Annotated in this window: 50 protein-coding genes (2 of these 50 cut by a window edge); 30 read left to right on the top strand and 20 right to left on the bottom strand. The window is 66.9% G+C overall.

The window, feature by feature from the left end; translation table 11 throughout:
- Positions 1-2066: the 5' portion of a heavy metal translocating P-type ATPase gene (locus tag BLQ28_RS11705; protein WP_093239211.1), read on the bottom strand. It extends 274 nt beyond the left edge of the window; only the first 2066 of its 2340 coding nucleotides appear in the window; its start codon is at positions 2064-2066; the stop codon falls past the left edge of the window.
- Positions 2067-2136: 70 nt separating this feature from the next.
- Here BLQ28_RS11705 and cadR point away from each other — a divergent pair, with 70 nt between their 5' ends.
- On the top strand, positions 2137-2610 hold the full coding sequence (gene cadR, locus BLQ28_RS11700) for a Cd(II)/Pb(II)-responsive transcriptional regulator (protein WP_093239209.1): 474 nt from the start codon (positions 2137-2139) through the stop codon (positions 2608-2610).
- Between the two features lie 30 nt (positions 2611-2640).
- On the opposite strand, the gene cysE is transcribed toward cadR, so the two are convergent.
- Entirely contained in the window at positions 2641-3432 is a 792-nt protein-coding gene (cysE, locus tag BLQ28_RS11695) for a serine O-acetyltransferase (protein ID WP_256327268.1), read from the bottom strand.
- Between the two features lie 57 nt (positions 3433-3489).
- A complete protein-coding gene (locus BLQ28_RS11690) occupies positions 3490-4230 on the bottom strand; it encodes an RNA methyltransferase (protein ID WP_093239206.1) in 741 nt (246 codons plus the stop codon).
- A 140-nt stretch (positions 4231-4370) separates the two neighbouring features.
- Between BLQ28_RS11690 and BLQ28_RS11685 the strand changes: the two genes are divergently transcribed.
- The 3 genes from BLQ28_RS11685 to BLQ28_RS11675 are packed head-to-tail and all read left to right on the top strand — an operon-like array spanning position 4371 to position 8790.
- The gene (locus BLQ28_RS11685) at positions 4371-5456 is read left to right on the top strand and encodes an inositol monophosphatase family protein (RefSeq protein ID WP_093239205.1); all 1086 of its coding nucleotides are present in this window, start codon (positions 4371-4373) and stop codon (positions 5454-5456) included.
- Positions 5456-7708: an FUSC family protein gene (locus tag BLQ28_RS11680; RefSeq protein WP_371126621.1), complete on the top strand. Its 2253-nt coding sequence runs from the start codon at positions 5456-5458 to the stop codon at positions 7706-7708. Before BLQ28_RS11685 ends, BLQ28_RS11680 begins: the two co-directional genes overlap by 1 nt.
- Positions 7708-8790 carry a mechanosensitive ion channel family protein gene (locus tag BLQ28_RS11675; protein WP_093239203.1) on the top strand — a complete coding sequence of 361 codons (1083 nt, stop codon included), beginning with the start codon at positions 7708-7710 and terminating at the stop codon, positions 8788-8790. Before BLQ28_RS11680 ends, BLQ28_RS11675 begins: the two co-directional genes overlap by 1 nt.
- Before the next feature lie 312 nt (positions 8791-9102).
- On the opposite strand, the gene BLQ28_RS11670 is transcribed toward BLQ28_RS11675, so the two are convergent.
- Complete coding sequence (locus tag BLQ28_RS11670) at positions 9103-10470, bottom strand: amidohydrolase (RefSeq protein WP_093239202.1); 1368 nt, start codon at positions 10468-10470, stop codon at positions 9103-9105.
- A 215-nt stretch (positions 10471-10685) separates the two neighbouring features.
- Here BLQ28_RS11670 and BLQ28_RS11665 point away from each other — a divergent pair, with 215 nt between their 5' ends.
- Together BLQ28_RS11665 and BLQ28_RS11660 are read left to right on the top strand one after the other, a co-directional pair.
- On the top strand, positions 10686-11453 hold the full coding sequence (locus BLQ28_RS11665) for a helix-turn-helix domain-containing protein (protein ID WP_093239201.1): 768 nt from the start codon (positions 10686-10688) through the stop codon (positions 11451-11453).
- Positions 11454-11503: 50 nt separating this feature from the next.
- Positions 11504-13186, top strand: coding sequence for an amidohydrolase (locus tag BLQ28_RS11660; protein WP_371126620.1), 1683 nt, complete (start codon positions 11504-11506; stop codon positions 13184-13186).
- A 36-nt stretch (positions 13187-13222) separates the two neighbouring features.
- Here the strand turns inward: BLQ28_RS11660 and BLQ28_RS11655 are convergent, their stop codons facing one another.
- The gene (locus BLQ28_RS11655) at positions 13223-13723 is read right to left on the bottom strand and encodes an Lrp/AsnC family transcriptional regulator (protein ID WP_093239199.1); all 501 of its coding nucleotides are present in this window, start codon (positions 13721-13723) and stop codon (positions 13223-13225) included.
- 163 nt (positions 13724-13886) lie between these two features.
- Between BLQ28_RS11655 and BLQ28_RS11650 the strand changes: the two genes are divergently transcribed.
- Both BLQ28_RS11650 and BLQ28_RS11645 read left to right on the top strand, forming a co-directional pair.
- Positions 13887-14507: a LysE/ArgO family amino acid transporter gene (locus tag BLQ28_RS11650; protein WP_093239198.1), complete on the top strand. Its 621-nt coding sequence runs from the start codon at positions 13887-13889 to the stop codon at positions 14505-14507.
- A gap of 50 nt (positions 14508-14557) precedes the next feature.
- On the top strand, positions 14558-15421 hold the full coding sequence (locus BLQ28_RS11645) for a class I SAM-dependent methyltransferase (RefSeq protein WP_093239476.1): 864 nt from the start codon (positions 14558-14560) through the stop codon (positions 15419-15421).
- 12 nt (positions 15422-15433) lie between these two features.
- On the opposite strand, the gene BLQ28_RS11640 is transcribed toward BLQ28_RS11645, so the two are convergent.
- The 4 genes from BLQ28_RS11640 to BLQ28_RS11625 form a co-directional block, all read right to left on the bottom strand.
- Complete coding sequence (locus BLQ28_RS11640; RefSeq protein ID WP_093239475.1) at positions 15434-16672, bottom strand: DUF418 domain-containing protein; 1239 nt, start codon at positions 16670-16672, stop codon at positions 15434-15436.
- Positions 16673-16710: 38 nt separating this feature from the next.
- The gene (locus BLQ28_RS11635; protein ID WP_256327251.1) at positions 16711-17577 is read right to left on the bottom strand and encodes an SDR family oxidoreductase; all 867 of its coding nucleotides are present in this window, start codon (positions 17575-17577) and stop codon (positions 16711-16713) included.
- Positions 17574-18179 (bottom strand): TetR/AcrR family transcriptional regulator, encoded by a 606-nt coding sequence (locus BLQ28_RS11630; protein WP_093239197.1) that lies wholly within the window; start codon positions 18177-18179, stop codon positions 17574-17576. Before BLQ28_RS11630 ends, BLQ28_RS11635 begins: the two co-directional genes overlap by 4 nt.
- Before the next feature lie 157 nt (positions 18180-18336).
- Complete coding sequence (locus BLQ28_RS11625) at positions 18337-18870, bottom strand: MarR family winged helix-turn-helix transcriptional regulator (protein WP_093239195.1); 534 nt, start codon at positions 18868-18870, stop codon at positions 18337-18339.
- Between the two features lie 142 nt (positions 18871-19012).
- Between BLQ28_RS11625 and BLQ28_RS11620 the strand changes: the two genes are divergently transcribed.
- The 5 genes from BLQ28_RS11620 to BLQ28_RS11600 all read left to right on the top strand — a co-directional run bounded on the left by BLQ28_RS11620 (position 19013) and on the right by BLQ28_RS11600 (position 24166).
- Entirely contained in the window at positions 19013-20011 is a 999-nt protein-coding gene (locus BLQ28_RS11620) for a Bug family tripartite tricarboxylate transporter substrate binding protein (RefSeq protein WP_093239194.1), read from the top strand.
- A 37-nt stretch (positions 20012-20048) separates the two neighbouring features.
- Positions 20049-21035 carry a Bug family tripartite tricarboxylate transporter substrate binding protein gene (locus BLQ28_RS11615; RefSeq protein ID WP_093239192.1) on the top strand — a complete coding sequence of 329 codons (987 nt, stop codon included), beginning with the start codon at positions 20049-20051 and terminating at the stop codon, positions 21033-21035.
- Positions 21036-21055: 20 nt separating this feature from the next.
- Positions 21056-22372: a sulfatase family protein gene (locus BLQ28_RS11610; protein WP_093239191.1), complete on the top strand. Its 1317-nt coding sequence runs from the start codon at positions 21056-21058 to the stop codon at positions 22370-22372.
- 124 nt (positions 22373-22496) lie between these two features.
- A complete protein-coding gene (locus BLQ28_RS11605; RefSeq protein ID WP_256327250.1) occupies positions 22497-23525 on the top strand; it encodes an SLAC1 anion channel family protein in 1029 nt (342 codons plus the stop codon).
- Positions 23526-23845: 320 nt separating this feature from the next.
- Positions 23846-24166, top strand: coding sequence for a YdhR family protein (locus tag BLQ28_RS11600; RefSeq protein WP_093239188.1), 321 nt, complete (start codon positions 23846-23848; stop codon positions 24164-24166).
- A gap of 125 nt (positions 24167-24291) precedes the next feature.
- Here BLQ28_RS11600 and BLQ28_RS11595 read toward each other — a convergent pair whose 3' ends face one another.
- Positions 24292-26676, bottom strand: coding sequence for a DNA polymerase II (locus BLQ28_RS11595; RefSeq protein ID WP_093239186.1), 2385 nt, complete (start codon positions 26674-26676; stop codon positions 24292-24294).
- 310 nt (positions 26677-26986) lie between these two features.
- Here BLQ28_RS11595 and BLQ28_RS11590 point away from each other — a divergent pair, with 310 nt between their 5' ends.
- Positions 26987-27829: a dienelactone hydrolase family protein gene (locus BLQ28_RS11590; protein WP_093239185.1), complete on the top strand. Its 843-nt coding sequence runs from the start codon at positions 26987-26989 to the stop codon at positions 27827-27829.
- Between the two features lie 87 nt (positions 27830-27916).
- Here the strand turns inward: BLQ28_RS11590 and BLQ28_RS11585 are convergent, their stop codons facing one another.
- Both BLQ28_RS11585 and BLQ28_RS11580 read right to left on the bottom strand, forming a co-directional pair.
- On the bottom strand, positions 27917-29143 hold the full coding sequence (locus BLQ28_RS11585) for a PQQ-dependent sugar dehydrogenase (protein WP_093239183.1): 1227 nt from the start codon (positions 29141-29143) through the stop codon (positions 27917-27919).
- A gap of 163 nt (positions 29144-29306) precedes the next feature.
- Positions 29307-30197, bottom strand: coding sequence for an NAD(P)-dependent oxidoreductase (locus BLQ28_RS11580; protein WP_093239182.1), 891 nt, complete (start codon positions 30195-30197; stop codon positions 29307-29309).
- 91 nt (positions 30198-30288) lie between these two features.
- Between BLQ28_RS11580 and BLQ28_RS11575 the strand changes: the two genes are divergently transcribed.
- From BLQ28_RS11575 to BLQ28_RS11555, 5 genes are all read left to right on the top strand, one after another.
- Positions 30289-31176: a LysR family transcriptional regulator gene (locus tag BLQ28_RS11575; protein ID WP_093239180.1), complete on the top strand. Its 888-nt coding sequence runs from the start codon at positions 30289-30291 to the stop codon at positions 31174-31176.
- 424 nt (positions 31177-31600) lie between these two features.
- A complete protein-coding gene (locus BLQ28_RS11570) occupies positions 31601-33907 on the top strand; it encodes a phosphoesterase (protein ID WP_093239178.1) in 2307 nt (768 codons plus the stop codon).
- Positions 33904-35352, top strand: a complete 1449-nt coding sequence (locus BLQ28_RS11565) for a cytochrome-c peroxidase (RefSeq protein ID WP_093239176.1) — start codon at positions 33904-33906, stop codon at positions 35350-35352. The genes BLQ28_RS11570 and BLQ28_RS11565 overlap by 4 nt, the downstream gene beginning before the upstream one ends.
- A 19-nt stretch (positions 35353-35371) precedes the next feature.
- On the top strand, positions 35372-35986 hold the full coding sequence (locus tag BLQ28_RS11560) for a hypothetical protein (RefSeq protein WP_093239175.1): 615 nt from the start codon (positions 35372-35374) through the stop codon (positions 35984-35986).
- Between the two features lie 4 nt (positions 35987-35990).
- Positions 35991-36881 (top strand): 2OG-Fe(II) oxygenase, encoded by an 891-nt coding sequence (locus BLQ28_RS11555; protein ID WP_093239173.1) that lies wholly within the window; start codon positions 35991-35993, stop codon positions 36879-36881.
- Positions 36882-36896: 15 nt separating this feature from the next.
- On the opposite strand, the gene BLQ28_RS11550 is transcribed toward BLQ28_RS11555, so the two are convergent.
- Positions 36897-37337 carry a MarR family winged helix-turn-helix transcriptional regulator gene (locus BLQ28_RS11550; protein ID WP_256327249.1) on the bottom strand — a complete coding sequence of 147 codons (441 nt, stop codon included), beginning with the start codon at positions 37335-37337 and terminating at the stop codon, positions 36897-36899.
- A 73-nt stretch (positions 37338-37410) separates the two neighbouring features.
- On the opposite strand from BLQ28_RS11550, the gene BLQ28_RS11545 reads away from it, so the two are divergent.
- From BLQ28_RS11545 to BLQ28_RS11535, 3 genes are all read left to right on the top strand, one after another.
- Entirely contained in the window at positions 37411-38571 is a 1161-nt protein-coding gene (locus BLQ28_RS11545) for an FAD-dependent oxidoreductase (RefSeq protein ID WP_093239170.1), read from the top strand.
- A gap of 101 nt (positions 38572-38672) precedes the next feature.
- Positions 38673-39257 carry a PadR family transcriptional regulator gene (locus BLQ28_RS11540; RefSeq protein ID WP_093239168.1) on the top strand — a complete coding sequence of 195 codons (585 nt, stop codon included), beginning with the start codon at positions 38673-38675 and terminating at the stop codon, positions 39255-39257.
- Positions 39258-39268: 11 nt separating this feature from the next.
- Positions 39269-40108, top strand: a complete 840-nt coding sequence (locus tag BLQ28_RS11535; RefSeq protein WP_093239167.1) for a siderophore-interacting protein — start codon at positions 39269-39271, stop codon at positions 40106-40108.
- A 135-nt stretch (positions 40109-40243) separates the two neighbouring features.
- Here BLQ28_RS11535 and BLQ28_RS11530 read toward each other — a convergent pair whose 3' ends face one another.
- The 3 genes from BLQ28_RS11530 to BLQ28_RS11520 all read right to left on the bottom strand — a co-directional run bounded on the left by BLQ28_RS11530 (position 40244) and on the right by BLQ28_RS11520 (position 43282).
- Positions 40244-41776 carry a DHA2 family efflux MFS transporter permease subunit gene (locus BLQ28_RS11530; RefSeq protein ID WP_093239165.1) on the bottom strand — a complete coding sequence of 511 codons (1533 nt, stop codon included), beginning with the start codon at positions 41774-41776 and terminating at the stop codon, positions 40244-40246.
- Entirely contained in the window at positions 41773-42240 is a 468-nt protein-coding gene (locus BLQ28_RS11525) for a MarR family winged helix-turn-helix transcriptional regulator (protein WP_093239164.1), read from the bottom strand. The genes BLQ28_RS11530 and BLQ28_RS11525 overlap by 4 nt, the downstream gene beginning before the upstream one ends.
- A gap of 64 nt (positions 42241-42304) precedes the next feature.
- Positions 42305-43282, bottom strand: a complete 978-nt coding sequence (locus BLQ28_RS11520) for a magnesium and cobalt transport protein CorA (protein WP_093239162.1) — start codon at positions 43280-43282, stop codon at positions 42305-42307.
- 199 nt (positions 43283-43481) lie between these two features.
- On the opposite strand from BLQ28_RS11520, the gene mutS reads away from it, so the two are divergent.
- From mutS to BLQ28_RS11505, 3 genes are read left to right on the top strand one after another with little or no spacing between them, the layout of a single operon-like run.
- Entirely contained in the window at positions 43482-46079 is a 2598-nt protein-coding gene (gene mutS, locus BLQ28_RS11515) for a DNA mismatch repair protein MutS (RefSeq protein WP_256327266.1), read from the top strand.
- A gap of 28 nt (positions 46080-46107) precedes the next feature.
- Positions 46108-46947, top strand: coding sequence for a proteasome-type protease (locus tag BLQ28_RS11510; protein WP_093239161.1), 840 nt, complete (start codon positions 46108-46110; stop codon positions 46945-46947).
- 14 nt (positions 46948-46961) lie between these two features.
- Positions 46962-47780 carry an alpha/beta fold hydrolase gene (locus BLQ28_RS11505; RefSeq protein ID WP_176801067.1) on the top strand — a complete coding sequence of 273 codons (819 nt, stop codon included), beginning with the start codon at positions 46962-46964 and terminating at the stop codon, positions 47778-47780.
- Between the two features lie 43 nt (positions 47781-47823).
- Here the strand turns inward: BLQ28_RS11505 and BLQ28_RS11500 are convergent, their stop codons facing one another.
- Complete coding sequence (locus BLQ28_RS11500; protein ID WP_093239159.1) at positions 47824-49296, bottom strand: amidase; 1473 nt, start codon at positions 49294-49296, stop codon at positions 47824-47826.
- A gap of 238 nt (positions 49297-49534) precedes the next feature.
- On the opposite strand from BLQ28_RS11500, the gene BLQ28_RS11495 reads away from it, so the two are divergent.
- The 4 genes from BLQ28_RS11495 to BLQ28_RS11480 all read left to right on the top strand — a co-directional run bounded on the left by BLQ28_RS11495 (position 49535) and on the right by BLQ28_RS11480 (position 53458).
- The gene (locus tag BLQ28_RS11495) at positions 49535-49924 is read left to right on the top strand and encodes a YciI family protein (RefSeq protein ID WP_256327248.1); all 390 of its coding nucleotides are present in this window, start codon (positions 49535-49537) and stop codon (positions 49922-49924) included.
- Between the two features lie 109 nt (positions 49925-50033).
- Entirely contained in the window at positions 50034-50633 is a 600-nt protein-coding gene (locus tag BLQ28_RS11490; RefSeq protein WP_093239158.1) for a GNAT family N-acetyltransferase, read from the top strand.
- Between the two features lie 261 nt (positions 50634-50894).
- Positions 50895-51620 (top strand): response regulator transcription factor, encoded by a 726-nt coding sequence (locus tag BLQ28_RS11485; protein ID WP_093239156.1) that lies wholly within the window; start codon positions 50895-50897, stop codon positions 51618-51620.
- Complete coding sequence (locus BLQ28_RS11480; protein ID WP_093239155.1) at positions 51530-53458, top strand: sensor histidine kinase; 1929 nt, start codon at positions 51530-51532, stop codon at positions 53456-53458. Before BLQ28_RS11485 ends, BLQ28_RS11480 begins: the two co-directional genes overlap by 91 nt.
- A gap of 79 nt (positions 53459-53537) precedes the next feature.
- Here the strand turns inward: BLQ28_RS11480 and BLQ28_RS11475 are convergent, their stop codons facing one another.
- A complete protein-coding gene (locus tag BLQ28_RS11475; protein ID WP_093239153.1) occupies positions 53538-54362 on the bottom strand; it encodes an undecaprenyl-diphosphate phosphatase in 825 nt (274 codons plus the stop codon).
- Positions 54363-54539: 177 nt separating this feature from the next.
- Here BLQ28_RS11475 and BLQ28_RS11470 point away from each other — a divergent pair, with 177 nt between their 5' ends.
- Positions 54540-55430, top strand: coding sequence for a hypothetical protein (locus BLQ28_RS11470; RefSeq protein WP_093239151.1), 891 nt, complete (start codon positions 54540-54542; stop codon positions 55428-55430).
- Here the strand turns inward: BLQ28_RS11470 and BLQ28_RS11465 are convergent.
- The gene (locus BLQ28_RS11465; RefSeq protein WP_093239150.1) at positions 55416-56087 is read right to left on the bottom strand and encodes an aspartate/glutamate racemase family protein; all 672 of its coding nucleotides are present in this window, start codon (positions 56085-56087) and stop codon (positions 55416-55418) included. The genes BLQ28_RS11470 and BLQ28_RS11465 overlap by 15 nt on opposite strands.
- Positions 56088-56099: 12 nt before the next feature.
- Positions 56100-56563 carry the 3' portion of a transporter substrate-binding domain-containing protein gene (locus BLQ28_RS11460; RefSeq protein ID WP_093239148.1) on the bottom strand. Its footprint extends 451 nt past the window's final position, so 464 of the gene's 915 nt are visible here — the last part of the coding sequence; its start codon lies off the right edge, out of view; it ends in the stop codon at positions 56100-56102.

The raw sequence follows: 56563 nt of genomic DNA, 5'->3' as shown, positions 1-56563 counted from the left end.
GCGAAGCCGATGTCGGCCTGCGCGAGCGCGGGGGCGTCGTTGATGCCATCGCCGGTCATCGCGGCGGCGCCGTAGCGCTGCTGCATGGCCCTGATGGCGTCGAGCTTTTCTTCGGGCAAGAGGTTGCCGCGCACATCGTCGATGCCGGCGTGGGCGCCGATGGTCTTGGCGGTCGCGGTGTTGTCGCCGGTGAGCATCACGGGCGCAACGCCCAGCGCGCGCAGCTCGGCGATGGCCGCCTGCGACGATTCCTTGATGGTGTCGGCCACGGCGAACAGCGCAAGCACAGCCTGCCCCGAAGCCAGCAGCGTGACGGTGCGGCCTGCTTCTTCATGGCGCTGGAGTTCGGCTTCGAGCGCCGGCGTGCACAGGCCCCGCTCTTCGATCAGCCGGTGGTTGCCCAGCACATAGGTCTGCCCCGCCAGCGCGGCCTGCACGCCGCGGCCGGGCAATGCGGTGAAGTCGGCCACTTCGTCCTGCTGGCCCTTCAGGCCCTCGACGATGGCCTTCGACACGGGGTGGTCGGAGCGGCCCGCGATGCTGGCGGCAATCGCGTACACGGCAGCCTGGTTGCCCGAGGTGTCGATCAGCACCGACTCGACCAGCTTGGGCTTGCCTTCGGTGATGGTGCCCGTCTTGTCGAGTGCGATGGCCTTGAGCTTGCGCGCCTCTTCGAGGTAAGTGCCGCCCTTGATGAGGATGCCGCGCCGCGCGGCGGCAGCGAGTGCACTCACCACGGTGACGGGCGTGGAGATCACCAGCGCGCACGGGCACGCGATGACCAGCAGCACCAGCGCCTTGTAGATGGACTGCATCCACGTCCAGTCGAGGAACAGCGGCGTGAGCACGGCCACGGCCAATGCCAGCACGAAGACCGTGGGCGTGTAGATGGCGGCGAACTTGTCGACGAAGCGCTGCGTCGGCGCGCGCGAGCCCTGGGCTTCTTCGACGGCGTGGATGATGCGCGCCAGCGTGGTGTTGGAGGCCACCGCCGTCACACGGAATTCGAGCGCTGCGGTCTGGTTGATGGTGCCCGCGAACACCGGGTCGCCGATGGTCTTGTCGACCGGAATGCTTTCGCCGGTGACCGGTGCCTGGTCGATGGCGCTGGTGCCGGCGGTGACGACGCCGTCGAGCGGCACGCGCTCGCCGGGGCGGATGCGCGCGACGGCGCCCAGCTCCACCGCGTTGGCCATCACGGTCTGCCAGCTGCCGTCGGCCTGCTTCACCTCGGCCTGTTCGGGCGCGAGCGCCAGCAGGCTCTGGATGGCGTTGCGTGCGCGGTCCACCGCGCGGGCCTCGATCAGCTCGGCGATCGCATAGAGCGCCATCACCATCGCGGCTTCGGGCCACTGGCCGATGATGAAAGCGCCCGTGACGGCCACGGCCATGAGCGCATTGATGTTCAGGCGTCCGCGCACGAGTGCGGCGAAGCCCTTCTTGTAGGTGTCGAGGCCGGCAAGGCCGATGGCGCCCAGCGCGAGGATCACCTCGGCCGCCTTGAAGCCAAGGCCGTCGAGCGCCAGGAACGAGATCGACTCGGCCGCGACAGCCAGCACCAGCGCGGCGATCAGGCGCACGAGGCCGGTGCTCATGCCCGCGATTTGCGCGGGCGCGGCGGCGGCCTGCGAACCGGAGGCGGGGCCGCCCGCCGCGTTCAGCGGCTCGGGCTTGAAGCCGGCCTTGCGGATAGCGGCGAGCGCCTCGGGCAGCACGCCTTCGTCGGTCGTGATGGCCATCGTGCGTTCGCCGAGGCGAAAGCGCAGCGCCTTGACGCCTGCGATGGGCTCCAGCGCGCGGCGGATTTCGGACTCTTCCACGGCGCAGTCCATGGTGGGAATGCGAAACAGCAAGGCGCCCTTGGGCACATCGGCCGGCTCGGGAGGCGCCAGCGGGATCGCGCCGTGGCTGGCGCCGCCGCAGCAGGCATCCTCGCCATGCGCGTGCGCTTCGGCCTTGGCGGGCGGATGCGCGTGGGCGTGGTCGTGGCTGTGGTCGTCGCCATGCGGATGGGGGTGCGAATGCGTGTGCGGCACGGGCCGGGTCAGAGCGTTCTGGTTCGTCATGGAATCGATTGGAAACCCTGAAGCAGGTGTAGAGTCAAACGCTGATTTCCACTTTCTTATTTGCCGCATCATGAAAATCGGTGAACTGGCCAAAGTCGCGAACACGCCTGTCGAAACCATCCGGTACTACGAGCGCGAGCAACTGCTGCCCGAGCCCGCGCGCACCGACGGCAACTACCGCATCTACGACGACGAGCATGCCCAGCGCCTGGGCTTCATCCGGCGCTGCCGCTCGCTGGACATGACGCTGGACGAAATCCGCAGCCTGCTGAAATTCCGCGATGCGCCGCAGGACGACTGCGGCGAGGTCAACCAGTTGCTGGACGACCATATCGGTCACGTGGCCGCGCGCATTGCCGAATTGAAGACGCTGGAGAAACAGCTCAAGGCGCTGCGCCTGCAGTGCGGCGGGCCCGAGTCGGCGCACAACTGCGGCATTCTTCAGGAGCTGGACACGGCCGCGCTCGCGCCCGAGACCTTCGGCCAGCACGCCGGACATGTGCACGGCTCATTGCACAGCTCGGCCGCGAAGCGTTCCGCCTAGCGCTCTGCCCGGCAGGCGTTGCGCAGCGGGCTACTTGCCCACCAGTTGGGTGAGCTTGTCCGCCTCGAACGACTCGTCGCGTGCCGCATCGCCCGGCACGCAGTCCCTGGTGCCCGGATGCGCCGACAGCTTCTCGATGGCCTGCCAGAGCAGCGCGATCTGGTGTTCCTGGCTCGATGCGTTGTCGATGAGCCCGCGCATGGCCTGGCTCAACGGGTCGTCGTCCTGCGTGATGCCGTAGGCGGAGAACTTCTGCGGCGAGGCCACGTCGGCGCTCTCGCCCGTCTTCGACGGAATGATGCGCGCCGGAATGCCCACCGCGGTCGCCCCAGCCGGCACCGGCTTGATGACCACCGCGTTGCTGCCGATCTTGGCGCCGTCGCCCACCACGAACCCGCCCAGCACCTTGGCGCCCGCGCTCACCACCACGTTCTTTCCCAGCGTCGGGTGCCGCTTTTCGCCCTTGTAGAGCGAGGTGCCGCCCAGCGTCACGCCCTGGTAGATGGTGCAGCCGTCGCCGATCTCGGCGGTCTCGCCGACCACCACGCCCATGGCGTGGTCGAAGAACACCTGCTGGCCGATCTTGGCCGCGGGGTGGATCTCGATGCCGGTCATCCAGCGCGCCCAGTGCGCGATGAAGCGGGCCGGCCACTTGAAACCGTGTGTCCAACAGGCATGCGCCCAGCGATGCAGCACCACGGCATGGAAGCCGGGGTAGACCGTGATCACTTCCCAGGCGCTGCGGGCGGCCGGGTCGCGTTCGAGGATGCACCGGATGTCGGCGCGCAGTCGAGAGAACATCGCTGCCTTTGTTGTCGTTATATCGATAGGGGGCGGGCAGTCTAAAGCCCCGTGTCATCGCGTACGCGCGATGGGGTTTTACGAATCGCCGGGCGCGCGGGGTGTCCGCGTTGCGTCGGTCATGGCCTTGGCAATGCCGCGCAGGATGTGGATTTCTTCCGGCGTAGGCTGGGCACGGTTGAAAAGCTGTTGCAGCCGGGGCATCAGCTTCTTGGGCGCGGCCGGGTCGAGAAAGCCGATGTCCACCAGCGAGCGCTCCCAGTGGTCGAGCATGCCGGCCACCGACTGCGCATCGGCCGCCTGCACCGGCGCCGTGGCGTCGCGCACCTCGTAGCCGCCGAGTGCCAGCCGCCATTCGTAGGCCACCACCTGGATGGCCGCGCCAAGGTTGAGCGAGCCGAATTTCGGGTCGGTCGGGATGCTCAGCGCCACGTTGCAGCGGTAGACGTCTTCATTCCGCATGCCGAAACGCTCGGAGCCGAACAGGAAGGCGACGTGCTGGTCGCCCTGCCTGGCCAGGGGTTCCAGGTGCTCCCGGGGCGTGCAGGTGGGCGGGCCGAAGTCGCGCGGGATCATGGCGGTGGCACAAAGATGGGTCACGCCGTCGAGCGCTTCGTCGAGCGTTTCGACGATGCGGGCGTTGGTCAGCACGTCGAGGGCACCGCTCGCGCGCTGGATGGTTTCCTCGCGCCGCAGCACGTTGGCCCAGCGGGGCGCCACGAGCACGAGGTCGTCGAAACCCATGGTTTTCATGGCGCGGGCGGCCGCGCCCACATTGCCGGCGTGGCTGGTCTGGATCAGGATGAAACGGGTGCGCATGACAGGGTGGGGAGACACAAACGGGCAGAGCCGGTAAAATGCCCGATTCTCGCCGCCCGCATCGCCGGGCCGCAGGGTCGCCAGGATTGCACAGATCGAATTCTCGGAGACCCCTTCCACCGTTCTTCTCACAATCCAGAATGTCGTCCCCCAACCTGCATCCCATGCTCAACGTGGCCGTCAAGGCCGCACGCGCCGCCGGCGCGATCATCAACCGCGCAGCCCTCGACGTCGAGGCCGTGCGCATCTCGCAAAAGCAGGTCAACGACTTCGTGACCGAAGTCGATCACGCCAGCGAAAAGGTCATCATCGAGACCTTGCTTGGCGCATACCCGGGGCACGGCATCCTGGCCGAAGAATCGGGCACCGAATACGGCGCCAAAGACTCCGATTTCGTCTGGATCATCGATCCGCTCGACGGCACCACCAATTTCATCCACGGCTTTCCGGTCTACTGCGTGTCGATCGCGCTATCGGTGCGCGGCAAGATCGAGCAGGCGGTCATCTACGACCCGAGCCGCAACGACCTGTTCACCGCCACCAAGGGCCGCGGCGCCTACCTGAACGAGCGCCGCATCCGCGTGTCCAAGCGCACCAAGCTCAGCGAGTGCCTGATCTCCACGGGCTTTCCGTTCCGCACCGGCGACAACTTCAAGCAGTACCTGGCCATCATGGCGGACATGATGCCCCGCATGGCGGGCCTGCGCCGCCCCGGCGCGGCTGCGCTCGACCTGGCCTACGTGGCCGCCGGCTTCACCGACGGCTTTTTTGAAACCGGCCTGAACCCCTGGGACGTGGCCGCCGGCTCGCTGCTGGTGACCGAGGCCGGTGGCCTGATCGGCAACTTCACGGGCGAGCCCGAGTTCCTCGATCAGCGCGAATGCCTGGCCGCCGCCCCGCGCGTCTACGGCCAACTGGTGCCGCTGCTCGCCAAGTACTCGAAGTTCGCCAACGTCGACGACAAGCTGCGCGCCAGCGACCGCGTGCGCGCCGTGTCGGCCTCGACCAAGTCGAGCACCGAAGACGCCTCGGTCGACCTCTATGCCCGCAGCACCGTGGTCGACTTCGCGGACGAAGCCGCCGAGGGCGACAAGCCCGCCGTGGCAGCCGCCCCCGCCGCACCCCGCAAGCTCACGCGCATCCGCCGCGACGCACCCGCGGCACCCGGCGCAACTGGCGCACCCGGCACTGGCAGCCCCTTCGAGGGCGACGCTTCCGCCAAGTGATGGTGCTGGGGCCCCGCGCCGCCGCCCGGGTTCGCGCGGCTTTGCGCATTGCGCTGAGCCACTACGTCGCGAGCGGGCTCACCGTCGCGCTCGGGCTCCTGTTCATTTCGGGCGGGGTGCACCTCTGGCTGGGCACCCTGGCCGCCTCCGCGGCGGCCACCGGCGTGATCGTGACCGCGCCGCCCGACCTGCCCGGCCCGCGCCGCGGCAAGTTCTTCCAGATGCTGCCGGCGCCGCTGATCGGCCTGCCGCTCTTCTTTGCCGTGCAGATGCTGCACACCGCGCCGATCCGCCTCGGCCTGCTGCTGGTGCCGGCCACCTTCGTGGCCTTCCTGGGCATGGCCTGGGGCAAGCGGGGCATCCCGATCGCGATCGCGGTGATGTTCTCGATGATCTTCTCGATGGCCACCCAGGCGCCGCGCGACATGGCCGATGCCATCGAGCGCACCTGGCACTTCGGCCTGGGCGCGGGCCTGTACGTGATCTGGGCCACGCTCGCCAACCTCGCGCTCAACGGGCGCTTTCGCACCCAGTCGGTGGCCGACGTGCTCTATTCGCTGGCCGCGCTGATGCGCACCGAGGCCAGCCAGTTCCTGCCGCAGGACGAAACCCGCGACGTGCGCGACACGCCCGCACCGGTGCTCGGCCAACTGCTGCGCGAGCAGGCCGCGCTGGCCGACCAGCTGCAGGCCACCCGCGACATCGTGCTCGAATCGCCGCGCACGCCGCGCCGTCAACGGCTGGCCGCGATGCTGGTGATCGTGCTCGAGATGCGCGACCAGTTGCTGGCCAGCGAGCTTGACCTCGACACGCTGCGCGCCCACCCCGCGCATGCCGAGGCGCTGATCGAGATGCGCTGCGTGCTCGAAGAACTCGCCGAAGAAACCATCGCGCTGGCCGATGCGCTGCTGATGCGCCGCACGCCCGCCGTGGTGCCCGACCGGCGCCCGCGGCTGGCGGCCATCCACGTGTCCGCCGACGACAGCGCGAACAGCCCGGGCGGTGGCGGCGGCCACATCGGCCCCACCGCCGCGATGCTCGCGCGCGGCCTGGCCAGCCGCATCGGCCACATCAACGACGAAGTGCTGCGCCTGTCGGCCATGGCGCGCGGCGACGCCGAGCCCAACCTGGCCGTGGTGCGCGCCAACTGGCAGCTTTTCGTGAGCCCGACCGACTGGTCGTGGCGCCCCTTCCTCACGCTGTGGCGCTGGGACGCGCCGCCGCTGCGCCACGCGATTCGCGCCGCGCTGGCCATCGCGGCCGGCTACGCCATCGCGGTGTCGATGCCCTGGGGCTCGCACGACTACTGGATTCTTCTGACCATCGTGGTCGTGCTGCGCGGCAGCCTCTCGCAGACGCTGGAGCGGCGCAACGCCCGCGTCGCCGGTACGCTGCTGGGCTGCGTGCTCGCGGTGGGGCTGCTGTCGGCCCACCCGTCGGCGCTGATGCTGCTGGTGATCGTGACGGTGGCGCAGGCCATCGCGCACAGCTTCGCAGTGCGGCGCTACCTCATCACCGCGGTGGCCGCCACGGTGCTGGGCCTCGTGCAGGCCCACATGCTGAACGTGGGTGTGGCGCCCATCTTCGCGCTGTTCGAACGCATCGCCGACACGCTCATCGGTGCCGCGCTGGCCTGGGGCTTCTGCTACGTGCTGCCCTCGTGGGAGCGCAGCCAGATCCCTGCGCTGGTGGCGCGCACGCTCACCGCGCAGGCACGCCATGCGCGGCTGGCGCTTGGCCTGGGCCAATTGCAGGCCATCGACAGCAGCCCCGAACTCGAATGGCGCCTCGCTCGCCGCGAGGCCTACGACAGCCTGTCGGCGCTGGTGCAGGCCACGCAGCGTTCGCTCTCCGAGCCGCGCGCGGTGCAACCGCCGCTCGAGCCGCTCGAACATCTGCAGGCCCACAGCTACCAGTTGCTCGCGCAACTCAGCGCCGTGAAATCGATGCTCGTGCTGCGGCGCGACCGCCTCACACCCGGCGAGGTCGAGGGCCCGATCAGCCGCACCGCGCAAAGAATCGAAGCCGCCATCGGAACTACACCGACCACCGGCCCCTCTCACCCCGAGAGCGCCGGCTCCACCACCGTCGGCGGCCCGATTCCCCTGCCCGACCCGTTCGACAACGACATCAGCCCCTGGCTGCTGCGCCGACTCGATCTGGCCACGGCCCTCGCCACGCAGCTGCGCGACGACGCAGCGCGCATTCTTCAACCGCTGAACGAGACAACACCGCCCGCGACCACCGCTTGATGATCAAAGAGATACTTGCCCACCCCTGGTTCGGCACATGGGTTGCCGCCCTGATCGCAGTTCCCCTCGCCCTTCTCGCCCACCGCATCGGTGGCCTTGTATTGAGGCGGATCACCCGCCCGGCGCCGGCGATCCATGCGATGGTGGTCAACTGCAACGCGGCGGCGCGGCTGGTGCTCCCGCTGGTCGCGTTGCTGCTGGTGTGGCAGGCCGCGCCCGACGACCTTCGCTTCATCGGCAACGTGCGGCATTTCAATGGCCTGCTGCTGATCGCCGCAACCACCTGGCTCGCAGTGAAGGCCATCAGCGGTTTCGCCGACGGCGTGCTCGCGCAGCACCCCTCGGACATCGCCGACAACCTGCAGGCGCGCCGCGTGCTCACGCAGACCCGCGTGCTGGCGCGCACCGCCATGACGGTGGTGCTGGTGGCCGGCGGCGCGATGATGCTCATGACCTTTCCGGGTGCACGCCAGGTCGGCGCCAGCCTGCTGGCCTCGGCCGGTGTCATCGGCATCGTGGCCGGTCTTGCGGCCAAGCCGGTGTTCAGCAACCTCATCGCCGGACTGCAGATCGCGCTGGCACAGCCGATCCGCATCGACGACGTGCTGGTGGTCGAGGGCGAATGGGGCCGCGTGGAAGAGATCACCGGCACCTTCGTGGTCATCAAGATCTGGGACGAGCGGCGCCTGATCCTGCCGCTGACCTACTTCATCGAAAAGCCGTTCCAGAACTGGACGCGCCATTCGGCCCAACTGCTCGGTGCGGTCTTCATCTACGCCGACTACGGCATGCCGCTCGCGCCGCTGCGCGAAGAGGTCGAGCGCATCGTGAAGGCAGCGCCCGAATGGGACGGCCGCTTCTTCAACCTGCGCGTGACCGATGCGACCGAACGCACGATGCAGGTTCGCGTGCTCTGCACGGCCGCCACCTCGGGCCTGGCCTTCGACCTTCGCTGCACCGTGCGCGAAGGGCTGATCGACTTCATGCAGCGCGAGTACCCGCAGTTCCTGCCGAAGATGCGGATCGAGAGCGAAGGCATGCACGAGAAACGGCAGGAGCCGCAGCAGCAGCCGATGCTGTAGCTGTTTGTTGCCGCTCGATTCAGGGCGCGCTCGCGCCGACGGCGTACTCCCCTCCGCGAATGTCCCCCGGGGCTGCGCCCCTCCTCCTTTATTTCGCTGCGGGGAGCACACCGCCGGCGTGAGCGTTTTCAGAGCAGTCGTTGATCGGCGATGCACCCGCAACGTGCCCTCGTGCGAATGGCACCGGGTGCTCCCCGCAGCGAAATAAAGGAGGAGCGAAGCGGGGGACATTCGCGGAGGGGAGCACCCGGTGTCATTCGCACGCGCCCTGAACGACAGCGCCCCGAACAAGAGCGCAAAAGAACCAGCGGGCTACTTGGCCGAAGCCATCATGTAGTCCACCGTCAGGTTCGCCAGCGCACGCACCCCGTTCACCAGCGCCGGCTCGTCCACATAGAACTCCGGCGAATGGTTCGACGCGGCCTTCGTCACGTCCACCCCCTTGGGTGTCACGCCCAGGTTGAAGAACAGCCCCGGCACGCGCTCCTGGTAGAACGAAAAGTCTTCCGACGCCGTGGCCTTCGGCCCGAGCATCCAGTTGCCCTCGCCCGCCACGCGCTGCAGCGTCGGCGCCATCTGCGCCGTCAACGCCGGCTGGTTGACCGTCGCGTTGTACAGCTCCACCACCTTGAACGTCGCCTCGGCGCCCGCACTCGCGGCAATCGACTCCGTCGTGCGTTTCATGCGCGCATGGATGTCCTTCTTCATGCCTTCGTCGTAAGTACGCACCGTGCCCATCATCTCGACCTTCTCGGGCACGATGTTCATGCGGTTGCCGCCATGGATGGTGCCCACCGTGATGACCGATGGCTCCAGCATCGCGTTGACCTGCCGGCTCTGGATGGTCTGCAGCCCCATCACGATCTGCGAGGCCACCACGATCGGGTCGATGCCGCCCCAGGGCCGCGCGCCGTGCGTCTGGCGGCCCTTCACGTCGATCCAGAACTGGTCGGCCGCCGCCATCGCTGCACCGCTGCGCCAGGCCAGCTTGCCAGACTCGATGCCGCTGCTCACGTGCAGGCCGAAGATCGCGTCGACCTTCGGGTTCTCGAGCACGCCCTCGGCCACCATCTGCTTGGCGCCCCACATGTTGCTGCCGTTGGGCTCGAAGTCGGCCGGGCTCTCTTCGGCCGGCTGGAAGATGAACTTGACCGAGCCCGGCAGCTGGTCCTTCATGCCCGCCAGCACTTCTGCCGTGGCCATCAGGATCGCGACGTGCGTGTCGTGGCCGCAGGCGTGCATCACATCGACCTCCTTGCCCAGGTACTGGCCCTTGGCCTTCGATGCGAAGGGCACGTCGACGCGCTCCTTCACCGGCAGCGCGTCCATGTCGGCGCGCAGTGCCACCACCGGCCCCGGCTTGCCGCCCTTGAGCAGGCCGACCACGCCGGTCTTTGCCACACCCGTCTTGACCTCGAAGCCGAGCTTGCGCAGATGGTCGGCCACCAGCTTTGCCGTGCGGGTTTCGTAGTTGCCGAGTTCGGGGTGCTGATGAATGTCGCGGCGCCATGCGATCAGCTGGGCCTCGACCGCCTTGGCGCGCGTGTCGATCTGCGCCTGCAGCGATGCGGCGCCGCTGGCTTGCTGCGCACCGGCCGAAGCGGCGCAGAGCGCCAGCGCGGCGGCCAGCACGGGGCGCATCAGGGCCGCGCGGTGCAAGGGTCGGGAAGTTTTTTTCATGTCTCTCTGTCTCCTGTTGAATGTTCTTTTGCGAGCCTGTGGCACCGCATGCGATGCACGCGCGGCCAAGGCCCGGGACTCTAGGTTGCGACACCCGCCGTGTATGTCCGCACAGATGAGGACACGGGAACCCGACCGGCGCGCGCCATGGCATTATTTCGCCGGAGCGCTCGCGGCCATGACACCGACAAGACAAGCGCCGGAGACAACCACACATGACCAACGAATTGACGCTGCCCGTGCAGGACGCATGGCTGGGAGACGCCGTCCAGCACCTGGGCAGCTCCAGCTTTCATTCGCGCCTGCTCGAAGGCCTGAACGCCGCGCTGGGCGCCGACCACGTCAGCTACCTCTGCTATGACGGACACGGCCGCGTGCAGGCAGCGTCGGCGGCCAGCGTGCTCGACCAGCACCTGATCGAGTCGACCACCGAGATCTTCGTCAAGCGCTTCTACGAGCGCGACCCCAATTACCCGCTGATGTGCACCGACGCACGCGGTGGCGCCTCCGATGGCAGGCCCGAACTCCAGCTGCTCTGGATGTCGCCCGCCAGCATCGGCGACCCCGAGTACCGCCGGCTCCTGTTCGACCGGCCCGGCTTCTCCAGCAAGGTATCGCTGCTGCGCCGCTGGCGCGACCAGACCTGCTACCTCAACCTGTACTTCTCGCGCACGAAGGTGCAGCGCGACCGCACGGCGCGGCTGATGCGCTCGCACGCCTCGACGCTCATGGCGCTCGCGCATCGCCACGATGAGCTGGTGTCGCTGCACCGGCAACCCGAAGCCAGCCACGCCCACCTGTGGCCCGAGCTGTCGCAACGCGAACGCGAGACCGCGCGGCTGCTGGTCGAAGGCTGCACCGCGAAAGAAATCGCGCGGCAGCTGTCGTTGTCTCCGGCCACCGTCATCACCTACAAGGAGCGCGTCTACGCGAAGCTGGGCGTGCAGAACCTGCGCGAGTTCCTGACGCTGGCCAGGCACTGAGCCGGTCGCTTTCTTCTTTCTTCTTCCATAACTACTACATGAAGACATCCATGAACAGATCCCTTCTCAAGCTGTGCGGCGCCCTGCCCATGGCCGCCGCCCTCGCGTTCGGACAAGCGCAGGCCGAGCCCACCGTCGTCGCGCCCGTCAAGGGCTACACCTTCGAGGGCGACAAGCTCGTCAGCTTCTCCGCTCTCGCCTTCGACAAGGGCCGCGTGCTGGGCGTGGGTGACGCCGCATCGATCGCCAAGCAGTACCCCGACGCACGCAAGCTCGACGGCCAGGGCCGCACGATGCTGCCGGGCCTGATCGATGCGCACGGCCATGTCTTTCGCATCGGCTTTCGCCAGAGCGAAGTAGTGGTGACCGAGACGCGCACGCTGGCCGAGGCCCTGGCCAAGATCAAGGCCTACGGACAGGCCAACCCCGCGCGCCAATGGATCATGGGCTCGGGCTGGAACCAGGTGATCTGGAAGCTCGACCGCTTTCCCACCGCGGCCGAACTCGACACCGCCATTGCCGACCGCCCCGTGACCCTGCGCCGCGTCGATGCCCACGCCATCTGGGCCAACACCAAGGCGCTGCAGATGGCCGGCATCACGCGCGACACGCCCGACCCCGTGGGTGGGCGCATCGAGCGCGACGCCAAGGGCGAGCCCACCGGCATCCTGGTCGACAAGGCACAGCTGTTGCTGACCAAGGTGATGCCGCCCTACACCGACGCCGAGCGCCGCATCGCGCTCGACTCGGCCATGCGCCACTTCGCCTCGCTCGGCCTCACGGGCGTGGGCGATGCCGGCACCAGCGCGGACGAGGCACGCATCTACCGCGAGTTCGCGGACGCGGGCAAGCTCACGTCACGCGTGTACGCCATGATCAACGACGTCGGCGACGACTACAAACAGCTCGCGCCCAAGGGCCCCGTCAAGGGCTATGCCGACGACCGCTTCAACCTGAGCGCCGTCAAGCTCTTTGCCGACGGCGCCCTCGGCAGCCGCGGCGCGGCCCTGCTGGAGCCCTACAGCGACGACCACAACAACAAGGGCCTGCTCTTCATGGACGACGCCGTGCTGCGCGGCAAGGTGCGCACCGCGCTCAAGGCCGGCTACCAGGTCAACGTGCACGCCATCGGCGACGCGGCCAACCGGCAGATCCTCGATGCCTTCGAAGCAGCCTACAAGGAAGACCCGAACGGCATGGCCCGGCGCAACCGCATCGAGCACGCGCAGGTGGTGTCGCTTCAGGACATTCCCCGCTTCAAGACCCTGGGCCTGATCGCATCGATGCAACCCACCCACGCCACCAGCGACATGAACATGGCCGAAGACCGCGTGGGCAAGGAGCGCATCAAGGGCGCCTATGCGTGGCAGACCTTCCTGAAGCAAGGCACGGTGATCGCGGGCGGCTCCGACTTTCCGGTCGAATCGGCCAACCCGTTCTACGGCCTGCACGCGGCCGTGACCCGCACCGACCACCAGGGCAAGCCCATCGCCGGCTGGCACCCCGAGGAAGCGATGACGCTGCCGCAGGCCTTCCGCGCCTTCACGCTCGACGCGGCCTACGCCGAGCACCAGGAGAAATCCATCGGCTCGCTGGAGCCCGGCAAGTGGGCCGACTTCATCGTCGTCGACCAGGACCCGTTCACGATCGCGCCGGGCGAGATCTGGAAGACGCAGGTGCTGGAGACGTGGGTGGCGGGCGAGCAGGTCTATCGGCAGAAGGCTGCGCGCTGAACGGCCGAGTCGGCGCCGACTGAACGGCTGAGCCTTTCAGGTCCGGCGCCCCTTGGCGCCGGCACGCGCCTCGGCATCGGCGGCACCGGCCGCACGATCTGGCGCTTCCACGGCCCGCGCCGGAATCGGCACCGACATCACGATCGAGGTGCGCGTTTCGCCCAAGTGGTTGATGCTGCCCACGAAGTCCTCCAAGTGCTCGATGTCGCGCGCGATCACCCTGAGCACGTACGAGTCCTGCCCCGTCACGTGAAAGCATTCGAGCACCTCGCTCTTGCCCTTGAGCAGCTTGATCAGCCGCGCCTTCTCGGGCTGCAGGGTGTGGATGCCGATCAACGCCGTGACGGTGTAGCCCGCCTTGCGCGGCGGCACTACCGCGCGGTAGCCCTCGATCACGCCCGCCTCTTCCAACCGTTTCACCCGCTCCGAGGTCGAAGGCACCGACAAGCCGACCTGCCGCGACAGCGAGGTCAATGAGGTGCGTGCGTCTTCCTGAAGCACGTCGAGGATCTGCCAATTCTTGGGATCGATTTCCATGGATTTAAGGCACGGGTTGGATATTTGCTTCCGATCTCAGGCAAACAGCGCGATCTGCCTGAGCTTCGCCATTTTCACCAACGAAACGTCTCGAGACAATTCGATGCCAGCCCGATCACCTCGGCCACCTTTGACTGCTTCGATCACCTCTCGAACAACGCACATGGATCTCGCCCTCTTCCTCAAGTCCCTCGTCATCGGGCTGTCGATTGCCGCGCCCGTGGGGCCCATCGGCCTGCTCTGCATCCAGCGCACGCTGGCGCACGGCCGCACCATCGGCTTTCTGAGCGGGCTGGGCGCGGCGCTGGCCGACGCGTGCTACGGCGCCATCGGTGCGCTGGGCGTGTCGGCCGTCATCGCGTCGATGGTGGCGGCGCGCGTGCCGCTGGCGCTGGGCGGCGCGGCCTTCCTAGCGTGGATGGGCATTCAGCTTCTGCGCGCGCCGGTCGCAACGCAAGCGCGGTCGGCACAGGACGCCACCACGCCGCTGAAGGCGATGCTGTCGGTGTTTGCGCTGACGCTGGCCAACCCGATGACGATCCTGTCCTTCATTGCGGTGTTCGCATCGGTCGCGACCGGGCACGTGGGCGGCACCGGCACCGCGACGTCGATGGTGCTCGGCGTGTTCCTGGGCTCGGCGCTGTGGTGGCTCGGGCTGTCGACCGGCGTGTCGATGGTCCGGCACAAGCTGAGCGCGCGAGCCATGCAGTCCATCAACAGGCTGTCGGGTGCACTGCTGCTTTGCTTCGCGGCGTACCAGCTCTCGACACTGCTGACATCCTGAGCGCTCCCGGCGCAGAATCCGGCGAAGACCAACGCACCGGATTGGAAGCCATGACCGACCAGCAAGATGCAGCACCAGACAGCACGGCAGCACGCGTTGCCCTGTGGCGGGCCCTTCATCTGGAGGCCGACCCCGCGCCGCATGTGCTCGAAGACAGGATCGGCCTCGAACTCCTCGCCCCCGGCGCCGACTGGCGCAGCCGCGGCGACATGGACCCGCAGTTCACGCGTCCGTTTCGCGCGTCCATCGTGGCGCGGGCGCGCTTCATCGAAGACCTGGTGGTCGAACAGGCCGGGCACGGGCTGGGCCAGTACGTGATCCTCGGCGCCGGGCTCGACAGCTTCGCGCAGCGCAGACCCGAGCTTGCATCGCAACTCAAGGTGTTCGAAGTCGATCAGCCAGGCCCCCAGGCCTGGAAGCGGCAACGGCTGGTCGCGCTGGGTTTCGGCATTCCCGACTGGCTGCGCTTCGTGCCTGTCGACTTCGAGGCCGGAGACAACTGGAAAGACGGGCTCGTGGCCGCCGGCTTCGACGACAGCAAGCCGGCCATCGTGGTCTCGACGGGCGTCAGCATGTACCTCACCAAAGAGGCGAATGCGGCCGCGTTGCGCCAGGTCGTCGCGGCCCTGGCTCCGGGCTCGACGCTTGCGATGACCTTCCTGCTCCCGCTGGAGATGGCGGACCCGGAGGTACGCCCCGGGCTCGAGATGGCGCAGAAGGGTGCACGCGCGAGCGGGACGCCGTTCATCAGCTTCTTCACGCCGCCGGAAATTTTGGCGCTGGCCCGCGAGGCCGGCTTTGCACAGGCACAGCACATCTCTGCGACCGATCTTGCGCAGCGCTACTTTGCTGGCAGGGCGGATGGCTTGCGTCCGCCCAGCAATGCCGAAGAACTGCTGCTGGCCCACACGTAGGCGCGGCGCGACTCAGGATCGCGAAGGCGACGGGAGCCGCTCCCTGCGCCGCATCGCGGGCAGCTCCAGGTTCGTCAAGGCCCGCAGCAGCCACTCCACCGGCCCATAGGCAAATCGCCCCATCCACCAGCGGCTCAGCACCAGTTGCGCCCCAAAGATCGCGAAGGCGAATGCGAAGGTCGCCAGCGGCCCGACGGTGCCCATCAAGCGAAGGCCGTACGCCAGGAAGATCCAGGCACACACCAGCGACTGCAGCAGGTAGTTCGACAGCGCCATGCGTCCGGCTGGTGCCAGCAGATTGGCCAACGCATGGCCGCGCGGCGTCTGGAACAGCAACAGCATTCCCGCGCCATAGGCAGCCGTAAGGAACGGCGCCGTCAACAGCCCGAGCGACAGGCTGTAGATCTCGCGCACCGAGTCGTTCAGCCGCACCGATGGCCACGCATAGAACACCGCGCCCGGCACACCCACGATCGCGCCCCAGAGCAGCAGCCGCTTGAACAGCGCCCGATGGGCTTCGACGTGCGCAAGCAGCCCACGCCGGCCGGCGATGAAGCCCGCGAAGAACATCGCCAGCGCGGTGGGCGCCTGCACCAGCCCGATCACCACCCAGACCTGCGACAGCTCGCGCAGATGCTGTGCGATGACCGTGGCCGGCGTTCCACGATAGGCCGCAAGGGCCGACACGGCTTCGGCGATCGCACCCCGGGTGTCTTGCGGAGCGCCCGAGAGCACCAGCAGATAGCCCACGCCGGCCCACACCAGCGAGGTCGTCAGCACGAGGCCGATGGCGCAGCGCATCAGGAACACATCGCCCCGCCGCCGCAACACCAGCAGCACTGCGCCCAGCACCGCATAGGTGGTGAGGATGTCGCCGTGGTACAGCACCACCGCGTGCAGGATGCCGATGACCCACAGCCCCACCAGCCGCCGCAGCAGGCGCGGCACGAAGGGTTTGCCATCGCGCTCGGCCGACTGCATCTGCAAGGTGAAGCTGTAGCCGAACAGGAACGAGAACAGCAGGTAGAACTTGGTCTCGAACAACAGGCTGCGAACGTACAGGGCCGCGCGCTCGGCCACGGACTGCGCCATCGGATCGGGCACGCCCACGCCGTAGTAGGACGAGGCAAAGCTCGCGATGTTGACGACAAGAATGCCCAGCAGCGCGAAGCCACGCAGGGCATCGACCAGTTGCTGGCGATGGTTGGCAGGCGCGCGCACGGGCTGCGCGGAGGGGTTCTGGAGCGACATGGTGTCTTCGGTCGTGTGCGTCATGGGTGTCGTGTGGCTCATGCGGCCGTCAGGCCGCCGTCGATGACGAACTCGCTGCCCGTCACATAGCGCGATTCATCGCTGGCGAGGTACAGAATGCCGTTGGCCACGTCGACGGCCGTGCCCGCGTGGCCGAGCGGTGCGCCGGCCCGGCCCGCCATGCCGAGGACCGCGCGGCGCCAGAGCCGCTTCAGGCCGGCCACCATGCCCCCGCCACCCGTCGGCTGCACGCGCGCATTCGTGCACCAGATCGGCGTGTCGATGATGCCGGGGTGCAGCGAGTTGACCCGCACGCCATTGCGCGCGCGGGCGCACTCCAGCGCCACCGATTTCGAGAACAGGCGCACGCCGCCCTTGCTGGCCGAATAACCCGCAAGGCCCGGTGTGCCGATGAGCCCGGCAACGGACGACACATTGACCACCGAGCCACCACCGGAGCGCGACATCAGCGGCACGCCGTGCTTCACGCCCAGAAAAACGCCATCGAGATTGACTGCGAGCTGGCGACGCCATTCTTCGTGGCTCATCGCGAAGGTGTCGCCGGCCAGCGCGATGCCGGCGTTGTTGACCAGCACATGCAGCGCGCCGTGGGCCGCGATGACGGTGTCGATCACGTCGCGCCAATCGGCCTCGCTCGCCACGTCGTGTGCCATGAACATCGCACGCCCGCCGGTGGCACGCGCCAGCCGCGCCGTTTCTTCACCGCCCAGGGCGTCGATGTCGGTGGCAACGACCGTCGCACCTTCGGCGGCCAGCCGCAGCACGGTGGCGCGTCCGATGCCCGAAGCCGCCCCCGTCACCAGCGCCACCTTGCCGAACACGCGGCCGCTGGCGCGGTCCCAGACCGGACGTTCGGGCGATGGTATGCAAACCACGGCGTTCACGCGGTGCTCCCAGGCTTGAGGAAACGGCTCACGATCAGGCGCAGCATCGGCGCCTCGCGCTCGGGCTCGAAGCTCGCGTCGATGGCCAGCCGCGAGAAGACGCCATCGATCAGCGCGGCGATCCAACTCGCGGCCTGCGCCGGATCGAGTTGCGCATCGACCTGCCCGCGTGCCACCGCGCGACGCAACAGCGCGGCAATGGCGGCGCGCGTCTCTGCGTCGCTCGCGGCCGTCATGGCGCCGACGGTCGGGTTGCGCGCGGCTTCGGCGGCGATCTCCAGTGCCAGGCGCGCGTAGGCCTTGTCGGCCGCAAACGCCATGACCACGTCGAGAAAGCCGAGAAGCGCCTCGAAAAGATCGGGGGCATCTTCGAGCGTGGCGAAGTAGTCGGCGGCATCGCGCCGCTCTTCGTCGACGATGGCCTCGATGATCGCGCTCTTGCTGTCGAAGTAATGGAAGAGATTGCCCGGGCTCATGCCGGCCGCGGCACAGATCTCGGCGGTGGTCGTGGCGTGGAAGCCGCGACGTGCGAAGCAGTCGCCGGCCGCTTCCATGATCTGACGGCGCTTGGCCTGCTGGCGCTCGGGGTCAACTTTTCGCACGGGGTTGCTCGGGCTGGTGGGTCATGCCTTTATTATTAGACCAAGTGCTCGATCTATTATTAAGAAAACCTTCAGGCAGGACGGACACGGGGTGGCGGCCGGCCGTTGCGCAGGCACGCGGTGTCGACTCACCCCAGGGCCCGCAACGGGCCTACCGTCAAGGCGACGGGGTCGAACGCGGATTGCCCGCGCCCCTGGCTGCGGCGCGCCGCCCCCTGTCTGCCTTGGGCAGCACCGCCTCTTCGACCAAGCGCTCGGCGCGCGCCTGCAGGCGATGCAGCGAATCGTCGAAGCGCGCGGCGTCGTCGGCGTCCAGTGCGCCCAGCAGCTCCGTGTTGATCTGCGTGACCAGTGGAAAAAGCGCGTCGTACAGCGCCCTGCCCGCTTCGGTCAGGCCCAGCGCCACCTGTCGGCGGTCGCCCGCGCGGGCCACGCGCGAGACCAGTTGCTTGGTCACCAGCGAGCCCACCGCCTTCGACGTGCGCGCCCGGTCGAGCTGGGCGTGCTCGGCCAGTTGCGACGAACTCAACTCGCCCCGGCTGGCCAGCACCGCGATCAACCGCCATTCGCGCCGGGTGATGCCGAAGCGCCCCTCGCACAGCCGGATCACCATGCTGCCCGCGACCGACAGCAGGCGCGACAGCCGGTACAGCAGCAGGTCGTCCAGCGGTCGGCGGGGGGCGTCGGTCATCGGGGGCGAGGCCGGGTTAATCCGGTCAATGGTTGATTTGATCAATTGACTGTAGCGTCTACAGAATCGTCCGCAGCCGCGGCCACCCGCCGCGACGGCGCCGCACGAAAGAAAGCAACCGAGCCCCCCGGAGACATCGCCCATGCCCCTGATTCCCGACCTGAACCGCCGCCATGCACTCGCCGCGCTGGGCGGCCTTGCCCTCGCGCCCGTCGCATCGCTCGCGCGGACCGAGCAGCCCTTCACGCCCGGCCAGCCGATCAAGGTGCTCATCGGCGTGCCCGCGGGCGGCACGCAGGACGTGCTGACGCGCGCCATCGCGCAGCAGGTGCGCGAGTCGCTGGGCCCGCTCATCATCGACAACCGTTCGGGCGCGGCGGGCCGCATCGCGGTCGAGGCCGTCAAGACGGCGCCGCCCGACGGCCACACGCTGCTGCTGGGCACGGCCGGCATGATGACCATGTTTCCGGGCGCCTACCGCAACCTCTCGTACGACCCGATCAAGGACTTCGTGCCGATCATCAATGCGGCCCGCTTCGAGCTGGCACTGGTCGTCAACAAGGACGTGCCCGTCAACACGCTGGCCGAGTTCATCGCCTGGGCCAAGGCGCAGGGCGACAAGGTGAGCTTTGCCTCGTATGGCGCGGGCACGCCTTCGCACTTTCTGGGCGAGATGCTCAACCGCGCGGCTGGCCTGAAGATGGTGCACGTGCCCTACCGCGGCTCCACGCCCGCGCGGCAGGACGTGATGGGCGGCAGCGTGCCCGTGTACTTCGACACCATCGGCGGCGCGCAACAGATGCTGCCCTCGGGCCGCGTCAAGGTGCTGGCCACCAGCGGCGAGAAGCGCTCGCCGCTCATGCCCAACCTGCCGAGCTTTGTCGAGGCCGGCTACGAGGACGTGGTTGCGACCGCGTGGTTCGCGTACTACGCACCGCTCAAGACACCGCCGGCCACCATCGAGAAGCTGCGCGCCGAATTCACCCGCGCCGTGAATGCGCGCGAGGTGCGCCAGCAACTGCTGCAGAACGGCATGTACCCCATTGCCGATGGCAGCGAAGCCCTGCTGAAGACCATGCGCGAAGACACCGCGCGCTGGACGGCCATCATGAAAGCCGTGAATTTCCAGGCCAACGATTGATTGATTGATCGAGATTGAACAAGGAGGAACCCACACCATGCCGACCCCTGCCCCCATCACCCGCCGCCTTGCCACGCTGTTTGCCGCAGCGGGCCTCATGGCGTGCGTTGCCATCAACGCGCACGCGGCACCGCTGCTCGACAGCCCGCTGCACATCGTCGTCGGCTATGCCCCCGGCGGCGCCACCGACCGCGTGGCGCGCGTCGTGGCCGACAAGCTCGGCGTCAAGCTGGGCGTGGCGGTCATCGTCGACAACAAGCCCGGCGCGGGCGGCCGCCTGGCGGCGCAGCAGGTGAAGATCACGCCCGCCAACCAGAACGTGCTGATGCTCGCCAACCCCGCCGTGATGGTGGTCGCGCCGCTCGTCTTCAAGGACAACAACTACGACGCCGAGCGCGACTTCGTGCCCGTGTCGCACGTCAACGACTACGACTTCGCGCTGTCCGTGTCGCCCACGCTGCCCGTGCGCGAGCTGAGCCACCTGCTCGCATGGATGCGCGCCAACCCCACGCAGGCCAACGTGGGCGTGCCGGCCACCGGCAGCCTGCCGCACTTCTTCGGCCTGATGATGGGCGAGAAGGCCAAGGTGCAGACCCAGGTGATCGGCTACCGTGGCTCGGCGCCACTGCTGAACGACCTCATCGGCGGACAGGTGCCCATCGCCGTCGACACGGAAGACGTGGTGCTGCCCCAGCACACGGCCGGCAAGCTGCGCATCCTGGCGCTCTCGGGTGCCAAGCGCTCGCCGTTCGCGCCCGACATTCCGACCTTCAAGGAAGCCGGCCTCGACCTTGCCGCCACCGGCTGGAACACCTTCTTTGCGCCGACCAGCATGCCCAAGGACAAGGTCGAGCGGCTGTCCACCGCCATCCGCGAAGTCATGCAAGACCCGGACACCCAGCGCAAGTTCAAGGACTCGGGCATGACGCCCGTGGTCAGCACGCAGGCGCAAACTGTCGCCATGCTCAAGGCGTATCGCGCCCAGTGGGCCCCCGTCGTGCAGAAGTCCGGCTACCAGCCCTGAAGAACAACCGCACCAGAGATATGACCAGACCCAACATCATCTTCATCGTGGCCGACGACCTCGGCTACGCCGACCTTGGCTGCTACGGCGGCCGCGATGCCGTGTTCGGCCCCGTGTCGCCCGTGCTCGACGGGCTGGCCGCCAACGGCCTGAAGCTCACCCAGGGCTATGCGAATTCGCCCGTGTGCTCGCCCACGCGCTTCGCGCTGATGACCGCACGCTACCAGTACCGCCTGCGCGGCGCGGCCGAAGAGCCCATCCGCAGCAGCAGCCGCGGCAGCACCACGCTGGGCCTGCCGACCGACCACCCCACCCTGCCGTCGCTGCTCAAGGCCGGCGGCTACCAGACCGCGCTCATCGGCAAGTGGCACCTGGGCTACCCGCCCAGCTTCGGGCCGCTGCGCTCGGGGTACGACGAGTTCTTCGGCCCCATGTCGGGCGGCGTCGACTACTTCACCCACTGCGACTCCACCGGCCAGCACGACCTGTGGTTCGGCGAAGAGGACAAGAAGGAAGACGGCTACCTCACCGACATCCTTTCCAAACGCGCCGTCGACTACGTGGAGCGCATGGCGAAGCAGGAGGCGCCCTTCTTCCTGAGCCTGCACTACACCGCCCCGCACTGGCCCTGGGAAACCCGCGACGACGCGGAGAAGGCACCGGCCATCAAGGACAACCTGTTCGACCTGGCCGGCGGCAACATCCACGTGTACCGCCGCATGATCCATCACATGGACGAAGGCATCGGCTGGATCATGGCCGCGCTGCAAAAGCACGGCATGGCCGACAACACCCTCGTGGTGTTCACCAGCGACAACGGCGGCGAGCGCTTCTCGGACAACTGGCCGCTGGTCGGCGGCAAGATGGACCTGACCGAAGGCGGCATCCGCGTGCCATGGATCGCGCACTGGCCCGCCGTGATCGCCAAGGGCGGCGAGAGCGCGCAGCTGTGCATGACCATGGACTGGTCGGCCACCATGCTCGACGCAGCCGGCGTGAAGCCCGATGCGGCCTATCCGCTCGATGGCGTGTCGCTGATGCCCGTGCTGAAAGACGCGACGCACAGCTTTCGCCGGCCGCTGCACTGGCGCATGAATCACCGCGGCCAGCAGGCGCTGCGCGACGGCGACTGGAAGTACCTGCAGGTCGACGGCAACGAGTACCTGTTCAACATTCCGGCGGACGAGCGCGAGCGTGCCAACCTGGGCAAGAAGCAGCCCGAGCGGCTGGCCGCCATGCGTGCCGACTGGCTCGCGTGGAATGCGACGATGCCCGCGATTCCGGACGATGCGACGGTGAGCCTGGGTTACTCGGTCAAGGACATGCCGCAGCGTTGACGCGGCACCGCGCGCCGGGCCCGCTCAAGGGCTGCGGCGCGCATGGCCGACAACGCGGGGATTTGGCAGAAAACGCCGTTGCACAGCCATATCGGCCAGGCAACCGCAAGCGAAACTGGCGCGCATGACGACCCATGCCGCTATGCAGCAGGCCACGCTGCCTGCCACTTCCTTGCCTCTCGGCACAGTGGACGCCCGCCCTGTCGGAGCGTCCATCAAGAACCTTCCCGTCAATCTGTTCGCGGCCGTGATGGGCCTCTCGGGCCTTGCCATGGGCTGGCGTTTTGCGCACACCGCATTCGGCGTCAGCCGAGTGATGGCCGATGTGATCGGGGTCTTCGCCACCTTCGTCTTCCTCGTGCTCGCCATCGGGTATGGCGCCAAGCTGCTGCGGCACCCGACCGCCGTGAAGGCCGAGTTTCATCACCCGATCGCCGGCAACTTCTTCGGCACCATCGCCATTGCACTGCTGCTGCAATCGGCCGTGCTGGGCGTGTACGACAGCACGCTCGGCCGCGTGCTCTGGACCATCGGCACCGTTGTCACGCTGCTGCTGGCCCTGCATGTCGTCTCGCGGCTGCTCGGTGGCAACGGCGACCCGAAGCACGCGGTGCCTGCGTGGATCATTCCGGGCGTCGCCGCGCTCGACATCGTGGTCACGGGCAGCCACGGGCCCATGGCCTGGGCCGGCGAGGTGCTGCTGCTGTCAATTGCGGTGGGCTCGGTGCTCGCGCTCGTGATGTTCACGATGATCTGCACGCGGTTGATCCAGCACGAGCCGCTTGCGCCTGCGATGACGCCTTCGCTGATGATTCTTGTCGCGCCGTTTGAGGTCGGGTTCACGGCATACACCAACCTCACGGGGCAGGTGGATCAATTCGCGGGACTGCTGTTTTACTTCGGTCTGTTTCTGTTCGTGGTGCTTGCGCCGAAGGTGTTTCGCAGGAGCGTGCCGTTTGGGGCGGGATGGTGGGCGATCAGCTTTCCGCTGGCTGCGATGGTGAATGCAGCGTTGAAGTACGCGTCTGTGCATCCGACATTGCCATTGAGGCTGCTGGCGGGGGTGTCGCTGGTGGCTCTAACTGCGGCGCTTCTGGTGTTGGTGGTTCGGACGCTGCATATTCTTTTCAATGGACGGTTGCTGGCGAGTTGACATGGCGAAGCGTGGCTCCATGGTCTCGATCGCGAGGGTACCGGGTTGTGCGTGGCGATGGACTGCGCGGTCACGGTCTTCGAACGGGCGCAGCCGAGTGGATCTGGCAATGTGGTTGTCTTCGACTGACGGCTCGGGATTGATTGCTGTCCTTTAGTCACGACGTTCGACTGTCGCGTCCGGGCCCTAACCGGATGTACGTTTCGACCTTCGACCGAAGCGGGCATGAGGCGCGAAGTCTCATAGCAAATTCGTAGGTTGACCTCAGCGCGCTAGCATCGAAGTGGCTTTCGTTCTTGTGCTTTCGAAGGGAAACCACTGTGATCACCGAGACCATTTACTTCGACCTGCCAGCAGGCATCTCGCGCGACGAGCTCCTCGCCAAATACAGACAGACGGCCTCTGCCTGGTCGACAAACGAGGACCTCGTCTACAAGTTCTACTTCTTCGATGAAACGAGGAATGTGGGCGGCGGCGTGTACGTTTGGAAGACGCTGGAAGCCGCCAAGCACTGGCATGGCGCCGAGTACCAAGCCCGTGTCAAAGAGGTTTATGGGAGCGAGGTGCAGATCACGCACCACGACACGCTGCTTGTGGTCGACAACATCAACAGGGATGTGTCGGAGCCAACGAGAGGCTAGAAAGAAAGTGGTCTTGGCGTGGCCGATCTTTACTTGACCATACCTAGTTGCTGTCTACGCAGGCAAGAGACAGACCCATCGTTCTTCAGCCAGAGACAGGCTGGACAGCAGCCATTCAGTCTCAGCTAAAAGAGCCCCCGCTGCGACGTCGTCAAAGCCATGAAGCTTTCTCCAATCGGCTGAAGAATGGCATCGGCAAGTGGCTGAAGCTGCTTGGTCAGATAGTGTTCGTAGTCAATGCGCGAATGGCGGGTTTCCAGCGGCTCTGGTCCGTTCTGGGTCATGACGTATTGAATCCAGCCGCCTTTCTGATACTGCTTGGGCCGGCCGATCCGTCCGTTGTGTTCGTCGGCGATGCGAGCGGCCCGGACCTGCGGAGGCACGTTGACCAGGTAGGCATCGAGTTGATGGCGCAGGCGCTTCCGGTAGACGAGCAGGTCATCCTTGGCGCCAGCCAGCGTCGATCTCGCGTAGTCGGTCACGAACTCCTTGTAGGGCTCGCCTTGAAAGATGCGTGACAGCAGCCCCTCCTGGAACTGGCGCGCCAAAGGGGTCCAGTCGCTGCGGGCCATCTCGAGGCCGCGGTAGACCATCTCCTCCTTGCCCGTGGCATCCGCACTCAGGCCCGCGTAGCGCTTCTTGCTGCCGACCTCCGAGCCGCGAATGGTGGGCATGAAGAACTTTCTGTAGTGGGTATCGACCTCGATTTCCAGAAAGCTCTGCAGGCCCTGCTCCTCGCGCAGCGTGCGCATCCACCAGTCATTGATATCAACCGCCAGGCTTGCCGCGACGGCATGCGCCTCTTCGTTGGTGTGGGTGCGCCTGAGCCAGATGAAGATGGAATCGGTGTCGCCGTAGATGGCCTCATAACCCCGCTTCTCCACGAATTCACGCGTGAGCCTCATCATTTCGTGCCCACGAAGGGTGACGGCAGACACCAGTTTGGGATTGAAGAACCGGCACTCGGACGCACCCAGCACACCGGCAAAAGAGTTCATGAGCAGCTTCAGCGCCTGGGACAGCGGCTCGTTCTTCGCCCGCTTGGCCTCGTCCCGTGCGCGCCAAAGCGTGGTCACGATCTCCGGCAGGCAGTGCTTGTCGCGCGAGAAGACGGTCCCCTGTGGTCCCTTGACGAGCACGGTCGAGTCGCTGGCGTTCGTGCCCTCGACGAGGCCCACCGGATCGACAAGAAAGGTCCGGATGATCGAGGGGTAGAGGCTCTTGTAGTCCAGCACCACGACGGAGTCATAGAACCCCGGCTTCGAGTCCATCACGTACCCGCCGGGATAGGCCTTGCTCGGAATCTCGCCTACATTGGGCGCCACGTAGCCCAGGCGATGCATTCGCGGCAGGTAGTGGTGGCTGAACGCGGCGATGGAGCCGCCGAAGTGGTCGATCTGCAGGCCTGTGGTCTGGGCCCGCTCCATCGCGAATTGCAGCAGCTTCGCCTTGTCGAAGATGCGCAGGACCAACTCGCAGTCGCGGATGTTGTAGAGCGCAAGCGCAGGCTTGTCTTCCTGGTACCGCCGCTCGATCTCCGCCATCTTGTCGTACTCGTCGCCGATGGCCTTGCCCTCGCCCAGCAGCGCTTGCGAGACGGTCTCGAGGCTGAAGGACGGAAAGCTCCACACCGCGGCCTTGAGTGCGTCGATGCCATCGATGATGACCCGGCCCGGTGTGGGTGCGAACAGGTAGCCCTGCTTGCCCGGATGGGTTCGCCATTCGATGGGGCGACGCTCCCGGCCCAAGAGGAGTTGCACGCCGCAGTCGTTGGCTGTCTTCTGAAGCACGCGCAGGTCGAACTGGATGACGTTCCAGCCGATGAGCACGTCCGGGTCGTTCCGCTCGAACCAGTCGTTGAGCCTCTCGATGATGGCCTTGCGGGTCGGGCAATAAATGAGCGAGAAGGCCATGGGCTCGTTCGACTCGGTTTGCGGCTCCGGTGGCGCTTCGCCCAGCATGAAGACGACGCGCTCCTGCATGCCGTCCAACGCAATGGAATAGAGCGCTTCGTGCTGGCTGGTCTCGATGTCCAGTGACACGACCTTCAACGTCGGCCGGAATTCGGGCGCGGGCTTGAGCCTGCAGTCGACGATGGTGGCGCGCTCTGCCTGCCCTCCTTCCACCAGAACGCCGGCGGTGATGAAGCGTTCCATCAGGTAGCGGTCATGTGGGCGCACGTCGGCTTCGAGCAGAGGAATGCCCTGCGCCTGGAGCGTGCGTGCCAACCGGCCGAGTTGGCGAAAGTGCTTCGCGTAGACACCGAAGACGGCTTCCTGATGGAAGGTCTTGAGCTCGAGCTCACGCAGCTGCACGCCCGGCATGGCCGCGAGATGCGCTTCGACTGCGGCCCTGTGCCGGTTGGCGACGAACGCAACGCTGCTGCGGGAGTTCAGGACCACTTTTCTTGGCCCCGCGTCGGTTGCCAGCCAATACTCGATCTCCGTGCCGGCGGGAGCATCCCGCCAGTGGCGCGTGAGGATGAAGCCCTTGAGTTCAGTGGGTGTCACGGGAGCTTGGAGAGAGAGTCGGATAGAGCGGAGCGGCAGACTTGGGCATGGGCGATTTTCGCCTGCTGATGCTCAGCTGTTATCGGCGGGCATCCTCACTCGGAGCGGCATCGAGCGGTCGTTTGGCCCCATGGGTTGCGCGCAATCGGGCGTCTTCGTGTCCCATTTTTTGCCCGAGTGGTTTGGGGTTCTTTGAATGCCTTTGAGACGCCGAGCATCAGGGGCAAAAACCCATCTGCTTGCTAGCCATCCCGATCCGTGGCACAAGCTGACGCTCGACTTGTTCCTTTCCTTATGAGGTAAACCCACCGTGTGTGATCTGAACGACCAGGAAGAACTCAAGAAGTACACCCGCCGCGACTTCGGTACGTTGGCCGCATCCGCCGGACTGCTGACCGCGTTGCCCAGTGTGGCCAACGCCGTGGCTGTTGCGGAGCGCGAGGTGAGCATCGCCACGGCAGATGGCACTTGCGACGCGTACTTTGTCGCACCCACGTCGGGGCCCGCACCCGGCGTGCTGGTGTGGCCCGACGTGTTCGGCCTTCGCCCGGCCTTCAGGCAAATGGGGCGGCGGCTGGCCGAATCGGGCTACAGCGTGCTGGTGGTGAACCCCTTCTACAGGCAGAAGAAAGCGCCCACTGCAGCACAGGGCGGCCAGACGCCCATCGCCGAGGTGATGCCGCTGATGCAGGCCCTGACACCAGCCATGCACCTGAGCGACGGCAAGGCCTTCGTGACCTGGCTCGATGCCCAACGGGAGGTGGACAAGGCGCGCAAGCTGGGTACCACCGGCTATTGCATGGGCGGCCCCATCGCTGTGCGCACCGCCACCGCGGCCCCTGGCCGCGTGGGCGCGGTCGGAACCTTCCACGGCGCCGCCATGGTGACCGCAGCGCCCGACAGCCCCCATCGCCTGGTGGCCCAGACACAGGCACGCTACCTGATTGCCGTGGCCGAGAACGACGACGCCAAGGACCCCGAAGCCAAGGTCGCGCTGCGCGCCGCGTTCGACAGCGCGAAGCTGTCGGCCGAAGTGGAGGTGTACCCGGCAGCCCACGGCTGGTGCCCGCCCGACACACGGGTCTACGACGCAGCCCAGGCCGAACGCGCCTGGACGCGTCTGCTGGCGACATTCAGCACCGCACTGGCCTGATCGCAGCAATGCAAATCGGCTGGTGAACTTGCCCGGGCGCTGCGGTGCCCCGGGCAGGCCCAGCCCGTAGGCGATACCTTGACGTGACTACTTCGGCGTGAGCCGATACAAGCCGCCCTCGCGGTCGTCCTCGATCAGCCACAGCGCGCCATCCGGTGCCTGCTCGACGGCGCGGACGCGAAAGCCGACCGTCCAGTGCTCCGCCGGCGTCGCGATCGCGCCGTGCACCTCGATCCGGTGCAAGGCACGGCTCACGAGGCCGGTCGCGAACGCCGAGCCCTTCCATTTCGGAAACATCGCGCCGCTGTAGAACATCAGGTTGCCGGGCGCGAGGACAGGCGTCCAATAGATGACGGGCTTGGCGAGGTCGGGGCGCGTGTCGGGGCTGGCAATGGGCACGCCGTCGTAGTTCACCGCATAGGAGACGAGCGGCCAACCGTAGTTCTTGCCCGGCTCGATGAGGTTGAGTTCGTCGCCGCCACGCGGCCCATGCTCGAGCTCCCAAAGGCGACCATCGGGCGCGAACGCAAGGCCGTAGGGCGTGCGATGCCCCGAGGACCATATCTCGGACGGTGTCAGGTTGGGACCATCAAAAACATAGGTGCGCACCACCGGCGCGGTCTTGGCGGCCTCCGTATCCCTTGGTGGATCGATCACCGGAACCGATCGTGCGCCGGTCTTGCCCTCCATGGGGTTGCCGGGTGCGGGCTTGCCGTCGAGGGTCAATCGCAGGATCTTGCCGGCCGGCTGGTTCGGGTCCTGCGCAGGGGTGAAGCGCTGTCGGTCGCCGGCCGTGAGAAAGAGAAGCTTCTGGTCTGGCGAAAAGGCCACGGCGGCGCCGACCTGGCCGCCCTTGCCCTTGATCGGGTCGTGCCAGATGACCTTCAGGTCCTCCAGCGAGGCGGTGCCGGCGCCGATCTTGAGCGTCGCACGCGCGAGCGCCGGGCTCGAGGTGCCCCGCTCTTGGCCGGGCTCCGAATAGGTCAGGTAGATCGCGCCATCGCTCGAATACGACGGGGACAGGTAGACGCCGAGCAGGCCGTTCTGGTTCTCGTACAGCACCGGCGGCACCCCGGTGACTTCGAGCTTCTGCCCGGACTGGGTCGCGAGGAAGAGCTTGCCGATCTTCTCGGTGATCAGCATGCGTCCGTCCGGCAGGAAGGCGATGCGCCATGGCAAGTCGAACTGCGCGACCTTCGTGAGCTTGAACGGCGGCGATGGGGTCGGTGCCAGAGTTCCTGCGTTGATTTGCGCAATCACGGGCGTTGCACCGAGGAGCAACCAGGGGATGAGTCCGGACTTCAGGAGTTGCATGCTTCACTCGTCGGTTGGTAGTGCGAAGAGTATCCGGCGATCGTGAAGGGAGTGCCAGGCGCCGGGCTATCGGAGCGGCGAGCATAGAGCCCCGCTCTCCGAGACGCCCGCCGGTGCAGCACCAACGCGCTCGCAACCGGCGAAGAAGAAAACGAAGGTGGCGTTACGCGTTAGCCGTCATTGGCATGCCGTCGCGCAGCACCTTGATCACACCGATCACGTCCTCATCCGCCTGCCCGCGCCGCATGGCTTCGCCGAACACGACGCGGTTGGTACGCGCAGCCGGCAGCCACAAGCCAAGCGCCTCGGCCTCATCGCACACGAAACCGATGTCCTTGAACGCCTGGCTGATCGCGGCCTGCCGCTCGAAGTCGTCCGTCAACAGCTTGGGCGCCTTCATGCGCAGCACGTCGTTGGCGAGCGGGCCGGCCTGCGCCATTTCGAGGAACTGCCGCAGGTCGAGCCCGATGGCGGCGGCGAAGTGCACGGCCTCGGTGATGGCCTCGAAGCTGGCGATCAACAACAGGTTGTTGGCCAGCTTCATCCGCATGGCGCCGGGCACGGCGCCGCAACGCACGGTGCGCTTGCCGATGGCATCGAAGGCGGGTTGCAGCGCGTCGAGTTGCATCGGGTCGGCCGCCGCGGCCAGCACGACGAGCTGGCCTGTCTGGGCCGGTGTCTTCGAGCCCGAGACGGGCGCCTCCACATAGCGCGCACCCGCCGCCACCACGGCACGTTCGAGCGCGATCGAATACGCGGGCGCCACCGTGGCCATGAGGACGAGGGTCTTGCCTTCGACGGAGATGCCGATGCGCCCGTCCGCATCGCGGCCGAGCACGGCATCGATCTCCTTGTGGCCCGGCAGCATCAGGATGGCCGCGTCGCTGGCCGCGATGGCTTGCGCCGCACTGCCCGCGACGGCAATGCCCGCTTCGCGCAAGGGCTCGCAGCTTTCGGGGCGGCGGCTGAAGACCGTCACGTCGAGCCCGGCCTTCTTCAGGTTGCGCGCGATGGGTTCGCCCATCACGCCGATTCCGATCACACCTATCTTCATGATTTCCTTTCAGGGGAGATCAAATCTAGGCGACTCAGGTGTTCTCATAAAATGAATTATTCAGAACAAATCGTTCGGACAAGGCGAATCGATGGAACTCTCCGACCTGCAGGTTTTCAAGGCGGTGGTGCAAATGGGCGGCATCGTTCGCGCGGCGGAATCGCTGCATCGGGCGCAGTCGAGCGTCACGGCCCGCATTCAGGCGCTGGAAGAAAAGCTGGCGGCGCCACTGTTCATTCGCGAAGGCCGGCGGCTGCAACTGGCGCCAGCCGGCCGCGTGCTGCTGCAGTACGCCGACCGCCTGCTCGACCTGGCGAAAGAAGCAACCGAAGCGGTAAAGCTCGACCAGCCTTCCGGCGTGCTGCGCCTGGGCGCGATGGAAAGCACGGCGGCAGTGCGCCTGCCGCAGCCGCTGGGCGTGTTCCACGACGCGCACCCCGACGTGACGCTGGAGCTGTATATCGGCGACCCGACGGATCACACGCGGCAGGTGCTCAACGGCGAACTCGACGCGGCGCTCATCGCCATTCCGGCATCGGACAAGCGGCTGGCCTCGGTGCCCGTCTATGAAGAAGAGATGGTGCTGATCTCTGAAGCGAAGCATCCGCCGATTGCATCGCCGCGCGACATCGACGCGACAAAAGCGCTGCTGGCCTTTCATCCGGGGTGCCCGCATCGCAAGCGCTTTGAAGACTGGTTCGCGCGCTCGCGGGTCGCGCCACGGCAGATGGTGGAGATGGGCTCGTACCACGCGATCCTGGGTTGCGTGGCGATCGGCATGGGCGTGGCGCTGGTGCCGGCCAGCGTGCTCGGCACGTATGCCGAGCGCGCGCGGCTCGGGGTGCACAAGCTGAGCCCGAAGTTCCGTCATGCGCAGACGCGGCTGATCTGGCGCAGGGATGCGCCGCAGGCGAAGATCGTGGCGCTCAGGAAGGTGTTGGTCGAGCAGGTTGGCAAGAAGGCCGTGCCGGTGCGTTGATCGGTCGGTCGGTCGGGCAACGCAACCAGCCATGCGGTGACCCGCCATCCCTCATTGCCGAACACCTGCGCCCTCCTTCTCGTGAAGGCGCGTGACGCCACATCTTGATCGCACGCCATGTGCGCGATGACGTGACGGCGCGGTGGCCTGCCACCCCGCAAATATCAAACGCAGAAGCGGTTCGAATGCACCTTTCAGTCAGGTGAAAGTCAGCCTCGCTCGCGCGATTTTTCTCGCACCAATCTGAGCGCAATGCTTGCTAATTCAGAGCTAATTCTTTTGCCTTTTGACTGACACAGGGCAAACCTAGATTAGCTCGCGGTCCGCAGTACTGGCGCAACACATTTGTTGCACTGCTGCTTACACGCCCCTCCCCCACCTTTGAAAGAAGACATTGAAAGCCACTCAAAAAATCAGATCCGGCTTGTTGTGCCCCACGTTGACCGTGCTTGCAGCGTCGCTGCTGGCCGCATGCGGGGGCGGTGGCGACAGCTCGGGCTTCATCGCACTCCCTTCCCCCCCAAGCCAGCCTGCAGGCCCCAGCAGCAGCAACGTCACCGTCAGCGGTGTGCTCACCGCCAGCGCCTTCAAGCCCGGCAGCAGCACCGATCCGGTGATCAATGCCGGCTACTACGCCGGTGCCACCGTCTGCGTGGACACCAACAACAACGGTCGCTGCGACAGCGGTGAGACTTCCGTTGTCACGGATGCCAACGGCAAGTTCAGCCTGTCGCTACCGAGCGCCTCGGCACTCATCGCCGACATCGGCACCAACGCAAAGAACACGGCTACCAATACCAACGTGACCACGCGCGAAGTGTTGCGCGTCACGCTCGACCAGGTGAATGAACAAGGCACGGCTGTGGTGATCAGCCCGCTGTCGTCCGAAGTTGCGCGCCTGATTGAAGCCAACAGCACGACCTACGCGGTCGAAAAGCAGAACCTGGCCACGCGTCTTGGCGTGCCGGTCGCCTCGCTGCTCGGCGACGTGAACACTGCCAGCGGCAACGTGCAGACCGCCCTGCTCAACGAGGCCAATGCGCTGAACAACCGCTTCGCCTACGCCACCACCAAGCTGGACCGCGGCGACAAGTTCCCCGACGCACTGGCCAACCCCGGTGGCGATCCGCGCCTGAACGGCATGGCCGGCGTGACGGCAGCCACGGCCACCGTCGTGGACAACCGCAAACCCATCACCTTCCTGCAGTCGCAGCAGGCCGCCTTCAACGTCGAAGGCATTCCGCGCTACGACAACATCTTCATCGTGATGCTGGAAAACAAGGCCACGATGTCGATCCTGAACTCGGCCTACGCGCCCAAGATCAACGGCTACCTGAAGGCCGGCAATCAGCTCGTGAGCTACTACGCCACGGGCAACCCCAGCGAGCCTAACTACACGGCGCTGGGCGGTGCCGACGATTGGGGCATCACCGACGACAGCCAGTGGAACTGCGACGCCACGGGTGCCAATGCAGTGCAAGACCTGCCCACGCCCGACAACACGCAACCGGGCCTTTCCAAGTCGCCATTCGCCGCGACCTGCACGCAGAAGGTCGCCGTCAACCACAACATCGTCGGCAAGCCCAACCTCTTCAACGCGATCACGAACGCCGGCCTGACCTGGCGCACGTACAGCGAGTCGATGAACCCCGGCCAAGACTTCCGCACCGACAGCGTGGCCGATGCCAAGGTCACGGCGCAAGACAACGTCTACGCGCCAGGCACCCTGGGCGGCAACACCACGGCGGTTGGCAATGCCACGCTCACGCTGCCGCTACCTGCCGGCCTGTACAAGACCAAGCATCACCCCGGCATGGCCTACCAGAACGTGCGCAGCGCACCCGAGTGGAAGTACAGCAACCGCACCATGGGTGGCGGCCAGTGGGATGCCAATCTGAAGAACAGCCTCGACTACACGATTCCCGCAAGCTACGACTACGACCAACTCGGCACCGACCTGGCCAGCGGCAATGTCGGCAACCTGAACTTCCTGGTGCCCGACCAGTGCGACGACATGCACGGCATCACCGTGGTGGGCACCGACGGTGTCACCAAGGCGAGCGACTGCAGCAGCGTGGCCAACAACGTGTCGGCCAGCGCCGTCTCGCCGATCATCACGCGCGGCGACAACTACGTCGACTACACGGTCAAGCGCATCCAGGCTTCGCCGCTGTGGCAGAACCCGCAAAAGCGCGTGGCCATCGTGCTGATGTTCGACGAAGGCAATGCCACCAGCGGCTTCAACTCCTGCTGCGGCTGGAACGTGGCGAACAGCACCAAGGCCAACCCGCTCAAGCAGAACGCGGACGGCACGTGGTCGGTCGATGCCACGATCAACAACTACACCAACGGCAACCGCGGCCACGGAGAAAGCATCTTCGGCATCCTGACCAACCAGGCCAACGCACCCAAGGGCGTGTCGGACAGCGACGCGTACAGCCACTTCTCGTTCGTTCGCACGCTGCAGGACATGTTCCAGTTGGCCGACCCGGCCAACGATGCCTCGTACATGAACCGCTCGAAGTACACCGAGGCCTTCATCGCCGCGAACATCCTGAACCTGCCGGAGTACACGGGCAGCGCCGACACGCACTTCGACAGCGTGCGGCCGATCAACCACGCCTTCGTGATTCCCGCGAGCTACGCCCAGAAGCAATCGGGTGACGTGTCGACCACGGCGCAGGTCGGACCGGATGCCAACCAGTTCAACGTCTGGTCGCTGAAGCAATGACGGAACACCGTTCAGGCCCGAAAGGGCCGGCGGTGACGCGTCTGGGCTGGTTTGCACTGGCCGCCCTGGGCGCGGCGGGCATCGCAGGCGCGGTGCTCGTCGCGTGTGGCGGCGGCGGCGGTGGTGGCGGCTCGGTTGGCATGCTGCCGGGTGGCACCACGGCGACCGGCGGCACACCGGCGCCGGCGGCGGCCCCACCGGCATCGCCAGCCAGCACCCTGAGTCTCTCGGCGCAGGTGGGCCAGAAGATGTTCTTCGACAAGAACCTCTCGGGCTCGGGCGCCATGTCTTGCGCCAGCTGCCACGACCCGGCGCATGCCTACGCACCGGCCAACGACCTGTCGGTGCAGCTTGGTGGCGTGCACATGGACCAGGCCGGTCTTCGCGCGGTGCCCTCGCTGCGCTACAAGGACATCACGCCGCCCTACGCCGACCTGCTGGACAACCCCGACGGCATCAGCGTGCCGGGCCCCGGTGGCGGCTTCACCTGGGACGGCCGTGCCGACACGCTGGCCGCACAAGCCCGCATTCCGCTGCTCGATCCGCTCGAAATGGCCAATGCCAGCAGCGCCGACGTGGTGAAGAAGCTCCAGGCCGCCGACTACGCACCGCTCATCGTCCAGGCCTTCGGCGCCAAGGTGTTCGACAACAGCGACGCGGCCTTCGCCAATGCACTGCAGGCCCTCGAGGCCTATCAGCTCGAAGACAAGAGCTTTCATCCGTACAGCAGCAAGTTCGATCTCTACGCGGCCAACAAGATCGGCGGCACGCTCACGCCAGCGGAAACGCGCGGCCTGAAGGTGTTCACCAATCCGGCCACGGGCAACTGCGCGTCGTGCCACTACCAGGGTGCGGGCCTGAACGGCAGCTCGGCGCTGTTCACCGACTTCTCGTACGAAGCGATCAGCGTGCCGCGCAACGCAGGCATTCCCGCGAACAACGACCTGAAGTATTTCGACATGGGCGTGTGCGGCCCCCTGCGCACCGACCACGTGCCCGCCGCGCCCAACGCAGCGAACAGCTTCTGCGGCATGTTCAAGGCACCGACGATGCGCAACGTGGCAACGCGCACGGCCTTCTTCCACAACGGCGTGATGCATTCGCTGGAACAGGTCATCCGCTTCTACAACACGCGCGACACGCAGCCGGAGCTGTGGTACCCGACCGTGGGCGGCACGCCCAAGGCGACGAACGACCCGGGCTTTCCGACCTACGGCCTGATCACCACGCAATACACGGGTGGCAAGGTGCAGAAGTACAACGACCTGCCGGCCGCCTACGCGTCGAACATCGACACGCAGTTGCCGATGGACGGCCGCGCCGCCGGCTCCGCGCCTCCCATGTCCGAGCAGGACATCGCGGACCTGATCTGCTTTTTAAACACCCTGAGCGACGCGGACACGAAACCCGCGACGCCCGCGAAGCCGGGTGCGTGCGTCAATTGATCTCTTCTCTCTTTCCTTCATGAACAAGAAAAAAATCTCCCTCGCACTGGGTGTTGCCACTCTGGCTGTGCTCGCCGGTTGCGGCCCGAAGCAGCCTGAAGCCAACCTGCAGAACCTGACGGTTGCCATGAACGAATACCTGGCGAAGAGAGGCGACCTGTGCCTGGGCAAGACCCAATGGCCCATCGACGTGCCGCAACGCGAAGCCGGCACGCGCGCACGGAACGCGGTGCAGATGCCTGTGCTGGAGCGTGTCGGGCTGGTGAGTGCATCCACCGCGAAGGTCCAGGATGCCAAGGAAGGCGAACAGCCCGCCGAGATCACCGTCACGCGCTATGCGCTGACCGAGGAAGGCAAGAAGTATTTCCACGTGCGCGAGCCTCAAAGCGACTTCTGTGCGGCCCACCTCACGCTCGACACCATCGTCGGCTGGGAAGCCCCCCCGAACGACAAGGACGCGTCCGCGGTGGTGGTCACCTACACCTACAAGATCGACGCTGCGCCGTGGACGAGCGACGCCGACGTGCAGAAGGCCTTTCCGATGGTCGACCGCGTGGTGCGCGGCGCCGGCACGATGCAGCTGAAGCAGAACTTCAAGCGCACCGAAAGCGGCTGGGTTCCGGCGGAGATCTGAGCCGATGGATGCGGTGCTGCGTTTCTCGCCCGCGCTGAGTGACTGGGTGCTGCACAACCTGCGCCAGGGCGGCACGCCCGCGCAGGTGGTCGAGGCAATGCGCGCGCAAGACATGCCCGCGGAAGCAGCCAAAGCCATCGTAGATGCCTTCGTGTTCGCGCTGCGCACCGGAAGCCCCGTGCCGATCGATTCGGTCACCGTGGCACCGGCGTACCAATACGAAGCGTCGCGGCTGCCACCGGGCACGACGATCCGCACGCCGGACCGTCTCGTGCGCGTGGCGGCACGCGCGGCGCAACCCGCCATGGCCGTGCTGAACGACGTGTTCAGCGCGCAGGAATGCGAAGAGCTGATCGCGCTCGCCAGGCCACGGCTCACGCCGTCGACCACGGTCGATCCGCTGACCGGACTGGACCGCGCGGGCGAACATCGCAGCAGCCTGGGCATGTTCTTTCGGCTGCGCGAGAACGCATTCATCGCGCGGCTCGACGAGCGTGTGTCGGCGCTGATGAATCTGCCGGTGGAAAACGGTGAAGGCTTGCAGGTGTTGCACTACCCGGCCGGTGCGCAAAGCATGCCGCACTTCGACTTTCTGGTGCCGTCGAACGCGGCCAACCAGGCCTCGCTGGAGCGCAGCGGGCAGCGTGTGAGCACGCTCGTGAGCTACCTGAACGAGGTGGAAGAAGGCGGCGAAACGGTCTTCCCGGAAACCGGATGGTCGGTGTCGCCGCAACGCGGCAGCGCGGTGTACTTCGAGTACTGCAACAGCCTCGGGCAAGTTGACCACGCGTCGCTGCATGCGGGCGGGGCCGTGCTGCGCGGCGAGAAATGGGTGGCGACCAAGTGGATGCGCCAGCGGCGCTTCGTGGCTGCGGGAGAGGCGCCGGGCCTCTGACGGTGCCGGGCGGCGTCAGGCGCCGCCCATGCGCTCGATGTTCTCGTTGACCCGAAGCAGCATTGCCGCCAGCTGCTCGACCTCGGCCTGAGAGAAACCCGCCAGCGCCTCCTGCGTGTGCGCGTCCATCAGCGCCTTCGCCTTCGGCAGGCGCTTGGCGGCCAGCGGCGTCAGCGATATGAGGCGGCTGCGCTTGTCCGCCGGGTCGTCCACGCGCTCGACGAGGCCGTCGCGCTCCATGCGGGTCAGCAGCTGGGCCATGCTGGGTTGCTCGACCTGCGCGATGCGCGCGAGCTCTGCCTGCGACAGCGCCTTGCGTATCTTGAGCGACACCAACACCGGCAACTGGCCCACCGCAAAGCCGAGCTCGCGCAGGCGGCCGTCGACGATCCGCGCGAACCCGCGGTTGGCCTGGCCGATGAGCTTCAAGGGATTGGGGGCTTGGGGTTCTGTCATGCGCCGCATTCTATCTTCATAGGTTCCTATGCTAATATAAATAGGAACCTATCCTTTTACTGGAGCATCCAGAATGCACACACATCCACGCATCGCCATCATCGGCGCGGGCCCCGGCGGGCTCACGCTGGCGCGCATCCTTCATCTCGCCGGCATTCCCGCCACCGTGTTCGAGCGCGATCAAGGCCCGCTCGCTCGACCGCAGGGCGGCACGCTCGATCTTCACGAAGACTCCGGGCTGCTGGCGCTGCAACGCGCCGGGCTCGACGACGCGTTCCAGCGCATCGCGCGCTACGACGACCAGGGCTCGCGCCTGCTGGACATGTCCGGCCACCTGCTGTTCGAAGAGGCCGACACCAGCGCCGGCAACCGCCCCGAGGTCGACCGCACCGCGTTGCGCGACATGCTGCTTGCCTCGCTGCCGGCACAGCGCGTGCAGTGGGGCCGCGCACTGCGCGCGCTCAAGCGCCGGGACGATGGCTGCTGGCACCTCGACTTCGCCGAGGGCGAGGCCGGCCCCTTCGACCTGGTCGTCGGTGCCGACGGCGCCTGGTCGTGCGTGCGCCCTCTTCTGTCGCCCTACAAGCCGCAGTACAGCGGCCTGACTTTCATCGAGTTCGGCATCGACGATGTGGATGCGCGCCACCCGGCGCTCTCGCGGCTGGTCGGACGGGGCAAGCTGGGGGTGGAAGGCGGTGGCAAGGAAATCATCGCGCAACGCAACGGCAACGCGCACATCCGCGGCTACGCGATCTTTCGGGTGCCATCGGACTGGGCGGCGAAACGCTTCGACTTCGCCTCGCCCGCCGCGGTGCGAAGCGCCCTGCTCGAAGAGTTCGCCGACTATGACGACGCGATCACCGATCTCTTTCGCGCCAGCAACGACCTGTTCTTGGCGCGTCCCATCCATGCGCTGCCGGTCGGCCATTGCTGGACCCACCGGCGCGGGCTGACGCTGCTGGGCGATGCCGCGCACGTGATGTCGCCCTTCGGCGGCGAAGGCGTGAACGCCGCGATGCGCGACGCGGTCGAACTGGCCGCGTCGCTTGCCGGGGAAGGCGATTGGGCAAGCGCCGTGGCCACTTACGAAACGCAGATGTTCGAGCGCGTGATCGATGCCGCGCGGGATTCGGCCGAGGCGGCGGCCGTCCAGATGTCGCACATCGGGGAGGCGCTGGCGCTGGAACATCTCCGGCAGCACAGCAGCAGCAACAACAGCAACGTCGCCGCTTAGCGCCCGTTCATCCCGGTGGAGGCACACGTATGTCTATCGGTTTGACTTTATTTTAGATATATCTAAAATAATTCAGATACACATCAAGAAGGACTTCCACCATGAGACATTTCCACTCCAACCATCACCACTGCCACGCCGCCCGCGGCGAGCACGAAGACGGCCTGACCGGCGGTCGCGGGCATCGCGGTGGACGCGGCGGCGGCGGCGGCGGTGGCGGACGCGTGTTCGGCCACGGCGGTCTGCGCTTCGTGCTGCTGCAACTCATCGCCGACAAGCCGGCCCACGGCTACGAGCTGATCAAGGCCATCGAAGACCGCCTTGGCGGCAGCTATGCACCGAGCCCCGGCGTGGTCTACCCCACGCTCACGCTGCTCGAAGAACTCGGCTATCTCAGCGTGGAAACCGCCGACAACGGCGGCCGCAAGCGCTACAGCATCACGGAGAGCGGCCAGGAATTTCTGGCGGCCAACCGCGAAATGGCCGACGCGATGATGGCCCGCATGACGGGCGGCGTCGACGGCGCCGGCCCGCGCGGCGGCCGCCCGCCGCAGGTCACGCGCGCCATCGAAAACCTCAAGCTCGCGATGCGCATGCGTCTGTCGGGCCCGACCCTCACCGAACAACAAGCCCACGATTTCGCCGCGGTGCTCGACAGCGCCGCCCAACAACTGGAACGCATCTGACATCTTCTGAAATGACCGACTTCACCACCACATCCACCACCATCATTCCTGACCGCATGCCGCGCCGGGTGCGCCACGACCTGCGCTTTCGCCAGCTCACGGTGAAAACCGCGCAGCGCGTGACGCCGCACCTGATCCGCATCACGCTGACAGGCGACGACCTCGCGGGCTTCACCAGCCCCGGTTTCGACGACCACGCCAAGATCTTCTTTCCCGATGCGGCCACCGGCCAGTTGACGCTGCCGACGGCCGGCCCCGATGGCCCCGTGTGGCCCGCCAGCGGCCGCCCGACCATGCGCGACTACACGCCGCGCCGCCACGACGCCAAGGCCGGCACGCTCGAGATCGACTTCGCGCTGCACGAAGCCGGCCCGGCCACGCAATGGGCCGAGCAAGCCAAGCCCGGCGACATCGTCGGCGTGGGCGGCCCGCGCGGCTCGTTCATCGTGCCGACCGCGTTCGATTGGCACCTGCTGATCGGCGACGACACCGCCCTGCCCGCCATCTCGCGCCGCCTGGCCGAACTGCCGGCCGGCGCACGCGCGGTCGTGCTGGCGGAGGTCGACAGCGAAGCCGACCAGATTCCGTTCGAGACGCGGGCCGAACTCACGCTGCAATGGGTGCACCGGCACGGCGCGGCGCCAGGGCTGAGCCCCGTGCTGGTCGATGCGCTGAAGGCGATGAAGCTGCCGGCCGGCGACTTCCATGCATGGGTGGGATGCGAATCGGCGATTGCCAAGGCGCTGCGCGCTCACCTCGTGGGCGAACGCGGTGCCAATCCGAAGTGGACCCGTGCGTCGGGCTACTGGCGGCGCGGCGCAGCGGCAACGCACGACTCGCACGACGAGTGATCCCGTCTTGCTCCTTCCCCCTCTGGGGGAAGGTTGGGATGGGGGCAGGCGGCGCCTGTTCGGCGCAATGCCTTATCGAACGCCGCTTGCCCCCACCCCTGCCCTCCCCCAGTGGGGGAGGGAGAAAAACCCAGGTCAGTGCGGCACTTCGGCCGGGCCTGACGCCGCGGCATCGCGCCGCGGACTCCTGATCAACAGCAACAGCGGAATCGCCAGCAGCGTGATCACCATCATGATCGCGAAGTCGTCCAGGTAGCCGATCAGCGCGCCCTGCCGCGTGACCTCGGCGTTCAGCAGCGCGAGCCCGCTCATCGTGTCCGGCGACATCATCTGCGGCAACGTCGACAGCGCCTGATTGCCGGGCGCCACGGTCGAAGCGATCTGCGCGTGCGCCTTGCTCGAGCCTTCGGTCAGCAGTGCCTGCACGATCGAGATGCCCACGCTGCTGCCGATGTTGCGCAGCAGGCTGAAGATCGGCGTGCCCTGGTTGCGCAGGCGCGGCGCCAGGGTCGCGAAGGTCGCGGTCGACAGCGGCACGAAGGTGAAGCCGATGCCCAGCCCCTGGATGAAGCCCGACACGATGATCAGCGTGCTGTCCATCTGCAGCGTGAGCCGCGTCATCTGGTAGAGCGAGAAGGCCGTGAGGCCAAAGCCCACGGCCATGATGGCGCGCACGTCGATGCGCTGCACGAGGCGCCCGACGATGATCATCGCGATCATCGTGCCGACCCCGCGCGGCGCCGTCACCTCGCCGGTGTAGACCACCGGGTAGCCCATCAGCCCCTGCAGGAAGTTGGGCAGCAGCGCCATCGTCGCGAACAGGATCATGCCGACGATGAAGGCAAACAGCAGGCCGGTGACGAAGTTGCGGTCTTTCAGCAGGTCGCGGTCGAAGAACGACACGCCCTGCACCGTCCACGTATGGACCACGAAGAAGCCGAAGGCCACCAGCGCGGCGGCGGCTTCGAGCTTGATCTCCCACGAGTCGAACCAGTCGAGCTGCTCGCCGCGGTCCAGGAAGAGCTGCAGCATGCCGATGGCCAGGCTCAGCGTGACGAAGCCGAAGATGTCGAGCTTCTCGCCCTGCGGCCGGCTCTCGGGCAGGTAACGTGCGATGCCCCAGAAGGCGAAGATGCCCACCGGCAGGTTGATGAAGAACACCCAGCGCCAGTCGAAGTTCTCGGTGAGCCAGCCGCCCAGCAGCGGCCCGAGGATGGGCCCGACCATGATGCCGGCACCCCAGATGGCCATCGCCTGGCCGACCTTCTCGCGCGGGTTGATGTCGAGCAGTACCGCCTGCGACAGCGGCACCAGCGCCGCACCGAAGATGCCCTGCAGCAGCCGCGCGCCCACGATGCCGACCAGCGAGGTCGCCATGCCGCATAGCGCCGAGGCCACCGTGAAGCCGATCACCGAGATGAGGAACACGCGCCGCCGGCCCCAATGCCCGCACAGCCAGCCGGTCAGCGGCAGCGCGATGGCCGAGGCCACGATGTACGAGGTGAGCACCCAGGTGATCTGGTCCTGCGAGGCCTGCAGGCTGCCCTGCATGTGGGGCAAAGCGACGTTGGCGATCGTGGTGTCGAGCGCCTGCATGATGGTCGCCAGCATGATCGAGATGGTGATCATGCCGCGGTGCGGCACCTTGGTTCCGGGTGCGACGCTCATGGCTTCGGCTCCCCGCCCGAGGTGATGTCCATCAGGCTGCCGCGCAGTTTGGCGAGCATGCTCAGCAGTTGCGCCCGCTCGGGTTTCGACAGCACCGCCATGACGCGGTCGTTGAGCCCGTCGCTGATGACCAGGGCGGCGTCGAGCGCCTTCTCGGCGCTGGGCTCCAGGTGGATCTTGTTGACGCGGCGGTCCGTGAGGCTGGGCTCGCGGCGAATCCAGCCGGCCGCGGCCATGCGGTCGCACAGGCCGGCCACCGCCATTGGAGTCAGGTCGAGCCGCTGCGCGAGTTCAGCCTGCGACAGCGGCTCTTCGCCGTCGTGCATGGCCAGTGCGCCGAGCAGGCGGAACTGGGCGCTGGTCAGGCCGATGCGCGCGCGCGCAAGGCGGTCGAACTCCTCGCCGTAGAGCTTGCCCACGCTCTTGAGGAGAAAGCCGAAACGCTGGGTGAAGTCCCTTTTCATAAGGGACTTGATTATCTACATGTTTATTAGTTGAGACTTAGCGGCAACAGCGACAAGCTCGTCGTCAAAGCCAGCCCGCGCGCCTGAACCGGTAATAGAGATAGCTGCAGGTCGTGACGATCAGCCCCAGCGCCACTGCATAGCCGTAGCGGAATTTCAGCTCCGGCATGTTCTCGAAGTTCATGCCCCAGATGCCGGCAAAAGCGGTGCACACCGCGAAGATGCTGGCCCAGGCCGCCAGCCGCTTGGTGACTTCGCTTTCCTCGATCGTGACCATCGACAGGTTCACCTGGATCGCCGTGCCGATGGTGTCGCGCATGGCATCGATCGAGCCATTGATGCGCCCCAGGTGGTCGCCCACGTCGCGAAAGTATTCCTGCGAGCCCATGCAGATCTGCGGCACGCGGCCGCCGTGCATCTTGCCCGCGGCCTCCAGCAGCGGCGCCACCGCGCGCTTGAGGATCATGCTGCGCCGCTTCAGGTCGTAGAGCTGCTTGATCTTGTCGCGCGCCGCGCCGCCCTGGCCGAAGATCTGCTGCTCGATGGATTCCAGCTCGACCTCCAGCGCATCGATCACTGGGAAGTAGCGGTCAACCACCGCATCCATCAGCGCATACAGCACGAAGCCCGCGCCGTTGCGCAGCAGGTCCGGCTCGCGCTCGCAGCGTTCGCGCACGCCCAGAAAGCCCTGCTTGCTGCGGTTGCGCACCGACAGCACGTAGTTGGTGCCGACGAACACGTCGACCTCGCCCACGTTCGTGCAGTGCTCGCCTTCGGCCGAGGGCTCCACCAGGTGCATGACGACGAAGAGCGAATCGCCGTACTCCTCCACCTTCGGGCGCTGGTGGCCATGGTGGGCGTCTTCGACCGCCAGCGGATGCAGGCCGAACTCGTGCTGCATCTCGGTCAGTTCCTCGTCCGAGGCATCGCTCAGCGCCACCCAGACAAAACAGCCCGGCCGGCTGATGTAGTCGCTGATGTCCTCGACCGAAATGTCGGCGAGCTTGGCGCCGTTTTCATACGCCACGCAATTGATCAGCATCGGTACCCCACACAGTTCACATGGATTGGAACTTCCGATGGTGCCACGCCCCCCGGGCCGGGGGCAGTCGTCCCCGATAATGTGTCGGCCCCGGGGTTTTCCGAGCGCATCTTTTCTCTCCCATGGACTCAACGACGTGCCGGTGAAAACCACGAACGATCAAGCACCTTCCGCCAACGACTTCTCGGGCCACACGCCCATGATGGCGCAATACCTCGGCCTGAAGGCCAACCATCCGGACACCCTGCTGTTCTACCGGATGGGCGACTTCTACGAGCTGTTCTGGGCCGACGCCGAAAAGGCAGCGCGTCTGCTCGACATCACCCTCACCCAGCGCGGCCAGTCGGCCGGGCAACCGGTGGTGATGTGCGGCGTGCCCTTCCACGCGGTCGACACCTACCTTGCACGGCTCATCAAGCTGGGCGAATCGGTCGCCATCTGCGAACAGGTGGGCGAGGTCGGGGCCAGCAAAGGGCCGGTCGAGCGCAAGGTGGTGCGGGTGGTCACGCCCGGCACGTTGACCGACTCGGAACTGCTCAACGACAAGAGCGAATCGCTGCTGCTCGCGGTGCATGCGGGTACGCGCAATTTCTGCGGGCTCGCGTGGCTCAGCGTAACCGGCGCCGAACTGCGGCTGGCCGAATGCCCGGCTGATGCGCTCGAAGCCTGGATCGCCCGCATCGCGCCGAGCGAGCTGCTCTACAGCGCCGAGGTCACGCCAGCCTTCGAGCAGCGCCTGAAGGCCGCGCGCGCCGCCACGCCCTTCACGCTGTCGATCCGCCCCGCTTGGCAGTTCGACGGCGGCCTGGGCGAACGCAAGCTCAGCGAGCAGATGGGCAGCAACAGCCTGGCCGCCTGGAACGCCGAGTCGCTCACCAACGCGCATGCCGCGGCCGCCGCGCTGCTGGGCTATGCAGAGCACACGCAGGGCCGGGCCCTGTCGCACGTGCAGCGCCTGTCGGTCGAACGCGACGGCGACCTGATCGAGCTGCCGCCCACCACGCGCCGCAACCTCGAACTGGTGCAGACGCTGCGCGGCGAAGACTCGCCCACGATGTTCTCGCTGCTCGACACCTGCATGACGGGCATGGGCAGCCGCCTCGTGAAGCGCTGGCTGCTCTCGCCCCGGCGCGACCGCACCGAGGCGCAGGCCCGGCTCGAAGCCATCGGCGCGCTGCAGGCCACGGTGCTGGGTGGCACGGCCGCGCCCTGGCGCACGCTGCGCGAGCAACTCAAGAACACCAGCGACGTGGAACGCATCGCCGCCCGCATCGCGCTGCGGCAGGTGCGGCCGCGCGAACTGCTGGCGCTGCGCCTGGCGCTCTCGAAAGCGGAACAGCTCGCACCCCTTCTGCCCGCGTCCGCCGCGCTGCTGGCGCAGATTGCCGAGCGGCTCGCGCCGCCGCCGGGCTGCGCCGATCTGCTGACCAGCGCGATCAAGCCCGACCCGTCGGCGCTCGTGCGCGACGGCGGCGTGATCGCCACCGGCCACGACGCCGAGCTCGACGAGCTGCGCGCCATCAGCGAGAACTGCGACGACTTCCTGCTCAAGCTCGAAGTGAGCGAGCGCGAGCGCACCGGCATCAGCAACCTGCGGGTGCAGTTCAACCGCGTGCACGGCTTCTACATCGAGGTGACGCAGAGCGCGCTCTCGAAGGTGCCCGACAACTACCGCCGCCGCCAGACGCTGAAGAACGCCGAGCGCTTCATCACGCCCGAGCTGAAAGCCTTCGAGGACAAGGCCCTGAGCGCGCAAGACCGCGCGCTGGCCCGCGAGAAGTGGCTCTACGAGCAGTTGCTCGACGCGCTGCAGCCCTCCGTGCCCGCGCTCACGCAGCTGGCCGGCGGCATCGCCACGCTCGATGCGCTCTGCGCGCTGGCCGAGCGCTCGCACACACTGCACTGGCGCGCGCCGACCTTCGTGGCGCATCCGTGCATCGAGATTTCGCAGGGCCGCCACCCGGTGGTCGAGGCCCGGCTGGCCGAAAAGTCGTCGGGCGGCTTCATCGCCAACGACACGCAACTCGGACCGCAACAGCGCATGCAGGTCATCACCGGCCCGAACATGGGCGGTAAGTCGACCTACATGCGGCAGGTGGCGATCATCGTGCTGCTGGCGTCCATCGGCTCGCACGTGCCGGCGGCCGCCTGCCGGCTCGGCCCCATCGACGCGATCCACACCCGCATCGGCGCGGCGGACGACCTGGCCAATGCGCAGTCGACCTTCATGCTCGAGATGACCGAGGCCGCGCAGATCCTGCACAGCGCCACCGCGCAGTCGCTGGTGCTGATGGACGAGATCGGCCGTGGCACCAGCACCTTCGACGGGCTGGCGCTGGCCGCAGGCATCGCGGCGCAGCTGCATGACCGCAGCAAGGCCTTCACGCTGTTCGCCACCCACTATTTCGAGCTGACCGAGTTTCCGGCCACGCACCACGGCGCGGTGAACATGCACGTGAGCGCCACCGAAGCCGGCCGCGACATCGTGTTCCTGCACGAGATGCAGCCCGGCCCGGCCAGCAAGAGCTACGGTATCCAGGTGGCACGCCTCGCCGGCATGCCGGCAGCGGTGGTCAACCATGCACGGCAGGCGCTCGAGGCACTTGAATCGCAGCATGCGCAAACTCGTGCACAGGTCGACCTGTTTGCGCCCCCTCCGGTGGCCGAAACACCGCTGACCAGCGCCGTAGAATCCGCGCTGGCCGCGTTGGACCCCGACACCATGAGTCCGCGCGAGGCCCTCGACGCGCTCTATGCCCTCCAGAAACTGAACACGCGTGAACGCAGTGCCGCCTGAGCGGGCCTGATTCATGCGAGACGAACTCATGACTTATTGCGTAGGCATCAAACTCAACGCCGGCCTGGTGTTTCTCTCCGACTCGCGCACGAACGCGGGCGTGGACCACATCAGCACCTTCCGCAAGATGATCGTCTACGAGCAGCCGGGCGACCGCGTCATGGTGCTGCTGTCTTCGGGCAACCTGAGCATCTCGCAGTCGGTGCGCGAAATCCTCCAGATCGAAGAGCTTCGTGAAACCCGCGAAGACGGCACGCAGGGCGAGCCCATCACGATCTGGAACGCCAAGAGCATGTTCGATGCCGCGCGCGTGCTCGGCTCGGCGGTGCGCCATGTGTACGACCGCGATGCCGAAGCGCTCAAGCATGCGGGGCTGGACTTCAACGTGTCCTTCATCTTCGGCGGGCAGGTCAAGGGCGAAGGCATGCGCCTCTTCCTGGTCTACGCGGCCGGCAACTTCATCGAAGCCACCACCGAGACACCCTACTTCCAGGTGGGCGAGTCGAAGTACGGCAAGCCGGTGCTCGACCGCGTGCTCACGCCCGAGACGCCGCTCGACGAAGCCGCCAAGTGCGCGCTGGTGTCGATGGACTCGACCATGAAGTCGAACCTGTCGGTCGGCCTGCCGCTCGACCTGGTGGTGTACGAAGCCAACAAGCTCGAAACCGACCGCGTGATCTGCATCGATGCCGACAACCCCTACTACCGCATGATGCACAACAGCTGGGGCCAGAAGCTGCGCGAAGTGTTCGACAGCATCGAAGACCCGGTGTGGGACGACAGCGCCACCGAGCATCCGCTGAAGATGCCCGCCACGCGGCACAGCCCGCTGCGCAAGATCTCGACCCCCGACGAAAAGCTCATCTGAGCGCGGCACCGGCCATGGCCATGCCGCCCGTCGTCTTCTCGCACGGCAACAGCTTTCCTGCGAGCACCTATCGCGTCGTCCTCGACAGCCTGCGCAACCGCGGCTTCGAAGTCGATGCCATCGAGAAATTCGGGCACGACCCGAAGTACCCCGTCACCGACAACTGGCCGCACCTGGTGCAGCAGCTGGCCGACTTTGCAAAGCAGCGCGCCGACCGCGCGGGCGGCCCGGTGTTCCTCATCGGCCATTCGCTCGGTGGCTTCCTCAGTTTGATGTGCGCCGCGCTGCACCCGACGCTGGCCAAGGGCGTGGTGCTGATCGATTCGCCCATCCTCGGTGGCTGGCGCGCCAACACGCTGAACGTGGTGAAGCGCACGCCGCTCATGAAGAGCATTTCGCCCGGCGCCATCAGCCGCAAGCGCAAGAACACCTGGGCGCACCGCGAGGCGGTGTTCGAGCATTTCCGCAGCAAGAAGGCCTTTGCAAAGTGGGACGAGCAGGTGCTGCACGACTACATCGACCACGGCACCTTCGACGGCCTGAACGCCGGCGAGGACAGCCGCGAGCTGAGCTTCGACCGCGACGTGGAAACCGCGATCTACAACACCCTGCCCCACAACCTGGGCGCGCTGCTGCGCAGCCATCCGCTCAAGTGCAAAGCCGCCTTCATCGGCGGGCGCCAGTCGGCCGAAATGAAGCGCGTGGGCATGGCGATGACCCAGCAGGTCACCAAGGGCCGCATCGCGATGCTCGACGGCAGCCACTTGTTTCCGATGGAAAAGCCGCTCGCCACGGCCGCCGCCGTCGAGGCCGCGCTGCGCAACCTGCTCTGAGCGGCGGCCCCTTGCGGGGCCTCACCGAACCGTCATCGGGCCATCACCCCTGGGTCACGTGCACGCCCGGCCGCTGGCCAGCATTCCACTTGCCATCGAGCGCCCGCTCGATCTGCGCGGCCAACTGCAGCAGCAAGCCATCGTTGGCTTGCGCCGCTTGCGCCTGGATGCCCAGCGGAAGCCCGTTCTCCTGGCTGGCCATCGGCAGCGAGATGCCCGGCAGCCCGCACAGGTTGGCCAGCGGCGTGTACGCGAAGTTGCGCCACAGGTTGGCGAACCAGTCATGCACCGAAGGATTGGTGCTGGTCGTGAGGTATTCGATGGTGCCGACGCGAGGCGTGGGCAGCGCGGTGATCGGCGTCAGGATGATGTCCCAGCGCTCGAAGAAATCGCCGAAGGCGCGCGAGGTGGTGTTGAACACCGCCTGCATCTTCGCGCGCTCGGTGTACGAGGTATGCAGCCCCGCTTCCCATATCTTGATATTGATGGGCTCCAGCAGCGCGGGCGGTGGTGTTTCGAGCCCCAGCCGCGCCAGCTGGCCCGCGATGACCTGCGCGAAGTTGCTGATGTAGCAGGTGGTCTGGGCCGCGAACGCGGTCTGGAAGTCCACCTCGGGCAGCGCCCATTCGACATGGTGGCCCAGGCCTTCGAGAAAGCGGCCGACACGTTCCAGCTCGGCCACGAAATGCGGCGTGGCGCGAAAGTCGCCCCATTCGTGCGACAGCGCAATGCGCAGGCGGCCGGGGTCGCGTCGGATCAGTTCGCTGTAGGGCTCGGCCGACGACCAGAAAGGCATGAACTCGCCAGGCGCACCGCCGCGGCAGTTGTCGACGAAGGCCGCCGTGTCGCGCACCGTGCGGCTGTGGCAGCCCTGGATCGACACCAGCCCCGACAGGTCCGACAGGCCCGGCGCCAGCGAGAACACGCCGCGCGACACCTTCAGGCCGATGTTGCCGTTGACGCCCGCCGGAATGCGGATGGAGCCACCACCATCGGTGGCGTGCGACAGCGGCAGCACACCGGCAGCCACCACGGCGGCGGTGCCGGCCGACGAGCCGCAGGTCGTGTAGTCGAGGTCCCAGGGGTTGCGGGTGACGAAGAGCGCGTTCTCGACCGAGCTGCACACGCCGAACTCGGGCGTGGTGCTGCGGCCCACGATGTTGAGGCCGGCCTTGCGGATCTTGCCGGTGAGAAAGCTGTCGGCCGCGGGGCGATGGCCCTGCATCAGCAGCGAGCCGAACTCCTGCAGCCGGCCCTTGAGCGTCGGGCCCAGGTCTTTCATGAGGTAGGGCACGCCGGCGAACGCGCCATCGGGGTTCATGCCGTCCTTCAGCGGGTCGGCCACCACGTCGTCGAAGACCTCGACCACGGCGCTGGTCTGCGGGTTGACCTTCGCGATGCCGGCCGCGGCCTGCGCGGCCAGTTCGGCCGGCGTCACGTCGCCCTTGCGGACCCGTTCGGCCAGTGCCACGCCATCGTGTGCGGTCCATTCTTCCCAGCTCATTGCCAGCGTCATCTCGGTGGGTTCCTTTGTTCCTTGGGGTGTTGCGGATGTGTTCGGGGTGCGTTCGCCCAGCGTAGCCGCACCCGGCAAAGCCGTCGTGGCCGTGCGGAGACGTCACACCAATGCAGTCGGCCAATGCAGTCGGCCAATGCAGTCGGCCAATGCGGCGGCGCAAGCGCACCGCGCACGGGCACCCTTTTGCCGAACGCATCGGCGCGCCGCATACTCGTGCGGCGTCGGATGCAACACAATGAAGACCATGCTCTATGCCATCCTGATCTACGGTTCGGAGTCTGCTGCGGCCGCCTGGGCACCCGGTGTCGAAGAAGACCTGCTCGAGCGCCATGCCGACCTGCGCGACGACCTGCAGACGCAAGGCCGGCTCGGCACGGTGCTGCGGCTGATGCCCGATGCCGCCACCACGGTGCGCCGCGCCGGCGACACTCATCCACTGGTCACCGACGGCCCCTTCGCCGAGACGAAGGAACAGCTCATGGGCCTGTACGTCGTCGAATGCGAAACCGTCGAAGAGGCCACGCATGCTGCGCACCGGCTGGCCTTCGAGACGGGCGTGTTCGAGATCCGGCCGATCACCTGGTACGACCCGGGCGCAATCCCGGCGCGCATCCCGCAAGTCTGACCGAAGCGGCTGAATGCGCACGGAGCGCCGTGCGGGCGACATCGCGCGGGGCGCAGCCGGGGCTCCCTAGAATCGCGCGGGTCATCAAAGAAGACCCCGCCCCACCCGCATGCCGCTGCCCGAGCCCCTGTCCACACCCGCCCTTGTCGACGCGCTGATCGTCGATCCGTTCTACCTGGCGATCTCCGTCGATTTCGAGAACGACCTGCCCGTCCGCAAGGCGGTGCTGGCGGCGTACTTCGGGTACTCGCTGGGCGAGGCTGGCCGGACCGGGCGTTGCGAAACGCTGGAAGACCGCGAACTGGGCGCCGCGGCATGGCTGCTGCCACGGAGCGCGCAGGCAGACACGCAGGAGTCGGCCGCCAAAGACGCGTTTCTGTCGCGCACGCTGGGCCCGCGCGGTTACGCGAACTACAACCGCATCGTCGACTTCATGGGCCCGCACGCGAGCGCCGCCGTGCCGGCGCAGGCCTGGTACCTGTCGATCCTCGGCATCTCGCCCGCCGCGCAAGGGCGTGGCCTGGGTGCGAGGCTTCTGGCCCCCACGCTGGCCGAGGCGGATGCGGCAGGCGTCGCCTGCTACCTCGAAACCTTCACGCCGCGCAGCGTGGCGTTCTACGAGCGCATGGGCTTCCAGCGCAAGGCCGCGCCCCTGGAGCCCGTCACGAACTCGGTCTACGAGATCATGTGCCGGCCCGCCAAGGGTTAACCCGTTCCGCCTTCAAAACCAGGGCCGACGGGGCCAGAACGGCGGCGGCGCCAGCCTTGCCCCGCGCCGGGCGATTTCCGGCGCAACCCCCTTGCGGGGCGCGATATTCCAGAAAAGCCGATGCTTCTTGCCGATTCGGCATGGCTTGCTGTCTTGTAAATGTCGCAACGATAGATACAAATTGAAATACTCGCAAACAATCCCCGAAAATAAGTAAAAACGTCCAACGCACCGCGACAGACAGATCCAAAATGCCGCCACATGTCATCTCTCCAGATCGAAGAAGCTGAACCTGTTTCACTGAGCCCCGCGCTCGTGATCGAGGACGATCCGGCGATGCAGGATCGCCTGCGCTATGTGCTGTCCACGCTCGGCTGCGATGACCAGCTGATCGCCGTCGCGGACAGCGTGGCCGGGGCCAAGCTGCTGCTCGAGCAACATCACTACGGCATCGTTCTGGTCGACATCGGTCTGCCCGATGGCAATGGCGTGGAGCTGATCAGCTGGCTGCAGATTCGCCGCCCGGGCGTTCCGGCGGTGGTGATCTCGGCCTGGCGGACCGAAGAAATCATCTTTGCGGCGCTGCGCGCCGGTGCCATCGGCTACCTGCTCAAGGAGCGGGACGACCTCGAACTGAGCATTGCGCTGCGCAGCATCGAGCAGGGCGGCGCATCGATCGACCCGTCCATCGCGCGCCGCATCATCGCGTGGCTTGCCACCACGCAGGGCCCCACACGCGCTGCCGCCGTGCTGCCGGACGAAAGCGGCACGGAGTCCGCCTCCGCGCCGGCCACCGCCCTGACGCCGCGTGAACGCAAAATCCTCGAACTGGTGGCGCAAGGGCTGAGCAACCGCGACATGGCCGAAGTGCTGTCCATTTCCAGGTTGACCGTTGAATGCCACACCAAGAACATCTACCGCAAGCTGGCCGTCAACTCGCGCACCGAGGCGGTCTTCCAGGGGCGAAAGCACGGCTTGCTGCACTGATCGGCGCCTGCTTCTTCTCATTTTTTCTTCTTCTCGCGGCCGGCCCGGCGCTGGCGCAACCCGCATCTGCACCCGCGCCCGCACTCCATGCCGAAGCCGCGCGCGGCACCGGCTGGGACGATGCGGCACCACCCACCGAAGGCTGGACGCCCGTCACCCTGCCCGACAGCTGGGCCGAGCGCTGGCCCGATTTCGACGGCGTGGTCTGGTACCGGCTCACCTGGGAGCAGCCGTCGCCGGTCACTGAAGCCGGCCTGATGCTGCACTACCTGAACATGGCCGGCGAGGTGTCGCTCAATGGCGTGCCGATCTCGCGCGACGACAGCCTGGTCGAGCCGCTCACGCGCGGCTGGAACACGCCGCGCTACTGGCTCCTGGCGCCGCCGCTGCTCAAGCCCGGCACCAACACGCTGCTGGTGCGGGTGTCGGGCCTGTTCGCCTACCAGGCGGGGCTGGGGCCGGTCAGCCTCGGCGCGCCGGCCGCGCTGCAGGCCGAGTTCGACCACGAGCGCCTGGTGCGCCGCGACCTGCAGGTGCTGGGCCTGGCGGTCAGCGCCGCGGTGTCGGCCTTTTTCGCCGCGCTGTGGGTGCTGCGCCGACGCGAGACGGCATACGGCTGGTTCGCGATGATGTCCGTGCTGTGGCTGCTGTTCGGCTACAACCAGATCGCGACCAGCCCCTGGCCCTTTGCCAGCAACCACAGCTGGCAGGCGATGAACACGTCGCTGCTGCTGGTGTTCGACGTGTCCTACATCGTCTTCGCGCTGCGCTTCTGCCAGCGGCGCATGCCGCGGCTGGAAGCCGCCGCGCTGCTGGTCGCCGCAGCCGGCGTGCTCGACCTGTGGCTCGCGAGCGGTCCGGGCCTGACCACGCACCGCGCCATCTGGACGCTGGTGGGCGGGCTGACGGTCATTGCCGTGAACTGCAGCTCGATCATTCACGCCCTGCGCCACCGCGACAGCCCGATGCGCTCGCTCGCGCCCTTCATGGCGGTGTCGGCCGTCACGGCCGGGCACGACCTGCTGGTTTTCACGCAGGTGATCGACAGCAACATCTACTACACGACGATGTCCTCGTACGTGCTGCTGCTGGGCATGGCCCTGACGCAGGCGGCGCGCTTCGTGCAGAGCCTCAAGCGCATCGAGAACTTCAACACCGAGTTGATCGAGGAAGTGAACGCCGCCAAGGCCGAGCTGGCCGCCACGCTCGCGCAGCAACATGCGCTGGAGCTGGCGCACGCGCGCATCGGCGAGCGCGTCAACCTCGTGAGCGACCTGCACGACGGGCTGGGCGGCATGCTGGTCGGCAGCATCGCGACGCTGGAGCGCCGGCCCGAAGAACTGTCGGCACCGCAGCTGCTGGCCATGCTCAAGAGCCTGCGCGACGACCTGCGGCTGATCATCGACGCCACCGGCCGGGGCGATGGCGCCCTCGCCTTCGGCGAGCTGCTGGTGCCGCTGCGCCATCGCATCTCGCAGCTCCTCGATGCCAACGGCATCGACTGCCGCTGGCAGGTGTCGGGCATCGACACGCTGGAGCTTTCGCCCTCGCACAGCCTGGAGCTGCTGCGCTTTCTGCAGGAGGCCCTGACCAATGTGCTGAAGCACAGCGCGAGCCGCCGCGTGGACGTGGCCGTGCAGCGCGCGGAGGGGGAGCTTCGGTTGAGCGTGCGCGACGACGGCCGCGGCTTTGCGGTCGATGCGGCCCGCAGCGCCGACGGGGCGGGCCTGCGAAGCCTGCGGGCCCGCGCCCGGCGGCTGGGCGCCGAACTGCAGCTCGACTCCCGCCCGGGTGACACACACGTGGCGCTGCGGATGCCGCTCGCGCCGGTGGCCTGAGGTCACTCAGGCCCTTATTGAGACCGGAGACCGCGCGCGCGATCCGACGGCGGTCAGCGGGAAATCAACAGCCGATCGATCAGTCGGCCCAGACCACCAGCCCGCTCCACGCCGTCGCCAGCACCACGATGCCGAAGGCGATGCGGTACCAGGCGAACGGAATGAAGTTGTGGGTGCTGATGTACCTCAGCAGCCAGCGCACGCACAGCCAGGCGCTGACGAACGAAAACACCAGCCCCACCGCGAACAGCGGAATGTCGGCCACCGACAGCAGCGCACGCTCTTTGTAGAGGCTGTACACGCCGGCACCGATCAGCGTCGGGATCGCCAGGAAAAACGAGAAGTCGGTCGCTGCCTGTCGCGACAGGCCCAGCAGCATGCCGCCGATGATGGTCGAGCCGCTGCGGCTGGTGCCCGGGATCATCGCGAAGCACTGCACCAGGCCCACCTTGAGCGCGTCCCACGCCGTCATGTCGTCGACATGCTCGACGCGCACCGAGCCCGGTGGCCGCTTTTCGGCCCACAGGATGATGAAGCCGCCGATGATGAAAGTGCTCGCCACCACGGTCGGAATGAACAGGTGCGCCTTGATTGCCTTGCCGAACAGCAGCCCCAGCACCACCGCCGGCAGGAAGCCGATGAAGATGTTCAGCGCCAGGCGCTGCGCCTTCGGCTGCCGGGGCAGCGCGACCACGGTCGACTTGATCTTCTGCCAATACACCAGGATCACCGCGAAGATGGCCCCGGTCTGGATGGCGATGTCGAAGACCTTCGCCTTGTCGTCGTCGAAGCCCAGCAGCGAGCCCGCAAGAATCAGGTGGCCGGTCGACGAGATCGGAAGAAATTCGGTCAGCCCCTCCACGATGCCCATGACGGCGGCCTTGACCAGCAAAACGATGTCCACGCGTACTCCTTGAAAGACCGGCGATTATCGCGAGGCCACAAGTCAGCCCGCATTCAGGTGCGGGCGAAAAACCGACACATGCGGCCCGCAAGATACCCAGTTCAGGTGATGTTCGGCCGCTACGCTTTGACACATATTCCGGCGTGACCATTCATCTGCGTCCGAAGGAGTTTTGCAATGCGAACGTTCACCCCCGGGGATGGGCATGAAGAGCATGTGTCGACCGCCGACGACCACGGCAAGGACCGCCGCAAGAACGCCCGGGAAATCGAGATCGACCAGCATGCCTCGCTGAAGCGGGTGGCCGAGGCCACGGGCGCCTCGGCCCACGAGCTGCAGCAGCTGATGCAGCGCCTGCTCGACATCAACCGCGGCGGCACGAGCGCCGGCATCGTCGCGCAGGGCCACATCGCGGCCGACCGGATGGAATCGGCCATGCAGGCGCTGGACCTGGGCGACGGCAGCGTGGCCGAGCAGCGCGCCGACGCGATACAGAGCATCGACTTCTGGCTGCTGGAGCCGCTCGACCCGGCGCACGACAAGAAGTGGTACGCCCGCTGGAAGTTCTGGAGCTTCATCCTGGGTGCGCCCGGCCCGGAAGCCTCGCTCACCCTGCAGGGCCTGGCGCTGCGGCCCAGCGAACCAGGCGATGCGCATGCCGACCTGGTGGCCAAGGCGCGCAAGGTACTTGAAAGCTGGCGCCGCACTTCCGACCCGTTGTTCTGGTCGGCCGTCGAATGCTATGTGCGGCAGCACTCGTTCTCGCTCGAAACGCAGGCCTACCTGCTGCACTGCATCGCGGTCGTGTTCGGCGGCGACTCCATGAAGCTGTCGAACGCTCAGAGCGAACAGCTCACGGGCATTCTTGCCAACACCTATTGCGATGCGCTGGGCACCTCGGCAACGCTGCCTTCGTCGGACATCTACCGGCGCCTGTCGCAAGGCCTCGAAGCGACCGACCGCGAGACCGGCCTCACGCGCATGCTGGGCCGCGGCGATGCGGCCCAGATCGCGATGACCGCCCTGTTCTCGATCATCGAAGGCCCGAACCGGTCAGGCCTGCGCTGAACCGGGCGCGGTGCGCCGGCGCAGCGCGCGCACCGCGCTGTCGACCGTGGTCAGCACCGGCAATCCGCTCGCCCGTGCGCAGGCGTCGCGTGCCCGCGCCATGCTGAACTGCGCCAGCGCGATGCGCGTGCAGCCGCGCTCGCGCAGCGCCACGGCCTGCGCCGCGATCAATGCGTCGTGCCGTTGGGTGTCGCCGGCGTTCAAGGCGTCGAGCGCGCCTTCGGCCAATGCCAGTTCAAGTGCCGTGCCGGCCGGAAACTCGGGTGGCATCGACGCCAGCGTGGGCGCGAAGGTGGCGATCAGCCCGAGCCTGCCCTGCCCTTGCGCCGGCCCCTGCGTGGCCTCGTCGACCATCGCCTCGTTCGGCTTGAGCACCGGCATGCCCGCATGCCGCCGCGCCACGGCCTCGATGCAGGGCCCGAAGGCCGAGCAGGTGAAGAGGATGCCCTGCGCGCCGGTATCGACCGCGTACTGCGCCAGCCGCTGGAAGCGCTCGTGCATCGCCGCGTCCAGCCCTTGCCCGTTGCGGGCGAGGTCGGCCGAGAGGCTGTCGTCGAGCAGGTTCATGCGCAGCGCCTCGGGCCAGTCGCGCGCAAAGGCTTCGTTGATGGGCGCGACGGAATGCGAAAGCGCGTGGATCAGGGCGATGCGTGTCATGAAGCGAGCGGCTCAGATGCCCTTGGACGACGGGTTGGCAAACGCGTCCTTCGTCTCGGCGTTGAGCGGGTAGTTGATGTTGATGCCCTTCGGCGGAATCGGCGAGGTGAACCACCTGGCATAGAGCTTTTCCATCTCGCCCGACTTCATCATGCCCGACACCACGCGGTCGACCAGCGCCTTGAAGGCCGGGTCGTCCTTGCGGAACATCAGCGACTGGTTCTCGGTGCGCAGGCTCTCGCCGGTGATGATGAAGTCCTTCGGGTTGCGCGCATTGGCGATCTGCCCGGCCAGCAGGATGTCGTCGAGCACGAAGGCCTGGGCACGGCCGCTTTCGACCAGCAGGAACGAGTCGCTGTGGTCCTTGCCGGCGAGGTTGTTCACCTCGAGGCTGCGGCCCCGGTCGGCCTCGCGCAGCAGGCGGAACGAGGTGGTGCCGCTGGTGGTGGCCACCGTTTTGCCCTGCAGGTCGGCAA

It is taken from the genome of Variovorax sp. EL159, from assembly GCF_900100965.1.
In the GTDB taxonomy this organism is placed as follows: domain Bacteria; phylum Pseudomonadota; class Gammaproteobacteria; order Burkholderiales; family Burkholderiaceae_C; genus Variovorax.
The sequence above is the reverse complement of the archived record's forward strand: the minus strand, read 5'-3'. Positions and strand labels throughout refer to the sequence as shown.

What these genes read in the sequence shown, in the direction of transcription:
- cadR (WP_093239209.1), top strand. Translation starts at nt 2,137, where the DNA reads ATGAAAATCGGTGAACTGGCCAAAGTCGCGAACACGCCTGTCGAAACC.
- BLQ28_RS11690 (WP_093239206.1), bottom strand. Translation starts at nt 4,230, where the DNA reads ATGCGCACCCGTTTCATCCTGATCCAGACCAGCCACGCCGGCAATGTG.
- BLQ28_RS11685 (WP_093239205.1), top strand. Translation starts at nt 4,371, where the DNA reads ATGTCGTCCCCCAACCTGCATCCCATGCTCAACGTGGCCGTCAAGGCC.
- BLQ28_RS11680 (WP_371126621.1), top strand. Translation starts at nt 5,456, where the DNA reads ATGGTGCTGGGGCCCCGCGCCGCCGCCCGGGTTCGCGCGGCTTTGCGC.
- BLQ28_RS11675 (WP_093239203.1), top strand. Translation starts at nt 7,708, where the DNA reads ATGATCAAAGAGATACTTGCCCACCCCTGGTTCGGCACATGGGTTGCC.
- BLQ28_RS11670 (WP_093239202.1), bottom strand. Translation starts at nt 10,470, where the DNA reads ATGAAAAAAACTTCCCGACCCTTGCACCGCGCGGCCCTGATGCGCCCC.
- BLQ28_RS11665 (WP_093239201.1), top strand. Translation starts at nt 10,686, where the DNA reads ATGACCAACGAATTGACGCTGCCCGTGCAGGACGCATGGCTGGGAGAC.
- BLQ28_RS11660 (WP_371126620.1), top strand. Translation starts at nt 11,504, where the DNA reads ATGAACAGATCCCTTCTCAAGCTGTGCGGCGCCCTGCCCATGGCCGCC.
- BLQ28_RS11655 (WP_093239199.1), bottom strand. Translation starts at nt 13,723, where the DNA reads ATGGAAATCGATCCCAAGAATTGGCAGATCCTCGACGTGCTTCAGGAA.
- BLQ28_RS11650 (WP_093239198.1), top strand. Translation starts at nt 13,887, where the DNA reads ATGGATCTCGCCCTCTTCCTCAAGTCCCTCGTCATCGGGCTGTCGATT.
- BLQ28_RS11645 (WP_093239476.1), top strand. Translation starts at nt 14,558, where the DNA reads ATGACCGACCAGCAAGATGCAGCACCAGACAGCACGGCAGCACGCGTT.
- BLQ28_RS11640 (WP_093239475.1), bottom strand. Translation starts at nt 16,672, where the DNA reads ATGTCGCTCCAGAACCCCTCCGCGCAGCCCGTGCGCGCGCCTGCCAAC.
- BLQ28_RS11625 (WP_093239195.1), bottom strand. Translation starts at nt 18,870, where the DNA reads ATGACCGACGCCCCCCGCCGACCGCTGGACGACCTGCTGCTGTACCGG.
- BLQ28_RS11620 (WP_093239194.1), top strand. Translation starts at nt 19,013, where the DNA reads ATGCCCCTGATTCCCGACCTGAACCGCCGCCATGCACTCGCCGCGCTG.
- BLQ28_RS11615 (WP_093239192.1), top strand. Translation starts at nt 20,049, where the DNA reads ATGCCGACCCCTGCCCCCATCACCCGCCGCCTTGCCACGCTGTTTGCC.
- BLQ28_RS11610 (WP_093239191.1), top strand. Translation starts at nt 21,056, where the DNA reads ATGACCAGACCCAACATCATCTTCATCGTGGCCGACGACCTCGGCTAC.
- BLQ28_RS11605 (WP_256327250.1), top strand. Translation starts at nt 22,497, where the DNA reads ATGACGACCCATGCCGCTATGCAGCAGGCCACGCTGCCTGCCACTTCC.
- BLQ28_RS11585 (WP_093239183.1), bottom strand. Translation starts at nt 29,143, where the DNA reads ATGCAACTCCTGAAGTCCGGACTCATCCCCTGGTTGCTCCTCGGTGCA.
- BLQ28_RS11580 (WP_093239182.1), bottom strand. Translation starts at nt 30,197, where the DNA reads ATGAAGATAGGTGTGATCGGAATCGGCGTGATGGGCGAACCCATCGCG.
- BLQ28_RS11575 (WP_093239180.1), top strand. Translation starts at nt 30,289, where the DNA reads ATGGAACTCTCCGACCTGCAGGTTTTCAAGGCGGTGGTGCAAATGGGC.
- BLQ28_RS11565 (WP_093239176.1), top strand. Translation starts at nt 33,904, where the DNA reads ATGACGGAACACCGTTCAGGCCCGAAAGGGCCGGCGGTGACGCGTCTG.
- BLQ28_RS11560 (WP_093239175.1), top strand. Translation starts at nt 35,372, where the DNA reads ATGAACAAGAAAAAAATCTCCCTCGCACTGGGTGTTGCCACTCTGGCT.
- BLQ28_RS11555 (WP_093239173.1), top strand. Translation starts at nt 35,991, where the DNA reads ATGGATGCGGTGCTGCGTTTCTCGCCCGCGCTGAGTGACTGGGTGCTG.
- BLQ28_RS11550 (WP_256327249.1), bottom strand. Translation starts at nt 37,337, where the DNA reads ATGACAGAACCCCAAGCCCCCAATCCCTTGAAGCTCATCGGCCAGGCC.
- BLQ28_RS11545 (WP_093239170.1), top strand. Translation starts at nt 37,411, where the DNA reads ATGCACACACATCCACGCATCGCCATCATCGGCGCGGGCCCCGGCGGG.
- BLQ28_RS11540 (WP_093239168.1), top strand. Translation starts at nt 38,673, where the DNA reads ATGAGACATTTCCACTCCAACCATCACCACTGCCACGCCGCCCGCGGC.
- BLQ28_RS11535 (WP_093239167.1), top strand. Translation starts at nt 39,269, where the DNA reads ATGACCGACTTCACCACCACATCCACCACCATCATTCCTGACCGCATG.
- BLQ28_RS11530 (WP_093239165.1), bottom strand. Translation starts at nt 41,776, where the DNA reads ATGAGCGTCGCACCCGGAACCAAGGTGCCGCACCGCGGCATGATCACC.
- BLQ28_RS11525 (WP_093239164.1), bottom strand. Translation starts at nt 42,240, where the DNA reads ATGAAAAGGGACTTCACCCAGCGTTTCGGCTTTCTCCTCAAGAGCGTG.
- BLQ28_RS11520 (WP_093239162.1), bottom strand. Translation starts at nt 43,282, where the DNA reads ATGCTGATCAATTGCGTGGCGTATGAAAACGGCGCCAAGCTCGCCGAC.
- mutS (WP_256327266.1), top strand. Translation starts at nt 43,482, where the DNA reads ATGATGGCGCAATACCTCGGCCTGAAGGCCAACCATCCGGACACCCTG.
- BLQ28_RS11510 (WP_093239161.1), top strand. Translation starts at nt 46,108, where the DNA reads ATGACTTATTGCGTAGGCATCAAACTCAACGCCGGCCTGGTGTTTCTC.
- BLQ28_RS11505 (WP_176801067.1), top strand. Translation starts at nt 46,962, where the DNA reads ATGGCCATGCCGCCCGTCGTCTTCTCGCACGGCAACAGCTTTCCTGCG.
- BLQ28_RS11500 (WP_093239159.1), bottom strand. Translation starts at nt 49,296, where the DNA reads ATGACGCTGGCAATGAGCTGGGAAGAATGGACCGCACACGATGGCGTG.
- BLQ28_RS11495 (WP_256327248.1), top strand. Translation starts at nt 49,535, where the DNA reads ATGAAGACCATGCTCTATGCCATCCTGATCTACGGTTCGGAGTCTGCT.
- BLQ28_RS11490 (WP_093239158.1), top strand. Translation starts at nt 50,034, where the DNA reads ATGCCGCTGCCCGAGCCCCTGTCCACACCCGCCCTTGTCGACGCGCTG.
- BLQ28_RS11485 (WP_093239156.1), top strand. Translation starts at nt 50,895, where the DNA reads ATGTCATCTCTCCAGATCGAAGAAGCTGAACCTGTTTCACTGAGCCCC.
- BLQ28_RS11480 (WP_093239155.1), top strand. Translation starts at nt 51,530, where the DNA reads ATGCCACACCAAGAACATCTACCGCAAGCTGGCCGTCAACTCGCGCAC.
- BLQ28_RS11470 (WP_093239151.1), top strand. Translation starts at nt 54,540, where the DNA reads ATGCGAACGTTCACCCCCGGGGATGGGCATGAAGAGCATGTGTCGACC.
- BLQ28_RS11465 (WP_093239150.1), bottom strand. Translation starts at nt 56,087, where the DNA reads ATGACACGCATCGCCCTGATCCACGCGCTTTCGCATTCCGTCGCGCCC.